Annotated in this window: 39 protein-coding genes; 32 read left to right on the forward strand and 7 right to left on the reverse strand. The window is 61.0% G+C overall.

From position 1 onward, the window contains the following. Nucleotides 1–498 precede the first annotated feature (498 nt). The gene (locus IDH44_RS01330) at nt 499–1752 is read left to right on the forward strand and encodes a hypothetical protein (RefSeq protein ID WP_190913963.1); all 1254 of its coding nucleotides are present in this window, start codon (nt 499–501) and stop codon (nt 1750–1752) included. Nucleotides 1753–1828: 76 nt separating this feature from the next. Here the strand turns inward: IDH44_RS01330 and IDH44_RS01335 are convergent, their stop codons facing one another. Beyond that, nucleotides 1829–2281, reverse strand: coding sequence for a VOC family protein (locus tag IDH44_RS01335; protein ID WP_190913965.1), 453 nt, complete (start codon nt 2279–2281; stop codon nt 1829–1831). Between the two features lie 178 nt (nt 2282–2459). Between IDH44_RS01335 and IDH44_RS01340 the strand changes: the two genes are divergently transcribed. Next, nucleotides 2460–3812: a GGDEF domain-containing protein gene (locus IDH44_RS01340; RefSeq protein ID WP_190913967.1), complete on the forward strand. Its 1353-nt coding sequence runs from the start codon at nt 2460–2462 to the stop codon at nt 3810–3812. A 657-nt stretch (nt 3813–4469) separates the two neighbouring features. Here the strand turns inward: IDH44_RS01340 and IDH44_RS01345 are convergent. Next, a complete protein-coding gene (locus IDH44_RS01345) occupies nt 4470–5732 on the reverse strand; it encodes an Nramp family divalent metal transporter (protein WP_190913968.1) in 1263 nt (420 codons plus the stop codon). 980 nt (nt 5733–6712) lie between these two features. On the opposite strand from IDH44_RS01345, the gene IDH44_RS01350 reads away from it, so the two are divergent. From IDH44_RS01350 to sdaAA, 4 genes are read left to right on the forward strand one after another with little or no spacing between them, the layout of a single operon-like run. Further along, a complete protein-coding gene (locus IDH44_RS01350) occupies nt 6713–7729 on the forward strand; it encodes an NAD-dependent epimerase/dehydratase family protein (protein ID WP_190914015.1) in 1017 nt (338 codons plus the stop codon). Then, nucleotides 7729–8796, forward strand: coding sequence for a dihydrodipicolinate synthase family protein (locus IDH44_RS01355; protein WP_190913972.1), 1068 nt, complete (start codon nt 7729–7731; stop codon nt 8794–8796). The genes IDH44_RS01350 and IDH44_RS01355 overlap by 1 nt, the downstream gene beginning before the upstream one ends. Nucleotides 8797–8839: 43 nt before the next feature. Beyond that, a complete protein-coding gene (gene sdaAB, locus IDH44_RS01360; protein ID WP_190913973.1) occupies nt 8840–9523 on the forward strand; it encodes an L-serine ammonia-lyase, iron-sulfur-dependent subunit beta in 684 nt (227 codons plus the stop codon). Beyond that, nucleotides 9520–10473 carry an L-serine ammonia-lyase, iron-sulfur-dependent, subunit alpha gene (gene sdaAA / locus IDH44_RS01365; protein ID WP_190913974.1) on the forward strand — a complete coding sequence of 318 codons (954 nt, stop codon included), beginning with the start codon at nt 9520–9522 and terminating at the stop codon, nt 10471–10473. The genes sdaAB and sdaAA overlap by 4 nt, the downstream gene beginning before the upstream one ends. Nucleotides 10474–10479: 6 nt before the next feature. On the opposite strand, the gene IDH44_RS01370 is transcribed toward sdaAA, so the two are convergent. Continuing rightward, the gene (locus IDH44_RS01370; protein WP_223869273.1) at nt 10480–11316 is read right to left on the reverse strand and encodes a phytanoyl-CoA dioxygenase family protein; all 837 of its coding nucleotides are present in this window, start codon (nt 11314–11316) and stop codon (nt 10480–10482) included. Nucleotides 11317–11531: 215 nt separating this feature from the next. On the opposite strand from IDH44_RS01370, the gene IDH44_RS01375 reads away from it, so the two are divergent. The 14 genes from IDH44_RS01375 to IDH44_RS01440 all read left to right on the forward strand — a co-directional run bounded on the left by IDH44_RS01375 (nt 11532) and on the right by IDH44_RS01440 (nt 27083). Further along, on the forward strand, nt 11532–12425 hold the full coding sequence (locus IDH44_RS01375) for a Gfo/Idh/MocA family oxidoreductase (RefSeq protein ID WP_190913975.1): 894 nt from the start codon (nt 11532–11534) through the stop codon (nt 12423–12425). Between the two features lie 49 nt (nt 12426–12474). Then, nucleotides 12475–13947 carry an arylsulfatase gene (locus IDH44_RS01380; RefSeq protein WP_190913976.1) on the forward strand — a complete coding sequence of 491 codons (1473 nt, stop codon included), beginning with the start codon at nt 12475–12477 and terminating at the stop codon, nt 13945–13947. A 41-nt stretch (nt 13948–13988) separates the two neighbouring features. Further along, nucleotides 13989–15812, forward strand: a complete 1824-nt coding sequence (locus IDH44_RS01385) for a cache domain-containing sensor histidine kinase (protein ID WP_190913977.1) — start codon at nt 13989–13991, stop codon at nt 15810–15812. After that, entirely contained in the window at nt 15784–16836 is a 1053-nt protein-coding gene (locus IDH44_RS01390) for a helix-turn-helix domain-containing protein (protein WP_190913978.1), read from the forward strand. The genes IDH44_RS01385 and IDH44_RS01390 overlap by 29 nt, the downstream gene beginning before the upstream one ends. Nucleotides 16837–16945: 109 nt before the next feature. Then, nucleotides 16946–18562, forward strand: a complete 1617-nt coding sequence (locus IDH44_RS01395; protein WP_190913979.1) for an extracellular solute-binding protein — start codon at nt 16946–16948, stop codon at nt 18560–18562. An 80-nt stretch (nt 18563–18642) separates the two neighbouring features. Continuing rightward, entirely contained in the window at nt 18643–19551 is a 909-nt protein-coding gene (locus IDH44_RS01400) for an ABC transporter permease (RefSeq protein WP_190913980.1), read from the forward strand. A 15-nt stretch (nt 19552–19566) separates the two neighbouring features. Further along, on the forward strand, nt 19567–20436 hold the full coding sequence (locus IDH44_RS01405) for a carbohydrate ABC transporter permease (protein ID WP_190913981.1): 870 nt from the start codon (nt 19567–19569) through the stop codon (nt 20434–20436). A 47-nt stretch (nt 20437–20483) separates the two neighbouring features. Next, nucleotides 20484–21950 (forward strand): hypothetical protein, encoded by a 1467-nt coding sequence (locus tag IDH44_RS01410; RefSeq protein WP_190913982.1) that lies wholly within the window; start codon nt 20484–20486, stop codon nt 21948–21950. A gap of 48 nt (nt 21951–21998) precedes the next feature. Next, the gene (locus tag IDH44_RS01415; RefSeq protein WP_190913983.1) at nt 21999–22706 is read left to right on the forward strand and encodes a phytanoyl-CoA dioxygenase family protein; all 708 of its coding nucleotides are present in this window, start codon (nt 21999–22001) and stop codon (nt 22704–22706) included. Then, complete coding sequence (locus tag IDH44_RS01420) at nt 22703–23635, forward strand: glycoside hydrolase family protein (RefSeq protein WP_190913984.1); 933 nt, start codon at nt 22703–22705, stop codon at nt 23633–23635. The genes IDH44_RS01415 and IDH44_RS01420 overlap by 4 nt, the downstream gene beginning before the upstream one ends. Continuing rightward, a complete protein-coding gene (locus IDH44_RS01425; protein ID WP_190913985.1) occupies nt 23632–24465 on the forward strand; it encodes an SDR family oxidoreductase in 834 nt (277 codons plus the stop codon). Before IDH44_RS01420 ends, IDH44_RS01425 begins: the two co-directional genes overlap by 4 nt. Nucleotides 24466–24501: 36 nt before the next feature. Continuing rightward, nucleotides 24502–25494 (forward strand): Gfo/Idh/MocA family protein, encoded by a 993-nt coding sequence (locus IDH44_RS01430; protein WP_190913986.1) that lies wholly within the window; start codon nt 24502–24504, stop codon nt 25492–25494. Then, nucleotides 25494–26633 carry a Gfo/Idh/MocA family protein gene (locus tag IDH44_RS01435; RefSeq protein ID WP_223869274.1) on the forward strand — a complete coding sequence of 380 codons (1140 nt, stop codon included), beginning with the start codon at nt 25494–25496 and terminating at the stop codon, nt 26631–26633. Before IDH44_RS01430 ends, IDH44_RS01435 begins: the two co-directional genes overlap by 1 nt. Nucleotides 26634–26660: 27 nt before the next feature. Next, nucleotides 26661–27083 (forward strand): aldo/keto reductase, encoded by a 423-nt coding sequence (locus tag IDH44_RS01440; RefSeq protein ID WP_190913987.1) that lies wholly within the window; start codon nt 26661–26663, stop codon nt 27081–27083. Nucleotides 27084–27098: 15 nt separating this feature from the next. Here the strand turns inward: IDH44_RS01440 and IDH44_RS01445 are convergent, their stop codons facing one another. After that, a complete protein-coding gene (locus IDH44_RS01445; RefSeq protein ID WP_190913988.1) occupies nt 27099–27962 on the reverse strand; it encodes a carbohydrate ABC transporter permease in 864 nt (287 codons plus the stop codon). A gap of 16 nt (nt 27963–27978) precedes the next feature. Beyond that, nucleotides 27979–28884 (reverse strand): ABC transporter permease, encoded by a 906-nt coding sequence (locus IDH44_RS01450; RefSeq protein WP_190913989.1) that lies wholly within the window; start codon nt 28882–28884, stop codon nt 27979–27981. A 185-nt stretch (nt 28885–29069) separates the two neighbouring features. On the opposite strand from IDH44_RS01450, the gene IDH44_RS01455 reads away from it, so the two are divergent. The 4 genes from IDH44_RS01455 (at nt 29070) to IDH44_RS01470 (ending at nt 36211) form a co-directional block, all read left to right on the forward strand. After that, nucleotides 29070–31217, forward strand: coding sequence for a helix-turn-helix transcriptional regulator (locus IDH44_RS01455; RefSeq protein WP_190913991.1), 2148 nt, complete (start codon nt 29070–29072; stop codon nt 31215–31217). 115 nt (nt 31218–31332) lie between these two features. Then, complete coding sequence (locus IDH44_RS01460; protein WP_190913992.1) at nt 31333–32883, forward strand: extracellular solute-binding protein; 1551 nt, start codon at nt 31333–31335, stop codon at nt 32881–32883. A gap of 23 nt (nt 32884–32906) precedes the next feature. After that, nucleotides 32907–34931 (forward strand): hypothetical protein, encoded by a 2025-nt coding sequence (locus tag IDH44_RS01465; RefSeq protein WP_190913993.1) that lies wholly within the window; start codon nt 32907–32909, stop codon nt 34929–34931. A 698-nt stretch (nt 34932–35629) separates the two neighbouring features. Continuing rightward, nucleotides 35630–36211: an HAD-IA family hydrolase gene (locus IDH44_RS01470; protein ID WP_190913995.1), complete on the forward strand. Its 582-nt coding sequence runs from the start codon at nt 35630–35632 to the stop codon at nt 36209–36211. 62 nt (nt 36212–36273) lie between these two features. Here the strand turns inward: IDH44_RS01470 and IDH44_RS01475 are convergent, their stop codons facing one another. After that, nucleotides 36274–36723, reverse strand: coding sequence for a MarR family winged helix-turn-helix transcriptional regulator (locus IDH44_RS01475; RefSeq protein ID WP_190913997.1), 450 nt, complete (start codon nt 36721–36723; stop codon nt 36274–36276). 220 nt (nt 36724–36943) lie between these two features. Here IDH44_RS01475 and IDH44_RS01480 point away from each other — a divergent pair, with 220 nt between their 5' ends. From IDH44_RS01480 to IDH44_RS01515, 8 genes are all read left to right on the forward strand, one after another. After that, nucleotides 36944–37915, forward strand: a complete 972-nt coding sequence (locus IDH44_RS01480) for an aldo/keto reductase (RefSeq protein WP_190913999.1) — start codon at nt 36944–36946, stop codon at nt 37913–37915. 503 nt (nt 37916–38418) lie between these two features. Next, nucleotides 38419–39534: an NADH-dependent flavin oxidoreductase gene (locus IDH44_RS01485; RefSeq protein WP_190914000.1), complete on the forward strand. Its 1116-nt coding sequence runs from the start codon at nt 38419–38421 to the stop codon at nt 39532–39534. A 40-nt stretch (nt 39535–39574) separates the two neighbouring features. Further along, complete coding sequence (locus IDH44_RS01490) at nt 39575–40594, forward strand: hypothetical protein (protein WP_190914002.1); 1020 nt, start codon at nt 39575–39577, stop codon at nt 40592–40594. An 84-nt stretch (nt 40595–40678) separates the two neighbouring features. Further along, on the forward strand, nt 40679–41356 hold the full coding sequence (locus tag IDH44_RS01495; protein WP_190914004.1) for a TetR/AcrR family transcriptional regulator: 678 nt from the start codon (nt 40679–40681) through the stop codon (nt 41354–41356). 450 nt (nt 41357–41806) lie between these two features. Next, on the forward strand, nt 41807–41992 hold the full coding sequence (locus tag IDH44_RS01500) for an HAD family hydrolase (RefSeq protein ID WP_190914006.1): 186 nt from the start codon (nt 41807–41809) through the stop codon (nt 41990–41992). A 162-nt stretch (nt 41993–42154) separates the two neighbouring features. Then, complete coding sequence (locus IDH44_RS01505) at nt 42155–45292, forward strand: ATP-binding protein (RefSeq protein WP_190914008.1); 3138 nt, start codon at nt 42155–42157, stop codon at nt 45290–45292. Then, the gene (locus tag IDH44_RS01510) at nt 45270–46409 is read left to right on the forward strand and encodes a response regulator (RefSeq protein WP_190914010.1); all 1140 of its coding nucleotides are present in this window, start codon (nt 45270–45272) and stop codon (nt 46407–46409) included. Before IDH44_RS01505 ends, IDH44_RS01510 begins: the two co-directional genes overlap by 23 nt. 173 nt (nt 46410–46582) lie before the next feature. Beyond that, nucleotides 46583–53134: an InlB B-repeat-containing protein gene (locus tag IDH44_RS01515; protein WP_190914012.1), complete on the forward strand. Its 6552-nt coding sequence runs from the start codon at nt 46583–46585 to the stop codon at nt 53132–53134. Between the two features lie 123 nt (nt 53135–53257). Here IDH44_RS01515 and IDH44_RS01520 read toward each other — a convergent pair. After that, a partial coding sequence (locus IDH44_RS01520) for an S-layer homology domain-containing protein (protein WP_190914014.1) occupies nt 53258–54403 on the reverse strand: 1146 nt, incomplete at its 5' end.

The raw sequence follows: 54403 nt of genomic DNA on the forward strand, positions 1-54403 counted from the left end.
AGTCGAGATGCGGCAGATGGCGGAAATAAGCGCAAAATGTGAGGCTACTGAGTCGAGATGCGGCAGATGGCGGAAATAAGCGCAAAATGTGAGGCTACTGAGCCGAAATGCGGCAGATGGCGGAAATAAGCGCAAAATGTGAGGCTACTGAGCCGAGATGCGGTAGATGGCGGAAATAAGCGCAAAATGCGAGGCTACTGAGTCGAGATGCGGCAGATGGCGGAAATAAGCGCAAAATGTGAGGCTACTGAGCCGAGATGCGGCAGATGGCGGAAATAAGCGCAAAATGCGAGGCTGCTGAGCCGAAATGCGGCAGATGGCGGAAATAAGCGCAAAATGCGAGGCTACTGAGTCGAGATGCGGTAGATGGCGGAAATAAGCGCAAAATGCGAGGCTGCTGGAGGGTGTCGCAGGCCGCCCGAAGCCCGCTGCTGTCCGCAGCCGGTGGGTCCGAGCGGCCAATTGCCGGCGCCCGCCCGCAAGAGAGAGGTGCGAAATATGGCAACGAAACAAACGGCAGAACCGGCGCTGCTGCGGATGCTCGATATCCGCGCGGCGGGAGCGCGCTGCCGCATGCTGCTCGGCGATCTTAATGGAGACGGCCGCATGGAGCTGGTGCTGATTCAGGCGGATGGCGGTATCGACGATCGCTATGTGCCGCATCAGGTGCAATGCGCGACCGCCTACAATCTGGAGGGCGAGCTGCTCTGGCAGCGCGGGACGCCTGACCCGAAGGCCGGCGGACCGGGCTCGGACTATCCGGCGCAGCTCTATGATCTCGACGGCGACGGCTGCTGCGAGCTGGTATGCGTCATGGACAAGCGCTTGCTTGTGCTCGACGGCAAGACCGGCGAGGTGCGGGAGGCCCGTCCGCTGCCGGACCCGTCGGCGCATGATTGCATCGTGCTGGCCGATCTGAGCGGGCAGGGTCGCCCGCGCGACATCCTGCTCAAGGACCGCTACCGCCGCATGTGGGCGCTGGACGCAGACTTCCGCTTGCTGTGGCGGCACGAGGGCAACCTCGGCCACTATCCGTGGGCGATCGATCTCGACGGCGACGGTCGCGACGAGGTGATGGCGGGCTACGACCTGCTCGGAGCGGATGGCCGGGTGCGCTGGTCCTGCCGCGATCTTGATGAGCATGCGGATTGCATCTGGGCAGGGGACTTGGCGGGCAACGGGCAGACGCAGCTCGTCATCGGCGGCAGCGTTACTGTCGCCTACGACGCCGAGGGGCACGAGCTGTGGCGCTACGACGGTTCGATCGAGTCCCAGCATATCGCGCTTGGCCGCTTCCGCCCCGAGCCGCCGGGTTTGCAGGTAGCGGGTCTGGATAGGATCGTACGCGGCGGTCCGAACGGCGGGCGCGACGGCATCTTCCTGCTCGGCAGCGACGGCCGCGAGCTGTGGAAGGAAGATCGGCGCACGCCGGGCTGGCTGACTATCATCGAGACGGTGCGCGGCTGGGACGGCGGCGAAGCGGATCACATCCTCGCGTACCGCCGCGGCGGAGGCGAACTGCCTGCGCTGCTGGACGGCGAGGGCCGGGCGGTCTGCAGCTTCCCGCGCGACGGCTATGTGCAGCACGGCGATCTGACCGGAGGCGGGCGCACCCATGTGCTCGTCTACGGCGAGGGCGAGGTCGCGATCTACGCTGCCGTGCCGGGCGAGCTGATCGCCGCCAGGCCGGGCGTGCCGCTGGCGCAGACGAAGCGGCTGTATAATGCGACGCTGTATCCGGGCGGGGAATAAACCGTCTTGCTCGCGAAGCTCGTGACAAAAAGACCGCCTCGCAGAAATGCGCAAAAGAGGCGGCTTTTTGATTGGATTAGTGTTGGCCCAGTTGCTCCGCCAGTCCGATCAAGAGGCCGTCCTTGCCGCGAATGTAGCAGAGTCGATAGGCCTGCTCGTACTGCACCACTTCGCCGACGAGCTGCGCCCCGTGCTTCATCAGTCTGGCCACCAGTTCGTCAATGTCTGCAACGGTGAACATGACGCGCAAGTAGCCCAGGGCATTAACAGGAGCATCTCGGTGATCGGATACGGCCGGAGGCGTGAGGAAGCGCGAAAGTTCAAGTCGGCTATGGCCATCGGGGGTCGCCATCATCGCAATCTCGACACACTGCGTACCAAGTCCGGTCACGCGTCCGGCCCATTCCCCTTCGACAGTGGTCCGACCTTCAAGCTTCAAGCCGATCTCCTCGAAAAATGCGATGGACTCCTCCATGGATTCGACCACGATACCGACATTGTCCATTCTTAGCAATTTGTTGTTTGCCATTGGTTTCATCTCCTCTAGGTGTGAATTTTTCTCATAAGGGATTCGGGCTAGAAATGCGAGTCCCTTCCGACTCGAAACAACCGTATTCCGTCGCACGTGGCACAGTTGCAGTTGTCCTTCTTCGTCAAGAGCCGTTATAATGAGGGCATCCTATGAATGCAAAGGAAGCGCATAAACGATGACCGATGGGGACAATCAAATCGCGATCGGGCTGATCGGCCCGGAGGCGATGCTTGGCAAGGTGCTGCGGGTGATCAGCGATTTTCCGTCGTTCCGGCCGGTGACAGCGGCAGCCGATACCGCCGAGCAGGCGGCGGAGGCGGCGCAGCGCCTGCTGCCCGACGTGGAGGTGCTGATGCTGACCGGACCGGGCCTGCTTCACCCGGCGATCAAGGAAATGCAGCCGGAGCGCAAGCCGATCCACGTAATTCCGCTGACCGACACGGGATTTTTGCGAGCGTTCTATCAATTGCAGGTGCTGGCGGGCGTGGCACCGAGCGAGGAAGCCGCCTATAGCATAGATTCGCTGGCGAGCTCGGCGCTGGACAAGCTGACAGCGGAGCTCGACGAGCGTCAAGCGTCGTTCATTCGCTACGATCAGGCGCTGCATCCGGGCGCGGCGGCGCTGGTCGAATTCCACGAAAGGCACTATCGCAGCGGGCGCAGCCGCGGCGCGCTGACCGCGGAGCACCAGGTGATGGAGATTCTCGGGGCGCGCGGCGTGCCGTGCGGGTGGATCACGCCTTCGTCGCAAAACATCGTCGTCGCGCTGGAACGGGCCCTGCTCTCGACCGAGACGCGGCGCGGCATTGAGGCGCAGATTGTGGTCGGCATGCTCAACGTCGACGACTTTGGCAAGCAGCTCGAGCGCCACAGCTCGGAGCACGAGATCCAGCGCTTCAAGCTGGACGTGCATCGCACGCTGATCGACTACGTCGAATCGCTGGACGGCTATCTCATTCATCTGGGCAGCGACGACTATCTGTTCTTCACAACGCGCGGCATCTTCGAGCGCGAGACCGGCGGCTACAAGAGCGTGCCGCTGGCACGGGAGATCAGCCGCACACTCGACTTGTCGCTAAGCATGGGCATCGGCTTTGGCCGTAGCGCCAACGAAGCGGGCACGCACGCCCGGCTCGCGCTGCGCCATGCCAAGGAAGCGGGCGGCAACGCCTGCTTCATCGTGCGCGAGGACAAGACGCGGATCGGCCCGCTGGAGATGACCGACCCGATCCAGGTCAGCCTCTCGCTCACCGACAGCGAGCTGCTGCGCAGCACCGAGGACGCGGGCATGACCTCGGCTTATCTGAGCCGGCTGCTGCATCACGTCGGGCGGACTGGCCGGCTCGAGTACGAGGTTCACGAGCTGTCCGAGGTGCTCGATGTGACGGTGCGCAGCACCCACCGGCTCGTGCAGCAGTGGACCGACCACGGGCTGGTGCGCGTCGCCGGATACGTGAAGGTCCCGAAGGGTCGGCCGAAGCAGGTTTTTCGCCTGAGCTTTTTGGAGACGTACGAAGGCGGCCGCTAGCGGCCGCCTGATTTTGTGATGGCAGTGCGGCTGCCCGGACCGCGGGGGCGGGCACGCTGCACCGAAAGCGCGCCGATACGGGCGGGGTGGCGGCCGTGCGGCACAGAAAACGGCGGCATTCAGGGGCCATGGGGGCTGGCGCCCGTACGGGTGCCGCGGGCAGACACGAGGCACAGCTAGCGGCGACATAATCAGAGGACCGCGGAGCAGATAGGTGCTGTATGGCCGGCGGTAGTTGGAAGGGACAACCTGCGTTGCTTGGTGCGCAGCTCTAACGGACACCAGCGCCGCTTAGCGGTCATTTTCGTCACCTGGACCGCCCCTTATCCCCGCTAAGCGTCGCTCATGACCGTTACACGGCGAAGGGATCCGAAAAACGGCGCTAAGCGTTTCTCTTGATCGTTAGAGCCGCTTGCGCCCGCACTGCGAGTTCGCTCACGAGCCGAATCACGACTCTGCTACTCATGAAGGCAGGTCGGATCGACCTCGTTCGGCTTACCCGCGGACGATGTCCGCTCGTTTTGAGCGGGCAGCGATACGGGGCGGCGACTTTGGGACCAGGTTAGTGGCCGGCCGTGCGCCGGTCCGTGTGCGGAATTGCCGTCGTGCGTGGCGGATCCGGGCGATCGTAGTTGAGACAGGCCAAGGGCACACCGTCTAGAGCAGCGTATCCGCCAGCAAGAAGACGTTGAGCGCAATGATCACCCCGGCGATGCACCAGGCAATCGCCGTCGTCCACGGACGGTTGACGAGCGGGCCCATCAGCCGACGGTCGCTCGTGAACAGGATCAGCGGCACGAGCGCAAAGGCGATGCCGAAGGAAAGCACGATCTGACTGCCGACAAGTGCCTTGGTCGGATTGAGGCCGAGCAGAATAATGACCAGCGGCGGCGCCATCGTGATGACGCGCCTCAGATAGATCGGAATGCGTCTGCGAATATAGCCCTGCATGATGATGTCGCCGGACATCGTGCCGACGGACGAGCTCGACAGACCGGCGGACAGCAGCCCGATGCCGAACAGCGCCGCAGCGAATGGACCGAGCAATGCGCCGAACTGGCCGAACGCGACCCCCAGATCGTCGACGCGCAGGCCGGACTGATGAAAAAGCGCCGCCGAGACGACGAGCATGCTGGCGTTGATGCCGCCGGCGATCACCATTGCGATCAGCACGTCGGCGGTTTCGAAGCGATAGATGGTCCGACGCTCGCGGTCATCGGCGCCGACGATGCGACGCTGCGTCAGCGCCGAATGCAGGTAGATCGCATGCGGCATTACGGTGGCGCCGAGCATGCCCGCCGCCAGCAGCAGACTGTCTGTGCCCTCGAAGCGCGGCACGAGCAGTCCGCGCAGCAGCGGACCGGCCTCCGGACTGGCATAGAACACCTGGATGGCGAAGGCGATCACGACGACGAAGATCATGCCGGCAATCACGGCCTCGAGATGGCGTACGCCGCGCCGCTGCAGCTCCAGGATGGCAAATGAGCCCGCCGCCGCCAGCAGGGCGGCCCATACCATCGGCAGTCCGAAGAGCAGATGCAGGCCGAGCGCGGCTCCGATGAATTCGGCCAGATCGGTCGCCATCACGACCAGCTCGGCCTGCACCCATAGCAGCACTGCGATCGGCGTCGCGTAGCGGGCGCGGCATAGCTCGGGCAGATTGCGTCCGGTGGCGATGCCGAGCTTGGCGCTCAGGAGCTGGATCAGCACGGCCATCAGATTGGCGGCGAGGATGACCCAGAGCAGCTTGTAGCCGTACGCCGACCCGGCGGCAATATTGGTCGCGTAATTGCCCGGATCGATATAGGCGACGGCTGCGACGAACGCCGGGCCGAGAAAGGGAAGCAGCCTGCGGAGCCCCTTGACGCTGCCCTGCAGCGCACCGGAGGCAGCGAGTTGTTCACGCGTTGCGGTCTCCATGTTTCATCACCTCATCACAATTGAAATTTGAACGACCTTGCCATCGTGCTGGATAAGCTCCGGAGGACACAGAACGGCGATCTTTAGATGCAGGCGTCTCTTTCATGCAAATGAATGATTGGAATACAGGGGTTATTTGAAGCTTGAAATTGCCCTCCGGAATAAAAATTGCCCCAAGGAAACTTTATTGTTGTGATGCCAATTATATGCCCGCAGGCAGGAAAATGTCAATGCAAAATCGGGAACCGTGAAAAGCCCAAAAGGAAGCAGTGCATACGCGTAAATGGAACCGTGAAAGACCCAAGAGGACGTAGTGAAAACGTGCAAATGAGACCGTGAAATGCACAAGCGGAAGCAGGGAAAATGCACAAGCAGGATCATGAAAGTGAGCAAGAAAAAACACTGGAAATGATTAAGAGGAAGTAGTGGAGGCGCACAAGCGGAAGCAGCGGAAATGCGCAAGCGGAAGCAGTGGAAGCGCACAAGCCGACGCAGTGGAAATGCGCAGCGGTGGCCGGAAGAGGTGCCGCTTGTCTGAACGGAACATGCGGGATGGTCATGAACTGCTCGTGCGCGCTAGCAGTTGTCAGCGTGCTTAATTCGGATAATTTGAATGTTTTTTAGCGCTAACGGTTGCAGGGGAGCTTAATTCGTCAAATTTATGTGGTTTTGAGTGAATTTGGTGAAATAGCCACTGGTGCAACCGTTAAAATTTACAAGAGGCGGATTCGCGCAACATAACCTCGATGGCAACCGTTAGCTCGGAGTTCTAAGGCAGCCTGCATGTTCACACCGACCTTGCATGTACAAACTTTCTTAGCGAAGGGGATACCGGTGCAAGGGTCGCAGGACGAGATATAGCGACGCCCATTTATGGACGATTAAAAGATTTGTCTTTTATTAGTCAGGGGCGTTATGATGAGTGCAGATTGATGCAAATGGAAAACCGACAAAACCATGTGAAGGAGTCTGACTGCATGCTGCAAACATTGGAAGATCTCGACCGCTTGATGGTGCGGCCCTCGCCCGCACTGATTGACATGATGAAGGAGCTGGACGGCGATATCATGCTGCTCGGCGTTGGCGGCAAGATGGGCCCGAGTCTGGCGAAGCTGGCGCTCAAGGCGATTGAGCTGGCTGGCGTGCAAAAGCAGGTGTACGGCGTGTCCCGCTTTTCCGAGGCTGGGCTGAAAGAAGAGCTGGAGAGCTGCGGCGTGAAGACGATCGCCTGCGATCTGCTCGATGATGCGGCGCTGGACGCGCTGCCTGACGTCAAAAACATTATTTATGCCGCCGGCACCAAATTCGGCACGACCGGCCGCGAATATTTCACCTGGGCGATGAATGCCTATCTGCCCGGCCGCGTGGCGCAGAAGTTCCGCAACTCGCGCATCGTCGCGTTCTCGACTGGCAATGTGTACCCGCTGACCCCTGTGAAGCATGGCGGCGCTTCGGAGAGCATGACGCCGGGCCCGATCGGCGAATATGCGGCCTCCTGCCTCGGCCGCGAGCGCATCTTCGAGCATTTCAGCCACAAAAACGGCACCCCGGTGCTGATCTACCGGCTCAACTATGCGATCGACCTGCGCTACGGCGTGCTGCTGGAGCTGGCCAAGTCGGTGCAAGCCGGCAAGCCGATCGACGTGTCGATGGGTCACTTCAACTGCATCTGGCAGGGCGACGCCAACGATATCGCGCTGCGTGCCCTGGCGCACACCTCGAGCCCGCCCAATTTGCTCAATGTCACCGGGCCGGAGACGGTATCCGTGCGCTATGCGGCGACGGAGCTCGGACGGCGGCTCGGCAAGGAGCCGGTCTTCGAGGGCGTAGAGTCGGATACGGCGCTACTCTCGAATGCCTCGAAAGTGATGCAGCTGATGGGCTACCCGAGCGTCTCGCTGCTGCAGATGATCGACTGGACGGCGCAATGGCTGGCGAGCGGAGGCAAGCTGATCGACAAGCCGACGCATTTCCAGGAACGGGAGGGGAAATTCTGATGACGGCTGCACGGGAATGGACCACGGAAATGAAGCGGGCGCTGCATGACGGACTCGTCATCCCCGCCCATCCGCTCGCGCTGGACGCGGAGCGCAAGCTGGACGAACGCAGTCAGCGCGCATTGACGCGCTATTATATGGCTTCGGGTGCGGGCGGCGTCGCCGTCGGCGTGCACTCGACGCAGTTCGAGATTCGCGATCCCGGCATCGGGCTGTTCGAGCCGGTGCTGCGCATGGCGGCCGAAGAGATCGACAAGGCGGCGCTCACGCGCCCCTTCATCAAGGTGGCGGGCATCTGCGGACCGACCGAGCAGGCGTTGCAGGAGGCGGAGATCGCGGCGGGTCTGGGCTACGATGCCGGATTGCTCAGCATGGGCGGGCTCAAGGGCTGGACCGAGGCGCAGTTGCTGGAGCGCACGGCGCAGGTCGCGGAGCGCATTCCGGTGATCGGCTTCTATCTGCAGCCGTCGGTCGGCGGGCAAGTGCTGAGCTACGAATTTTGGAAGGCCTTCGCCGAGCTGCCGGGTGTGATCGCGATCAAGATGGCGCCGTTCAACCGCTACCAGACGATTGACGTCGTGCGCGCCGTCTGCGCCTCGAGCCGTCGCGATGAGATCGCGCTCTACACCGGCAACGACGACAACATCGTCAACGACCTGTTCACGACGTATCGCTTCCGCATCGACGGCGAAGTCGTGGAGAAGCGGATCGTCGGCGGGCTACTCGGCCATTGGGCGGTCTGGACCGAGCGCGCGGTGGCGCTGCTCGAGGAGATCAAGTCGGCGCGGCAGAGCGGGTCGATCGATGCCGAGTGGCTGACGCGCAACATTGAGGTGACGGACAGCAACGCGGCGTTTTTCGATCCGGCGCATGCCTTCGCCGGCTGCATCCCCGGCATCCATGAGGTGCTGCGCCGACAAGGGCTGATGCAGGGCACGTGGTGTCTGAATCCGCACGAGACGCTGTCGCCTGGCCAGGCGGAGGAGATCGACCGGGTGTACCGCGACTATCCGCATCTGCACGACGATGCATTTGTCAGCCGGCATCTGCAGGACTGGTTGAAGTAGGGGGAACGTTGCTGGTGATGAATGTAAAGGAGGCCCGGCGACCATGCGCTTCAAGGATGTATTCTCCATCATCGGGCCCGGCATGATCGGGCCGTCCAGCTCGCATACGGCGGGCGCGGTGCGGATCGGCCGCGTGGCGCGGGAGCTGCTGGGCAGCCAGCCGGAGCGGGTCGTGATTAGGCTGTACCGCTCGTTCGCGGATACGTACCGCGGCCACGGCACGGATGTGGCGCTGGCGGCGGGGCTGCTCGGCTGGGACACCGACCACGACGGCATTCCGCAGGCGCTGGTAGCGGCCGAGCAGGCGGGCATGGAGCTGAGCTTCGTGCCGAAGCCGGACAACGTGCCGCATCCGAACACAGCGGCGCTGCAGATGCATGGCGGCGGGCGCGAGCTGCTCGTGACCGGCACCTCGATCGGCGGCGGCAATATCGCGATCGTCGGCATCGACGAATTCGACGTGCGCTTCTCCGGCAGCTTCCCGACGCTGGTGCTGCGCCATGCCGACCGGATCGGCCTGCTGGCCGATGTGACGCGGCTGCTGAGCGCGGCGCGGCTCAATATCGGACAGATGAATGTCGACCGCACGAGCCGCAGCGGCGCCGCGCTCACCGTGGTGGAGACGGACGGGCCGCTGCCGCGCGATCTGGTGCGCTCGATCGCCCGGCTGGAGGGCGTGAGCGAGGTGCGCAAGATCGATCTGACGAAGAGGAGGCGGCGCACATGAGATTCCAGGATCTGCAAGGTCTGGCGGCGCTGTGTATTCGGGAGGGACTGCCGATCCACCGGCTCATGCTGGAGGAGCAGGCGCGCGAATCCGGACGCACGGTCCGCCAAGAGAAGATGAAGATGACCGACTATTACCGGGTGATGAAGGAGGCGGTACGACGCGGCTTGACCGAGGACACGCGCTCGCGCAGCGGCCTGACGGGCAATGACGCGAAGCAGGTCGAAGCGCTCCGGGAGAGCGGCGCGGGCATGCTCGGACCGCTCGGGGACAAAGCGCTTGCCTATGCCTTGGCCGTATCCGAAGTCAATGCGAGCATGGGCCGCATCATCGCCACCCCGACGGCGGGCTCGTGCGGCGTCATCCCGGGCGTGTTCGTCAGCGCGCAGGAGGAATTCGGCTGGAGCGACGAGCGCATGACCGAGGGGCTGTTCACGGCAGGCGCGCTCGGGTATGTGATCGCCAATCGCTCGTTCGTCTCCGGCGCCGAGGGCGGATGCCAGGCGGAGATCGGCTCCGCCGTAGCGATGGCGGCGGGCGCGCTCGCGGAGCTGCGCGGCGGCACGCCGGAGCAGGCGGTGCACGCGGTCGGCCTGGCGCTGAAGAATTCGCTCGGTCTCGTCTGCGATCCGGTCGGCGGCCTCGTCGAGGTGCCGTGCATCGTGCGCAACGGCTTCGGCGCGGTATCGGCGATCACCGCCGCGCAGATGGCGCTCGCGGGCGTGCGCAGCGCCATCCCCTCCGACGAGGTCATCGAGGCGATGCGCGAGGTCGGCGGCGCGATGCCCGACAAGTACCGCGAGACCGCCCGCGGCGGATTGGCGGCGACGAAGACGGGCAAGCGCATCATGGAGGAGCTGCATCCGCGCAGGCACGCCAAGCGCGAGGAGGCGGCCGCTTCGGATGAGGACGGAACCGGCCAGGGTGCCAGCGACAAGGACGCGCCCTGAGCGTCGTCAGCTACCCGCGGCGCTGTACACGAGCGGATTAAGACGGCTGTCCGCCAGCTCGCCCGGACGGCGCTCGGGCATCCAGCGCGTCAGGTCGCTACGGCGGGCATTGGAGTCGGGCTCGAGAATGCGCGTGCCGTCCGCCACATAGATGATCGTCATCACCTTGCGCATCGCGTCGGTCGGATTGGACGGCGCGCTGTGCAGGGTCCAGCCGGCGTGGAAGGTCGCGTCTCCGGCTTGCATCGCTCCGTAGTGGACGACCGGCATGCCGCTGCCGTCGATATAGTGCTGCAGCGTGCGGTGCGACTCGTCGGAGATGACGAGCTTGCTGATATAGCCGCGGTGATAAGAGCCGGAGACGAACGACATCGAGCCCACATCGGCGGGGATGTCGACGAGCGGCATCCACATCGTGATCGTCTGTGTCGTATCGAGCGGCCAGTAGATCTGGTCCTGGTGCCACGGCGTATGGCCGCCGCCCGGTTCCTTGAACAGCGCCTGATCGTGATAGATGCGCACGCCGTCGGCTTGCATGAGCCGGGCGGCGATCCCGGCGAAGCGCCGCGCCATGACGAAGCGCCGGACCTGCGCGCTGGTCTCCCACAGGTTGGAGATTTGAATGAACGCCTGACCATACGTATCGCGCTCCCGCAGCGGCTTGTCCTGACGGTTAAGCCGCTTTACTTCTTCCTCGATCGCGGGGGCGAACGCCTTCAGTATTTCCCGATTCGCCACCTTCGGCAGCAGCAGATGACCGTCGCGCGCATAATCGGCAATTTGCGACTCGCTCAGCGCGTACCCTTCCGCCAAATGACCCTCCAGCTCCATTTCCCTTGCCATACCCTCATCTCCCGTTCCCTGGATTTCCGGCAGACCTGGCGTCGAATTGCAGACGCAAAGGCCATAACGGATGCGGAATCTATGATACGATGAAACGATACGGGGCAACAAGACCGCCGGCACGGCGAGGCAAAATCGATCATCTTTTGCACAAATCGATCATGGGAAACGCCGTGCCCGGCCGGTACAATGGGTGCAGGAAGGAGGCGGATGTCATGCTTCGCATCGGCATCTGGGGGCTCGACACCTCGCATAGCCTGCGATTCGCCGAGCTGCTCAACGACCCGCTGCACCCGTACCGCGTGCCCGGTGCGGTCATTGCCGGCATGTGCCGAAGCCGCGCAGACGGCAGCGCTGCCGCGCAGCGCGAGCACGAATACATGGCTGCGCTCGCCCAGGCGTACGCCGTCCCGGAGTATGACGCGCCGGAAGCGCTGGCCGCGCATTGCGACGCGCTGATGCTCGGCAGCGGCGACGCTGCCGCCCATCCGGCACAGGCCGCGCGCGCCGCGCCGCTGGGCAAGCCGCTCTTCGTCAACAAGCCGCTCGCCGCCAGCGCCGCGGACGGCGAGGCGATCTTTGCGCTGGCCGACACGCACGGCGTGCCGCTGATGAGCTGCTCGGCCTTGCGTTATACCGAGCCGCTGCTGGAGCTGGCCGGATATGGCGGCGCAGGGGCGATCACCGGAGCCGACATCAGCGGACCGGTGCACTGGCTTGCGGGGAAGCCGGATTTTCTGGATTACGGCATCCATGCGCTGGAGGCGCTCTTCGCCATACTCGGACCGGACTGCCGGGCGATCCGGCCGGCGGGCGACGCGCGGCACGATCTGATCGTCGGCGAATGGGCGGGCGGCCGCTACGGCGTCGTCCGCGGCAACCGCACCGGCAGCGACGCGTTCCGCTTGACGGTACACTACGAGCGCGCGAGCCGCAGCGCGAGTCTGCTGACGCACGAGATTCCGTATGTCCGCACGATGCTGCTGCGCTATATCGCGATGTGCGAGCGCGACGCGGCGCCGATCGAGCCGCAGGAGACGCTTGCCGTCCTGCGCTGCGCGGACGCCGTGAATCGCCACAGGAAGCGGCAGGTACGCGTGCGATTGTAGTGGCGCTGCCGAGCGAGCGGGCTGTATACTTCATACTAGGAGGACAAGCATGAAAAAACCGAACGTCCTGCTGATCATGGCCGATCAGCATCGGGGAGACACGATGGGCTGCATGGGCCATCCGGCCGTGGAGACGCCCAATCTGGACTGGCTGGCCGCCGAAGGAACCTTGTTCCGCAACGCCTACACGCCATGTCCGTCCTGCGTGCCGGCGCGCGCGAGCCTGCTGACGGGGATGGACCCGTGGCATACGGGCATTCTCGGCATGGGCAGAGGGCAGGGCCAGTTCATCGACGGCTACGCGCATACGCTGCCGGGCGAGCTGTCCCGGGCAGAGTATCATACCTGTGCCGTCGGCAAGATGCATTTCGAGCCGCAGCGTTCGCTGCGCGGCTTCCATCAGACGCTGCTGGACGAGGACGGCAGGCAGCTCGATCCGGGCTTCGTCTCCGATTACCAGCAATGGTTCGACCGCAATAAGACCGGCGATTACGGCATCGTCGATCACGGCGTCGACTGGAATTCCTGGATCAGCCGCCCGTTCCACGCGCCGGAGTTCCTGCATCCGACCAATTGGACGGCGCAGACCTCGCTGCGCTTCTTGCAGGAGCGGGACCCGCAGCGTCCGTTTTTCCTGATGATGTCGTTCTGTCGTCCGCATTCGCCGTACGATCCGCCGGCCTACTATTACGATCTGTATATGAACAAGCAGTTGCCCGCCGCCGCAATCGGCGATTGGGCAGCGCGCCACGACGTGCCGCGCGACGCCGCCAATCACAATGCCTGGCGCGGACGCCGCAGCGACGAGGAGATCCGGCGGGCCCGGGCCGGCTATTACGGCGCCGTGCATCATATCGATCATCAGATCGGCCTGGTGCTCAATTACTTGACGCGCACGCGCCAGATGAACGACACACTCGTCATCTATCTGTCCGATCACGGCGACATGCTGGGCGATCACCATCTGTGGCGCAAGACGTACGCCTACGAAGGCTCGGCGCACATCCCGCTGATCGTACGTCAGCCCGGCCGCATGGGCAGGCCGCAGCGGAGCATCGTGGACGAGCCGGCGGTGCTGCAGGACATCATGCCGACGATTCTGGAGACGGCGGGGCTGGACATTCCGTCCGAGGTGACCGGACGCAGCCTGCTGCCGCTGATCGGCGGCGAGGCCGCGGACTGGCGCGAATACGTGCACGGCGAGCATAGCACCTGCTATGCCGACGAGCAGGAGACGCAGTACGTGACCGACGGCCGCATGAAGTATGTCTGGCTGCCGCGACTGGACGAAGAGCAGTTGTTCGACCTCGAGGCCGATCCCGGCGAACGGCGCGACGTCTCGGGCGATCCGGCCTATGCCGGGCAGCTGGCGCAGTGGCGGCAGCGGCTCGTGCGGGAGCTGGAGCCGCGCGCCAACGGCATGGCCGAGGGCGGACGATTGATCGGCCAGCAAGGCAAGCCTTACCAGGTATCTCCCCATTATCAGCGCAGACTGGCCTATGCCGGCCGGCATCAGGAATAGCGGGGCAGGGCACAGCAGCGCGGAACAGGAGCTGCATCCGGATGAACTTGTCGCTCAAATCCAAACTCACCTTGATGATTATCCTCTGTTTGTTTGTGCCCTTCGCCATTCTCGGACCGCTGTGGTACTGGCAGTCCAACCGGACGATCGAGGAGAATGCGGCGTACTACAGCCGCATGCTCGTCGATCAGACGGACAGCTACATCAACGCCTATCTGTCCGAGCTCGAGCGCATGGCGGTGCCGGTGCTCGTCAATCCGTCGGTGCAGCAATTTCTGCACGTGGAGCAGGAAGACTATTACGACCTGTTTATTTTGCAGCGCCGCATCCGCCAGGAATTGTACGCCAACCTCGTCTACGGACGCTCCGACATTTACGGCTTCACCCTCATCATCAGCGAATCGCTGCGCTACAGCACCCGCCAGGACATGATGAATCATCACCGCATGGACCGCTATGTGCAGCGGCTGGCCTCGGCTCGGGCGGAGGAGGACTTCGTCATCGAAGGCCTGAACCGCATCGACGCCATCCCCGTCATCACCGCTTACAAAGTATTCGCCGATCCCGTCAACGCCGCCAATCGCGGCATCATGATCATCGACCTGAACCTCAGCAAAATACGCGATATCCTCAGCAGTCTCAAGCTGGACAATGTCGGCACGGCCTATCTGCTGGATGCCGCGGGCCAATATATCTACCACCCGGACCGTAGCCGCATCGGCTCGCTCGCCGGAGCGGACGAGCTGGCCTCGATTCGCGCAGCGCGCGGCTTCCGCATGACCGGCAGCGGCGCGGACGAAGCGATGGTCACCTACCATACCTCGGCGCTGACCGGCTGGACGATCGCCTTCGAGGTGCCGATGCATAGCCTGAATGCCGATCTGCAGGCGCTGCGCGCGCTGACGCTGTCGTTCAGCCTGCTGTTCGCAGCCGGGGTGCTCCTGCTGCTCGGCGGCTATACGCTGCACTTGACCCGCTCGCTGCTGCGCCTGCAGAAGCTGATGAAGCGGGCGGAGATGGGCGATTTCGACGTGGAGGCCGACCAAGGGCGACGCGACGAGATCGGCGCGCTCAACCGCAGCTTCAATCATATGGTCCGCGAGTACAAGCGGCTGATCCAGGTCGTGCACCGGTCCGAGCTGCGGGCCAAGGACATGGAGCTGGGTCGGACCGCCTCGATGCTGCAGGCGCTGCAGGCGCAGATTCATCCCCACTTCCTGTTCAATACCCTCGGTACCATTCATTCGTATGCGATTATGGCGGGCATGCGCCCGATCAGCAAGCTGGTCTCCAATCTGTCCGGGTTGTTTCGCTACAGCATGCACAGCGGGACGCAGCTTGTGACGCTGCAGGAGGAGCTGCGGCATGCCCGCGCCTATCTGGACATTCAGCGCGAGCGCCACGAGGAGCTCGCAGTCGAGATCCGCGTCGCGGTCGGCCTCGATCCGCATGCCCTGCCGGCGGTGCGGCTGATGTTGCAGCCGCTGCTGGAGAATGCGCTGCTGCACGGCTACCAGCAGCACGGCCGCAGTCCGGATTATGTCGGCCTGTTCGTCTCGCGGACGGCAGGCGGATGCGCCGTGCGGGTCGCTGACCGCGGCGGCGGCATGACGCGCCAGGCGAGGGAGCGCTTCAACCGTCTGTTCGGCGAGCTGACGGCCGCGCAGCTGCTCCGCGACGATCTGCCCGATCTGCCGCAGCGCATCGGCCTGTGGAACGTGCACAAGCGCATCCGGCTCTTGTTCGGCGAGCCGTACGGGCTGTGGATCGAGGCGGCCCAGGGCGGAGGCACGGTGGTGACGATTACGATACCTGACGAACACGGAGGCGATGACGATGCTGCAGATTATGCTCGTGGAGGATGAGACGCCGACGCGGCTCGGTCTGCGTCAGATGATCGAGGAAGCCGGAGACTGCGTCCTGATCGGCGAAGCGCGCGGCGGCCGCGAGGCGCTGGAGCAGCTGCGCCGCCAGCCGCCGCAGCTGCTGCTCTCCGACATCATGATGCCGCAGATGAACGGCCTCGAGCTGGCCGGCGAGGCCAAGCGGCTGTACCCGCGGCTGGAGGTGGTGCTGATCTCGGGATACGACGACTTCGACTATGTGCGCGAAGGGCTGCGCCGAGGCGTGCATGATTACTTGCTCAAGCCGGTCGAGCCGGAGGAGCTGCATCGGGTGCTGCGCCAGGTCGCGCACAAGCTCGATCTGGCGCGGACCGCACTGCCGCAGACCTTCGCCCGCATGCAGCAGTGGCGCGACCTGATCGCGACGCTCGCCGGCCACCTGTGGATGGCCGAGGAGGCGGCCTTCGACCGGCAGTGGCGCGCTCTGGCCGCCGCCGCCGCCGAGGAACTGGGCGATCGGCTGGATATGCACGAGCTGTACCAGCAATTGCTCTACCGCATGAGCGAGCGCATCGGCGACGATTACGGCGGCCGTCTGCCGGAGGCGGCCTTTCGCCCGGTCGACTTCACCGGCCGGGTCGGCGACGATCTGCAGGCGGCGCACGCCCAGCTGCGGACGCTGATGCGGCAGCTGCGCGCCGAGCGCAACTGGGGGCGCAGTCAAGCCGTGCTGCGGGCGATGCAGCTGGCCGAGGCGCAGGCTGACGACCCCGCGTTGTCGCTGCAGGAGACGGCGGAGCAGGTCGGGCTGTCGGTCTCGCATCTGAGCCGGATGTTCCGCATGGAGACGGGCCGCACATTCGTCGAGTTCGTCACCGAGCTGCGCATGAAGCGCGCCAGGCAGCTGCTGGAAGACCCGGCGGCGATGGTGTACGAGGTGGCGGGACGGGTGGGCTACAACGAATATTCCCATTTCGCCCGCGTGTTCCGCAAGCAGATCGGCTGTTCTCCGAGCGAATACCGTCGACGGCTCGGCATCCGCTGATGAAAAATAGATCATGAATTGGCAGAAAAGTTGATATCAACGGCTGCGCATGCCTTTTACAATGAAAGGGTAAAGCCTGCAATCATCATGACGAGGGGGATGAGGGAAGATGCGTAAACGCAATGGGCGGCTCGGACCGCCGGCCCTGCTGCTCGCGCTGGCGCTGCTGGCTGCCGCCTGCAGCAACGAAGGCGGGGCGACGACGGACGAGCCCGGGGCCGCAGCAGGGGAACAAGGCGCCAACGGCGCAGCCGCGACGGAGGAAGCGAGGGAAATTTCGATTTTGTCGACCTCGCCGGCGCCGTACACCCAGACCGTAAGCGATTGGGACGACAACCGCTATGTTCAGAAGCTGGAGGAGCTCTCCGGCAACGCGTACGACCTGCACTTCGAATTCCTGAGCTGGCAGGACTTCCAGACCCAGCTGACCGTGCGCTTCGCCTCCGGCGATCTGCCCGATCTGATCCGCACGTACGGGCTCGACTATCCGGCCCACACCGGCGCCGTCGAGCAGGGAGCGGTGCTGGAGCTGACCGACCTGATCGAGCAATACGGCCCGAATCTGAAGGCGCGCATTCCGGAGGAAGCGTGGAACAGCCCGGCTGTATCCAAGGACGGCCGGATCTATGCGATTCCGGCGCTGGTGCCGAATCCGCATACCCGGGCGCTGTACGTGCGCGAGGATTGGCTGGAGCAGGCGGGCATGGAGGTCCCGTCGACGCCGGAGGAATATCTGGCCTACTTCGAGCAGGTCAAGGCGCTGGATATGAACGGCAACGGCGACCCGAATGACGAATACGGCTTTTATGCCCGGGAGAACATGGCCGGAAGCGAGCTGTTTTTTTACGAATTCGGCGTATACCCCGACCTGTGGGTGATGGAGGACGGCGAATTCGTGCCCTCGGTCATCACCGACAACATGAAGGACGTGCTGCAATTCTGGCGCGAGCTGTATGCCAACGGCTATGTCAATCCGAACCTGTTCACCAACAAGTCGGCGGACTGGTTCGCCGGCATCCAGAACGGGCTCGCGGGCAGCTGGGTCCACTATGTGGACAATTACGTGGAGCAGTGGGATCCGTCGCAATTCATCGATCAGCCGGAGGCGGAGCCGATCATGGTCGAGCCGCCCGCCGGACCGGGCGGCAAGGGCCTGCAGCCGGTCAACGCCGGGATCTATTACGTCTGGATGATCCCCTCGGACGTGGAGCGGCCGGAGCAGATCATCGAATTCCTGGACTGGGCCTGGAGCAGCGACGAGGTGCAGGAATTCTACGCCTACGGCATCGAGGGACATAATTACGAGCTGCGGGACGGCCAGATCGTGTGGGGCCCCGACAATCCCAACAATGCCGACAATATGGAGATGCGCGCCTATCAGATCAATGTCAACGTCACCGGACACAGCCTGAACGGGCCGAAGATGGTCGAGCTGTCGCCGCAGGCAGACGCGCTCAAGGCGGGCTTTGATATTGCCGAGCGCAATACGTTCATGAACGAAGCGATGTACATGCCGCAGCCGGAAGCGTTCGAGACGCGCCCCGAGCTGATACCGAACTTCGCCGGCGGAGGCACGATGCTGCTGGATATGTTCGCCAAGGTCGTGACCGGCCGGGAGGAAGTGGACGCGGGGTTTGAGTCGTTCGTGCAGGAGTGGCGCAGCCGCGGCGGCGACGAAGCGATCGCCGAGGCGACGCAGTGGCATCGGGCGTTTTACGGCGAATGATCGGCGACAGATCCGTGCGGACATGCTTCGCGCCAGCCTCCCGACGGGCGGCGGGCGCGAAGGAGAGGAGGTGAGCGGCGATGCGGAACCGGCTGCGCTCGCTCAGCGGCAAGGATTCGCTGATGCTGTGGCTGATTGCGCTCCCGGGCGTGCTGTATTTTCTCGTATTCAAGTATGTGCCGCTGCTCGGCAATGTGATTGCGTTTCAGGATTACAGCATTTTTATCGGCATCTGGGACAGCCCGTGGGCGGGGTGGAAGCATTTCGTCTTCATGTTTGAATACGAGGAATTCATGAACATTTTGCGCAATACGCTGGTCCTGAGTTTTTATACGCTGTTTTTCGGATTCCCGGCGCCGCTGCTGCTGGCGCTGCTGCTCAACGAGCTGCGGCAGATGCTGTTCAAGCGCACCGTCCAGACCTTGCTGTACTTGCCGCATTTTTTGTCGTGGATCATCGTCGGCGGCATCTTCATCAATCTGCTGGCCGTAGACGGGCTGGCGAACCGGGCCGTCGAAGCGCTGGGCGGTCAGCCGGTCGAATTCGTCTCCGATTCGCGCTTCTTCCGCAGCGTCGTCGTGCTGACGAGCATGTGGAAGGAGGTCGGCTGGGGCATGATCATCTATCTGGCGGCGATTGCGGGGATCAATCCGAATCTGTACGAAGCGGCGGTGATGGACGGCGCCGGGCGCTGGCGGCAGATGGTGTCGATCACGATTCCGTCGATCGCGCCGGCCATCGTGACGCTGCTGCTGCTGCGCATCGGCAATATGCTCGATACCAATGTGGAACAGATCCTCGTCTTCCTCAATCCGCTCGTGCGCGATATCGGGGAAGTGATCGACACGTATGTCTACCGCGTCGGACTGCTCAATGCGCAATACAGCTTCACGACGGCGATCGGACTGTTCAAGTCGGTCATCGGACTCGTGCTGATCGTCGGCCTCAATCATCTGAGCAAGCGGACGACCGGTCAGGGATTGTACTAGAGGAGGGGACAGCCGGTGGTAACCAACAAGTCGGAGCGCACCTTTCAATGGATCAACAGCCTGTTCTTCGCGCTGCTCAGCCTGAGCATGATCGCTCCGCTGATTCATCTGCTGGCCGTCTCGCTCAGCGCGCCCAAGTATGCCAATGCCAAGCTAGTCGTGCTCTGGCCCAAAGGCTTCAACCTCGATGTCTACGAGACGATCTTCGGCCTGGGGGCGCTCTGGCGCGCCATGGGGGTCAGCATCTGGATCACCGTCATCGGCACCCTGCTGACGCTGGCGCTCTGCTCGAGCCTCTCTTACGCGGTATCGCGCAGGCAGATGCGCGGGCGAATCGCCGTGCTGCAGGGCATCCTGATCACGTTCATCTTCTCCGCGCCGCTCGTGCCGACGTATCTGGTCATCCGCGGGCTCGGCATGGAGAATACGCTGTGGGCCCTGATCGTGCCGAGCGCGCTCAACGCGTTCTACGTGCTGATCATGAAGACCTTCTTCGCCGGAATCTCGGGCGAGCTGTTCGATTCGGGCAAGATCGACGGCTGCTCGGAGCCGCGCATCTACGCCAGCATCGTCATGCCGCTGTCCAAGCCGGTGCTGGCGACGATCGCGCTGTTCCACGCGGTCACGCAATGGAACAGCTACTTCCAGGCGCTGCTGTTCATTCGCTCGCGGGAGCTCTACCCGCTGCAGATCATCTTGCGCAATATGGTGATCGAGGACGAGGCGAGCGCCGTCGTCGGCAATATGGAGACGGTGCAGGCGGCGACGCCGGAGATGATGAAGGCGGGGGTCATTTTGTTCGCCACCGTGCCGATTCTGATCGTGTATCCGTTTCTGCAGCGCTTTTTTGTCAAAGGGGCGATGCTCGGCTCGCTCAAGGAATAACGCGCATGAGGGCAAGTTGCGCGCATGCGCGCAAGGAGGCAGCGACTGTGACCATCTTCGAGAGTCCGCCCGCGGCGCAGCCGGATACCGTCCGGCTCGGCCGCTGGCTGCATGCCTGGATCTGCGCCGACGGCGCCATCCACGGCTTCAACAATCATGCGGTATGGGGAGGCAATCCCTACCGCTGGACCGACTTTCACAGCGGGCACAGCACCTGGAGCAGCCCGCTCCTGTCCGCGCTGGCGCTGCTGCTCGAGCGGCGGCCGGATGACTACGGCGCCGAGACGCTGCGGCGGCTCGTGCGCTTCCAGATCGCGTCCTTCCAGGACAATGGGCAGTACCGCTACATCGGCTTCGAGTCGGGCGAGGTGTCGCGCAATGCGCTCATTCACAACATGGTGCCCGACCTCGCGCTGGCCACTGCAGTCCGGCATGCCGCTCCCCTGCTCGGCGAGGCGCTGTGCGAGCAGGTCCGGCAGGCGGTCGTGCGCAATCTCGAGGCCTGCGCAGCGCGCTGGGGCGGCGGCCGTCCCGGTCCGTCGGGCACGTGCAACCAGGAGTATGCCCGGATCTGGGCAAAGCTGGCGCTGCGCGAGGCTTGCGGCGAGCGGCGCTGGGACGAAGAGCTGACGGAGGATCTGGACCGGATGATCCGGGACTATCATGTGGCAGGCGTGCCCGACGCGTCGTGCGAAGGCACGCTGCGCTACGCCGGCGACGCCCGCACGCTGGAGCCGGCCGAATACTACGGGCTGATGATCGTGCCGCTCGTGCTGGCCGCCGCGGCCTTCGGCGAGTCCCGGTATCTGGACCGCGCCGCGGCGCTCTGCCGCCACATCGTGCGCTCGGCATGGGTGGACGGCGCCGGCCAGACCCGCTTCCACCGGCTGTGGCATCGCCGTGCCGGACGCTGGGAGAAGCTGGACCAGCCGATGCTCATCGCCGGGATGGGCCTGACGCTGTACGGCATCCGGGCCTGCGCCGCGGCGCTCGGCGGCGATGCCGAGCTGGAGGGCTTCCTCGAGGATTGCGAGCGCACCTACGCTCATTACCAGACGGCGGGCGGCTACTTCGTCTCCGCCACCGGCTGGGGCAATGAAGCGGATATCGCGCCGAGCACGGCCTGGCACGCCCACGATCTGCTCTATCTGGCGTCCCGCACCGCGGACCCTGCGCCGTTCTGGAGAGGCTGGGCGGACGGGCTGCCGCCGCGCTCGGTGCTGCTGGGCAATGATTGTCTCTGGATCGAGGACGGGCTGCACTGGTCGATCGGCGATTACTTCTGGCAGGATATCTACAATCTGCTCGGCAAGCGGGACGAAGCGCGCTTCCACCGCAAGATCCCGGCCTGGACCGGATATGCGCGCATTCATCCGCCCCGTGTCGAGCTGCCCGATCCGCCCGTGTTCGTCAAGACGGAGCGCGGCATCTATCTGAAGTCGGACCACGATACGCCGTATGCGGTCCGCTCGGCCACCGATGTGCCCTATCTGGGCGTATACGAGCAGCAGTGAGGGGACGCAGGAATGACCGGACATCAACGATGAAGGGGTGAACACGCGATGAACCATGTAGCACAGCAGTTTGCGTCAGAGGGGTATGTCATTGCCGAGCAGCTGTACGCCGAGGCAGAGGTGGAGGCGCTGCGGCTGGCCATCGACGAGGTGCTGGAGCGGCTGACGCGCGAGCGTCCGGAGCAGGCCGAGCGCGTCCATCGCCAGGGGGTGTACGTCGGCATGGCCGCCGCCAGCCCGCGCTTTCACGAAGCGGCGCGCAAGCCGGAGCTGGTGCGGATGCTGCAGGAGGTGCTGCCGGGCGAGCTGGAATTTCTGAGCGACAAGCTCGTCTTCAAGAGCAAGCAGACGGCGTTCGATTCGCCGTGGCATCAGGACTGGGAATACTGGCAGGGCAGTCACAAGGTGTCGGCGTGGATCGCGCTGGACGATGCGACGCCGGACAACGGCTGCCTCAAGGTCGTGCCGGGCTCGCATCGGGCCGGCCGGCTGCCGCATACGGCGCCGCCGTCGGACGAGCAGGGCTTCGTCAGCCGCGTCGACGAGCGGCGGATCGACCCCTCCCGCATCCGGGCGGTGCCGCTGCGGGCCGGCAGCGCGCTGATCTTCCACGATCTGCTGCTGCATGCCTCGTATGCCAATGTCTCGGGCGCGCGGCGGCGGGCGCTGATCGGCACCTACCGCAGCGCGGCCACGGACGATCCCGAGTATGCGTGGGCGACGTCCGCCTTCCGCATCGGAGGGGGACGCGTATGAACGGCAACCAGCCAGGGGCTGTGGGCGCCGGGCGCCAGCCGCAGCTGCGCAATCCGGTGCTGGCCCGGCGGCTGCCGGTGCGCGATCCGTCGGTGGTGCCGCTGGCGGACGGCTATCTGATCCTGTTCACGCGCAAGGGCGAGGGCAGCGTGGCGGACCGGGCGCACTGGCGGATCGGCTGCGTCCGGACGCGCGACTTCGTCTCGTACGAGCCGCTGCCCGACCTGTCGGCGGACGGCTACGCCTCGCCGGGCGATCTCGTGCGCTGGCACGGTCGCTGGCTGCTCCCGTATCAGACCTACCCTGGCGAGCGCAATCGGCTCGTCTATGTCGAGCTGGAGCGTACCGCGGACGGCCTCGCGCGCAAGGGCGAGGAGACGGCGTTCCTGGACGAGGCGCGCGAGCTGCCCTGGAACGAGCGGGGACGGCTGATCGATCCGACCTTCGTGCGCCACGGCGACACGCTGCATTGCTACTTCACCGGCAGCCGGCCGATAGCCGGCGGCTGCGGCCATGCCAATCTGCTCGGTCACGCCGTCACCGACGATCCCGAGCTGCGCCGCTGGCAGATCGTCTCGGCGGAGCAGCCGCTGATGGGGGTGATGGAGGACGCGCCGGACGGCGTGGAGAATGTGGCGGTGTTCCACAACGGCAGCGTCTGGGTGATGATCTACAGCGCCGGACTGGTGGAGCAGCATGTAGGCTGGGCGACATCGGACGATCTCTACGCATGGCAGGTGCACGGCAGGCTGGAGCTGTCACTCCAGCACTGGATGCGCGACAAGCACGGCGCGCCGTTCGTCTGGCGGGAGCCGGACGGCTGGCGGATGCTGCTGATGGGCGACACGGACGGGTATACCAGCTTCGGCATGCTGGCCTCGACAGACGGGCTGAGCTGGCAGCCGCTGCCGGAGGAGGGGCCGGGATGAGTATGGGACGCCGCACGATGAACGGGCGATTCGCAGGCAAGTGCGCGATCGTCACCGGCGGCAGCTCAGGGATCGGCCTGGCTGTCGTCGAGGAGCTGTGCGCCGAGGGCGCGGCCGTCGTCTTCACCTGCCTGGAAGAGCGGGAGGGACGCGAGGTCGAGCGGCGGCTGCGGCAGTCGGGGCTGCGGGCGCACTATGTCCAGGGCGATATGGGCGACGAGGCATTCTGCCGCCGCTGTGTGGCGGAAGCGGCGGCTGCGATGGGAGCGGTGCATTATCTGGTTAACAATGCGTTCTCTTTCGTCGGTCGGGGCCTGGAGGCCGGGGCGGACGATTGGGCGCGGAGCTACGGCGTCGGGCCGATCGGCTACGCGCGGATGGCGCAGCACTGCGCGCCGCATATGCAGAGCGCCGGCGGCGGCGCGATCGTCAACGTATCGAGCATCTCGGCGCATATCGCCCAGCCGCAGCGCTGGACGTACAATTCGGCCAAGGGCGCCGTCCACGCCATGACCAAGTGCCAGGCGCTCGATCTGGCGCCCTATGGCATTCGGGTCAACAGCGTCAGCCCGGGGTGGATCTGGACGCGCGAGACGGACCGCTCCGCCGGATTGGACGGCGGCGGCCGGGACAAGTGGGAGCCGATCTGGGGCGCCTTTCATATGCTGGCGCGCTGCGGCGAGCCGGCCGAATGTGCCGGCCCGATCCTGTTCTTGCTCAGCGACGACGCGTCCTTCGTGACCGGCGCCGATCTGCCGGTGGACGGCGGCTATCTGGCGCTCGGTCCGGAAGGGCTGGGGCGGCATACGGTCAATGTCGGCTCGGAGTGAAGGGAATGTGCGAACCACAGGAAGGAGCGGGATGGAATGAGCTTGAAGGTGGCGCTCGTCGGCGGCGGCGCGATCGCGGCCCAGCATCTGCAAGCGCTGCGCAGGATCGACGGCTTGCGTGCCGTTGCCGTTGCCGATCTGAACGAAGCGCGAGCATCGGCGCTTGCGCAGCAATACGATATCGCAGCCTATACCAATTATAGGCACATGATCGAGGCGTGTCAGCCGGAAATGGCCATCATCTCGTTGCCGCATCATTTGCACCGGGAGGCGGCGGAGTATTGCGCCTTTCGCGGCTGTCACATGCTGCTGGAGAAGCCGATGGCGATGAATGCGCGCGAATGCACGGCGATCATCGAAGCGGCGGCCGCCGCCGGCGTGCAGTTGATGGTCGGACATACGCAGCAGTATATCGCCGACAACCGCGTCGTCAAGCGGCTGCTGCGCGAGCGCGAGCTCGGCGAGCTGGCGATGATTGTCGAGACGCGGCATACCGATTATTTCGCTGCGCGCCGGCCCGACTGGTTCCTGGACAAGGCGCGCGCCGGAGGCGGGATCCTCATGAATCTCGGCGCGCATTCGATCGACAAGCTGCAATGGCTGACCGATTCGCGATTCGTGCAGGTGCACGCGCGGCTCGGCTATTACGGCGGGCGCGGCGATGTGGAGGGCAACGGACTGCTGCTGCTGGAGACGAGTCGCGGCGTCCCGGTCGTGATTGCCCAGTCGGGCTACGACAATGTGCAGCGTCACGAGACGGAGCTGCTGCTGACCGGAGGGACGATCCGCCTGGCGCCCGGACAGGGCGTATGGCTCAGCACGGGCAACGGCTGGGAGGAGGTCCCGGTCGACCGCAGCGCCGACCCGTATGCGCTGCAGCTCGAGGAGCTGCTCCTGGCCGTCCAGGGCCGCGATACGATCCGCTGCACGGGCGCCTACGCGCGCTCGGTGATCGAGGTCATCGAAGCGGCGTACGCCTCGGCCGAGTCGGGCCAAGCGCAGACGGTCTCCCGGGCGGAACGAGGGTGATGACAATGGTGAAGCTGGGGATAATCGGATACGGGCTGCGGATTCACGATGTGTTCCCCGATATCGAGTCGGCCGAGCGGGGCTATCGGATCGCCGCGATTGCGGACCCGAACCTGGGCGCCCTGCGGGAAGAGCTGGGGGAGCGGGCGAAGCAGGTGCAATTTTTTGCCGAAGCCGAGACGATGCTGGCGCACTGCGAATTGGACGGCGTCGTCATCGGCACGCGCTGCAATTTGCACACCGAGATGGCGCTCAAGGTGCTGCGGCGCGATCTGCCGCTCTATCTGGAAAAGCCGGTAGCCACGACGTACGAGGATCTGGCGCGCTTGCGGGCGGGATACGCGGCTTCCCGCTCGGAGGTGGTCGTGTCGTTTCCGCTGCGCAATACGCCGCTTGTCCGACTCGCCAAGGAGATCGTCGATTCCGGCAAGATCGGGACGGTCGAGCATGTGCAGGCGGTGAACAATGTGCCTTACGGCGGCGTGTATTATCATTCCTGGTACCGCGACGAGCGGATTACGGGCGGCTTGTTCCTGCAGAAGGCGACGCATGACTTCGATTACCTGAATCATCTGCTCGGCATGCGTCCGGTTGCGGTGTGTGCGATGAAGTCGAAGCAGGTGTTCAAGGGGACGAAGCCGGCGGGGCTGAAGTGCGCGGACTGCGAGGAAAACCGCACCTGCGAGGAGAGCGCATTGAAGGCGAAGCCCGGACCCGGCCGCGGCGAATACTGCTGCTTCGCGGTCGATACCGGCAACGAGGACGCGGGCAGCGCGCTGCTGCGGTACGAGAGCGGCATGCATGCCAGCTATTCGCAAAATTTCTTCGCCCGGCGCGGTGCCGCGCGGCGCGGCGCCCGGCTGCTCGGCTACAAGGGGACGCTGGAATTCGACTGGTATGCGAGCGAGCTCAAGGTGCATATGCATCATGAAGCCCGCGTGGAGTCGCATGCGATCGACGCGAGCGCGCTGGATGGACACGGCGGCGGCGATGGAGCGCTGGTGGACAATTTTTTGGAGACGATACGCGGTCGCGAGCGCTCGCGTACCACGCTGGATGACGGCTTGCTAAGCGCCCTGCTCTGTCTGAAGGCCAACGAATCGGCGGAGACGAGCCGGTTTTGTCAGGTGGCGTGGTAGCCGCAGGATGAATCGGCGCGGCGGCGTGTGCTATACTGGGACGGGACAGCATATGCACGTACGCCAACAAGCGCCCGGCCTCGCAAGCGGGGCGGCATCCTGAGCGGCAAGTACGGCAGCAGCGGCGATGCGCCGGCGCCGGAGCGCTCGCGGGCGCAGACCGATCCGAACTTCCGGCGCTTCCTGAGCGACGAACGTCTGGCGCTCGGCCGCAGCGTCAGCGCGCTGGCCGAAGCGAGCGGCTGCTCGCCGAGCGCGCTCGCCCTGGCCTGGCTGATGCGCCGTCCCGCCGTCTCCACGGTCATCGTCGGCGCGACGCGGCCGGAGCAGGTGGAGGAGAATTACCGCAGTCTTTCCATGAAGCTGAAGAGCGAGATCATGCCGGAGCTGGACCGTCTGAGCGACCGCTTCCGGCACGGCGAGCCATTTGCGACGTACAGGCTGAGCTAGCCGGCGCCGTCTAGCCTACCCCTTCACCGCCCCGAGCATGACCCCCTTGACGAAGTAGCGCTGGATGAACGGATAGACGATGATGATCGGCAGCGCGACGAGGAAGATCGAGGCGGTGCGCACCGACAGGCTCGACGTCTCGTTGACCACGCCCATATCCCCGAGCACCGCCGCCATCTCGAGCTGCACGACCATGTCGCGCAGGAAGATCTGCAGCACCTGCTTGCTCGCCGTATTGATGTAGATGACCGCGTCCATGTACGTATTCCAGTGCTGGACGGCGATGAACAGCCCGATCGTGGCGATCGAGGCGGTCGACAGCGGCAGATAGATGCGGGCGAAGATCGACAGGTCGTTGGCCCCGTCGATGCGCGCCGACTCCTCCAGGCTGGCGGGGATGTTCTCGAAGAACGACTTGAGCAGGATGACGTTCCACGTGCTGATCGCCGCCGGGATGACGAGCGCCCAGATCGTGTCGATCAGCCCCGTCCCCTTGACGACGAGATAGGTCGGGATGATGCCGCCGTTGAACAGCATCGTGATGATGGTGAAGATCATGAAGAACTTCTGTCCCGGCAGATAGCGCTTCGACAGCGCATAGGCGAAGGTCAGCTGCAGCGACAGGTTGATCGCCAGGCCGAGCCCGGTGCGGGCCAGCGTATTGCCGAACGACGTGATGAAGCGCTCATTCTGCAGGATGATCGTGTACGCCGTCAGGTCCAGGCCCTGCGGCCACAGCAGCAGCTCGCCCTCGCGGATGCGGGCCGGATCGCTGATCGAGGCCATGATGACGTAGTAGAACGGCATGAAGGTCATGAAGGCAAACCCAATCAGCACGGCGCCGATCACGGCATTGCCGGGCTGTATTTTTTTGGACATGGTCGAATCCCCCCTTTTACCAGATCGAATTGTCGCTGAAGCGCTGCGCCAGCCGGTTGGCGCCCCAGATCAGGAAGAAGCCGATGACCGACTGGAACAGGCCGATCGCCGTCGTCAGGCTGAACTGCGCATCCTGCAGGCCGACGCGGTAGATGTACGTGCTGAGCACGTCGCCGACATCGTAGACGGTCGGATTGTACATCACGTAGATCTGCTCGAAGCCGTAATCCATCATGTTGCCGATCTTGAGGATGAGCAGGATGACGATCGTGTTGCGGATGCCGGGCAGCGTGACGTGCACGAGCTTCTGCATCCGCGTCGCGCCGTCGATCGTCGCAGCCTCGTACTGCTCCGGGTCGATCGCCGACAGCGCGGCCAGATAGATGATCGCCAGCCAGCCCGTCTCCTTGAGGATGAGCGAGCCGATGATGATCGGGCGGAAGTAATCCGACTGCGTCATGTAATGCACGCTGCCCCATCCGAATAGCTCCCGGAGCTGGTTGACGAGCCCGTCATTGGGCGAGAGCAGCTGGATGACGATGCCGCCGAATACGACCCACGACAGGAAGTGCGGGAAGTAGACGATCGTCTGGATCGAGCGCTTGAACGCCAGGTTCTTGAGCTCGTTGAGCAGGAGCGCCAGGATGATCGGCGCCGGGAACGAGAACAGCAGTTCGTAGACGTTGATCAGGATCGTGTTCTTCACGATGCGATAGAAGTCCGGGTAGCCGAACAGGAAGTCGAAGTGCTTCCAGCCGACCCACGGGCTGTCCCAGATGCCCTTGCCGAAGTTGAAGTCCTTGAATGCGATAATGACCCCGTACATCGGCAAGTATTTGTACACCAGGTACCAGGCGAAGCCGGGCAGCAGCAGCAGATACAGATACTTGTACTTGGCGATTCGCCGCCAGTGCGCTTGCATGTCGATCCCCTCCAGTGGCGCGGTATGGCCCCATTATGGCGCGCCGCAGCCAGTCTGCCTATGAACCGTTTTTGCGATCATGTCGATCTTTTTGGATGACGCGTGAACGGTTTTTTTGATCTGGACATTTAGGCCCGACCCACGTATATTGGGAACCGACACCCATGCAGAAAAGAGGGCCAGCCATGCGAACCGGGTTATTGGGATGGAAGGACAAATCGGTGCTGCTCGTCTTTGCGGTCATTCTCCTGGCGTCGATCGCCGCCGTCTTGCTGTACGATCAAAAAACGCGCGCGGCGTATATCGACGAGCGCATGTACGATTATGAGCAGCGACATGAGAAAGCGTATTCATCAATGTATCTGTACACGGAGCAGCTGCAGGCGCTGTACCGTCAGCTGCTGCTCGGCCGCGAGCTGAACGCCTGGCTGAGCAATCCCGGCGAGCTGACGCAGGATATGTACGGGCTCAGCCAGATTCAGGGCTCCTTCTTCGATCTGATCAACAGCCACGCCGGCATCGCATCGATCTACCTGCACAATCGCAAGACCGATGTCGTGCTGTCGACGCACGACATGCTCGCCGAGCTGGCGCAATTCCCGCGGCATGCGGTATTCGACGCGCTCTATGCCCGCGAGCAGCCCTATCTGTGGCAGGTCTCGGGCTCGGAGGACGCGCCGCGCATCTCCGCCGTCGCGGCGATCGGCAAGCGCGGCGCGGTGGCGATCCAGATCGACGCCGCCTACCTGCAGGAGCAGGTGCTGGGCGGCAGCCCGCATGTGCTGTGGCTCGACGAGCACGAGCAGGTGCTGCTGGCGGGCGATCCGGGACTGCGCGCGTATTATGGCGCGCATCGCCGCGAGCTGCTGGACGTGCAGCAGACGTCGTACATGCTCGGCGATTATTTCGTCATCCGCTCGTCCTCGTCCTCGCCCGCGCGCAAGTGGCAGCTGCTGACGCTCGTGCCGCGCGGCGAGCTGCTGCCGGCCGCTGCTCGCCAAGCGCCCTACACCTACACGATCCTCGGGTTGTGCGCGGCGATGGGCGTGCTCATGTTCGTCTACTTCCGCTATATCCGGCGCGGCCAGGAGCAGCTGTCGGCGGTGCGATTCCGGCGCCATCTGGAGGACTCGCGCAGCGCGCTGATCGCCGATCTGCTGCACGGCAAGCACAGCGTGGAGCAGCTGCGGGAGACGGCCGCCCAGTACGAGGTCGAGCTGTCGGCGCGCGGCTATCAGGTGCTCGTCTTCCAGATCGACAATTATTACAATTACCTGCTCGCCAAGTCGAGCAGCGAGCGCTTCCTCACGAACAAGCAGATCTACAGCGCGATCAAGTGGACGTTTGCACTGCGCTACAATGCATATGCGATCAACACCGAGCCGGAGAAGGTGGCGGTCCTGCTCTGCCACGATACGCTGGACGAGGGGACGACGGGCGAGCTGGAGGCGACGATCCGCTATATCCAGGACGATATCCTGGCGAACTGCGGCCTCACCGTGTGCGCCGGCGTCAGCGAGGTGGCGGGGCCGCTCGAACAGGTGCACAGCTGTCACGTCCACGCCCGGTCGGCACTGGAATACAAGGCGGTCTACGGCAAGCACGCGCTCATCCACTACGAGCGGATCGCCGCTCCGGGGGACGCGCCGCTGCAGCAGCGGAGCGAGGAGATCGGGCGCATCCCGGTCTATCTGCAGGAGGGCAAGCTCGAGGCGATCCAGCGCTGCATGACGCTGGCGCTGGAGCAGGCGATGGCGGCGGAGCGCTTCACGCCGGAGTGGATCGACGCGGTATGCGCGAATATGATGGCGCAGCTGATGAAGGTCGTGATCGAGCAGCGCATCGACATCAATCAGGCATGCGGCGAGGATGTCTTCATCACGCTGTACAGCTACGAATTCCTGGACGAAAAAAAGGCGTATATGCTGCATGTGTGCCGCACCATCGTGGAGCAACTCGAGTCGCGCCGCGAGAGCGCGCAGTCCAATACGAGCCTCAAGCTGATCATCGACTACATCGATCATCACTACGACCAGCCGATCTCGCTGACGATGCTGGCCGGAGAGCTGTCGATGAGCCCGTCTTACTTGAGCGCCTTCATCAAAAATCAGCTCGGCATCGGGTTCCTCGACTACGTCATCAAGCTGCGCCTGCAAAAGGCGATGAAGCTGCTGGAGAACGACGATCTGACGATCCAGAAGATCGCCGAGTCCTGCGGCTACGACACTGTGCACACCTTCATCCGCCACTTCAAGAAGGCGCACCATATGCCGCCCAACGAATACCGCATGCGCAACCGGATGTGCAAAAAATCGGCCATCCCCGAATCGTAAAAACGATACATCGTCGTAGAGATTATCCATTGAACATCGGGTTGGGGCAGCTAGAATGAGGGGTATCCGGGGGCAGTCTCCGGAAATGCGCGAGAAGAAATGGGGAGGGTGTGCAATGAGCAAGCGGACCAGATGGCACTGCGCGGGGGCGCTCGGCATGGCGGCGCTGCTGCTGGCGGCGGGCTGCGGCAACGGCAATAACGGCGGTAACGACGGGAATGGCAACACGGGAGGCGCCACCGGCGGCGACGGGGGCCAGGTCGGAGCAGGCAGCGTGCCGACCTTCGAGGTGATGTTCGATTATAATGTCGACCCCGAGGGGATGTCGCTGACGGACAACGAATACATCGACTACCTGGAGGAGCAGACCGGCGTCAGGGTAGAGGTCAATTCGCCGGGCTCGGCCGGCTATATGGATAAGCTCAATATCCTGATGGCCTCCGGGGAGTATCCCGACGGCTTCATGGTGACGGAGGCAAATCGGGCCAAGCTGCTGCAATTCGCCGGTGACGGGCTGCTGACCGATCTGGCGCCGTATCTGGACGATTATCCGAACCTGAGCGAGGTGATGCCGGAGGAGGCGTGGCTGCCGGTGACGCAGGAGGGCAAGGTGTGGGCCCTGCCGTACAATCGCCATGACGGCTTCAATCAGGTCGTCTACATCAATAAGACGTGGCTGGACGCGCTCGGGCTCGACATTCCGCGCACGGTGGACGAATTCTATGCCGTCATGAAAGCGTTCACGGATAAGGATCCGGACGGCAACGGCAAGGACGACACGTTCGGCCTGCTCGCCAACAGTGACCTGTCCTACGGCGGCCGGATGTTCCAGGCGGCGTTCGGCGCGGAAGGGTATACGTACGAGGGCGGCGAGCTGCTGCCCGCGGAGATCACGCCCGCCTACCAGCAATACCTGGCCTTCATGAACCGGCTGACCGCCGAGGGCATCCTCGATCCGGAGTTCCCGACGACGACGGGCACGATCTTCCGGCAGAAGATCAACACGCTCAAGTACGGCATGTTCAACGGCTTCTGGCACTTCCAGAGCGGCAAGGAATTCTCGCCGGGCGTATTCGACCACTTCATCGCCATCGCGCCGCCGCTGCGTCCGGACGGCTCGGAGACGGTGTTCACGTATAACTCGACGAATCGCCATTACATCGCCATCCCGGAGAGCACGGACAATGTGGAGGCGCTGCTGTCCTTCTACGACTGGGCGGTATCGGAGGAAGGCACGAAGTACAACTTCATGGGCATCGAGGGCGTCCACTGGCAGGAGACGGCGGACGGCGGATACGAGAAGATCGGCGAGCGCAACGCGCTGCACTGGGCCTTCTCGATGATCAAGCACGGCCTGTACACCGACGAGGTGAAGGCCTATATGAAGACGGAGTTCGGCGACGACGTGATCGACAATCTGACGCTGGCCAGCGACACCGGGACGCTCGACAAGATCGCCGCCTCGCTGCCGTATTATCCCGAGCTGGCGGCGTACAATCTGCCCAAGATTGTGGAGGAGTACCGCGCCAAGGCGATCCTCGGCAACGCCAATGTCGAAGCCGACTTCGACGCTTTCGTCGCGAAGTATCGCGCCTCCGGCGGCGACAAGGCCATCGGCCTGTGGACGGACTGGTACGAGGCGAACAAGGCGAGCTTGCAGGATTAGACGCGGCGATAGGAGGTTTACGTATGACCACGACAACCATTACCCTGCTGCACGAGCGTTTCAGCGACTTCGCGATCGGGCCCTTCCCTTACGATCCGAAGCACTCGGCGCTCGGCGAATACCACTATTACCCCAATCCCGGCTATACGGGCGACTGGCACGACCCGGTCGTGTATTACGGCTGGCTCGGTCCGACCTGGATCGTCACCGAGTACGCCGGGGCCCATTACATGGAGCAGACGCGGCCGCAGGCGGCGATCCGTCCGGAATGGCCGCTGCTCGTCAAGGGCGATCCGAGCTGGCGCGACTATACGCTGCAGGCGCAGGTGCGGCCGCTCTCCACGGCGTCGCATACCGGCATCGTCTGCCGCTACCAGCACGGACGGCGCTACTACTTCCTCGGCCTCGAGGGCGGGCGGCTGCGTCTCCTGAAGCGCGATCAGGAGAGCGTGCACGAGCTGGCGTCGGCGGACTTCGCCTATGATTGCGATCACAGCTACGAGCTGCGCGTCGTCTGCGCGGGCGACAGGCTGCGCGGGTACGTCGACGGCGCGCTGCTGCTGGAGGCGCGGGACGGGGCGTATGCGCATGGCAAGATCGGCCTGTCGGCGCGGATGCCGGCCCAATATGCCGACGTGCAGGTGACGATGGAGCCAGCCGCGCATGCGGCGTGGCTGGCGGCGCGTCAGGTGGACGAGGCCGAGCTGGCGGAGCTGCGCGCCGCGCAGCCGCAGCCGCGGCTGTGGAAGGCGCTCGATCTGGGCGGGTACGGCACGGCCCGGGAGCTTCGCTTCGGCCACTTGCTCGGCACGGACGAGTGGCATATCGTGCTGGCCCAGCATCAGAAGCGCGGGCACAAGGACGCCTACGCCCATATCAGCTGCCTGACGGCGATCAATCTGGACGGCGAGGTGCTGTGGCAGCTCGGCGAGCCGAGTCCGCTGGACGATCATGCGCTGCTCTCGGCGGACTTGCCGCTGCAGATCTGCGACATCGACGGCGACGGCTTCGAGGAGGTGATCGTGGCGCGCAATTTCATGCTGATGATTCTCGACGGCCGCACCGGGCAGGTCAAGGCGCAGATCCGGACGCCGCGCTCGGACGCGCCGGACGAGAGCCTGTACGTCGTGCCGCACGGTGCGTACGCCTTCGACCGGATCAATGTCGACGCGATCCGCATCTGCAACTTCAGCGGCAACCCGCAGCCGACCGACATCCTGATCAAGGACCGCTACAGCCGCGTCTGGGCCTACAACAACAAGCTGGAGCCGCTCTGGCACTTCCACGAGGGCATTACCGGCCACTTCCCGTACACGGTGGACATCGACGGCGACGGGCGGGAGGAGATGTTCGTCGGCTATCATCTCGTCGATCACGACGGCACGCTGCTGGCGACGCTGCCGGTGGAGACTGATCACACGGACGAGATCCTGATCGGCCGCTGGGATCCGGACGCGCCGGAGCCGCAGATCGCCATCGCCTCCGGCGACGAGGGCTTCATGATCGCCGACCTGCAGGGCCGGCTGCTGCGCAAGGAGATGATCGGTCACGCCCAGCGCGTCTCGATCGGCAACTATCGCCCCGACCTGGCCGGGCTGGAGATCTGCGTCACGACGTACTGGGGCAATCAGGGGATCGTGTACCTGTTCGACTGCAAGGGCGAGCTGCTGCATCAGTTCGAGCCGACGAGCAACGGCAACGTCATCACCCCGGTCAACTGGACCGGCGACGGCCGCGATCTCGTGCTGCTGAGCGGCAGCGTGCGCCACGGCGGCCTGATCGACGGGCACGGGCGGCGCGTCGTAGGCTTCCCCGACGACGGCCATCCCGAGCAATGCGCCGAGGTGATCGACCTGACCGGCGACGGCCGCGACGAGATCGTGCTGTGGGACCGGCAGCGGCTCTACATCTACACCCAGGACCGCCCGGCCTCGGCAGACCCGGTCGTTGTGCCGCGGAAGTATCCGCACTACAATGCGTCCAACTATCGCGGCGAGTTCAACTATCCGGCGTCCGGGCTGCCGCAGGGGGACGGCGCGGGGAGCTGAGCGGAGGGCGTATAAGCTGACACGTCGCATGAGAGGGAATAGGGGCAGAGCATGCCCCCTGCCGAAGCTATGGGCAGAGCACGCCCGCAGAAGCTATGGGCAGAGCACGCCCGCAGAAGCTATGGGCAGAGCACGCCTGCAGAAGCGCCGCACAGGGAGACTTGTGCGGCGTTTTGGCTGGGATCGCAGCGCGCGGGGGAGGCATGGAGGGTCAACGGATGGTGTTCACGGATGGTCATGGAGGGCATGGAAGGTTAACGGATGGTCATGGAAGGCATGGAGGTCATGGAGGTCATGGAGGGCCATGAAGGGGCGGCGGGCTAGCGCAAACTGTAAAAATACAGTAGAATGAATCGAAAAAATGAGTAGAGGATGCTGAACTGCATAAATACAGTTTATTTCACCGATTTCGGCCAATTTGGCGCCGAGGGGCCATTTTAAACTGTATTTTTGCAGTTCGTGAAGCGAATTTCCGAGAAACTGACGATTTGAACTGCATTTTTGCAGTTCAGCGTGTTTGAGCGTGCAGTTGAGCGTGATGGGAGCATTAGGACGTGTTGGGACGTGCGTGCCGGGGGCTGCCCGGCAGAAGGCGCGCGAGTGTCGAACCCGGATTAGTCGAATCTGGCTTGGACGAGGTCGCCTCCGGGCGCCCAATTTCGCTTCGAAGCCGCAGAACAAGAAAGGATGTGGGAGTGATGAAGCCGCAGCTTGTATTGGACGTGGCCGGCGTGCTGGTCGAGAATTTGTCTCCAGGCTATTGGCAGGCGCTGGGTCGACTGTCCGGCGATGCGCCTGAGGAGCTGCGCGCGGCCTTCAAGCGCGAGCTTCGGGCCGGGCTGTGGTCGGGGGCGGTGCCGGAAGCGGAATTCTGGCATTGGCTGCAGGCACGCTGCCCCGGCGTCGATACGGCGACCGCCCGGCGGCTGCTCCGGGCGCAGCTGCAGCCGCTCCCTGCGCTGGCGCGGCTGCACGCCTGGAGCCGCCTGGCGGATGTGCATCTGCTCAGCAACCATCGCGCGGAGTGGCTGGCGGAGCCACTGCGGCAGGTCGCGCCGCTGCTGGCGAGCGCGACGATCTCCAGCGCCGCCGGCTGCCGCAAGCCGGAGCCGGCGATCTATCGACTTGCCGCTGCAGGCCTGCGTCCGGGGCCGGTCGTCTATGTGGACGACCAGCAGCGCAATCTAGCGCCCGCAGCAACGCTCGGCTGGACGACGGTGCTGGCGGAGTCGGACGGAGCGTGGATCGGCCGGGTAGATCGGCTGCTTGCGGAAGGTTAGCCGTGCCTGGCAGAAGGATGCTCCTTTTTTGCGCATCCCCAACATACGTTCTCAGCGCGTATTTAGACGGAAGGGTCTCCCTTGGTCCTCTCTGCCAGCTTCGTGATCGATTCAATGTCCGCATCGGTCAGCTGGTCCAGAAAATACGTGCGTATGGCCTTGGAGACGACGGGCAGGGCTTCTGCCAAGGCCGACTGTCCGGCAGCGGTAATGCTCACTTCAATTCCGCGCTCTGTAGCCAGCGGCTTTCTCTGCACGAGCCCCCGTTTTTCCATTCGCGTCAGATGATGCGACAGCCGGCTCTTGTCCCATTCCATCGAGTCGGCCAGCTCTTGCTGACGCAGCTTGCCGCCTCCCAGCTGGACTAACCGATCCAAGACTCCGAAATCGCCCTCCGATAATCCCGTGTGCGCCGACATGTCTGCTACGACACGACCGAAGATTCGCTTGAAGGTACCTTTCCACAGGTTCCATATTCGCATTTCCTGCTCGTTCAATTCATTAGTATCCATGTCGGTATCATATCATGGTTGACGTATCAACCACAAGATGGTATAGTGCTCTAAGGTTGATGCGTCAACCTAAAGCCGATATAGCACTCTAAGTTTGGTGTGACAACCAAAGGCAATATAGGGCTTTAAGGTTGATGTGACGACCTGAGGTTGCGGCAGTGGCCACTGCGCATTAATGCTTGCATCATCTTCCCCATTATCGTTGAGGAGTTGTTGGGATATGGACTATGTAAAACTTGGACGATCAGGCTTGGAGGTGTCGAAGCTATGCCTGGGTTGCATGAGCTTCGGGGTGCCTGAGCGCGGCAATGCCCCTTGGTCGCTGGATGAAGAGCAGAGCAGGCCGATAATTAAAAAGGCGATTGATTTGGGCATTAACTTTTTCAGTACCGCCAATATGTATTCCGACGGGACGAGCGAAGAAATGGTCGGGCGAGCCTTGCATGACTACGCTCGTCGTGACGAGGTGGTCATAGCCACGAAAGTATTCGTTCCGATGCGTCAAGGTCCGAATGCGATGGGACTCTCCCGCAAAGCCATCCTGACCGAGGTGGACAACAGCCTGAGAAGACTCGGAACGGACTACATCGACTTGTACCAGATTCATCGCTGGGATCCGCACACGCCGATTGAAGAGACGATGGAGACGCTGCACGAGGTTGTGAAAGCCGGCAAAGCCAGATATATCGGCGCCTCCTCCATGTCGGCCTGGCAGTTCGCCAAAGCCCAGCATGTCGCGGTGCAGAATGGCTGGACGCGGTTCATCTCCATGGAGAACAGATTGAACTTGCTCTATCGGGAAGAAGAAAGAGAAATGCTCCCCTTGTGCAAAGATGAAGGCGTCGGTGTTACGCCATACTTGCCCTTGGCGGCCGGACGATTAACCCGCGATTGGAGTGATCGGACCGCGCGATCCGAGCAGGATCAGGTGGCCCAAGCGTTATTCGCGAAGACGGCAGCGGCTGACCGCAAAATAGCGGAAAGAGTGGCGGAGGTTGCCGCTGATCGAGGTGTATCACGCGCGCAGATTGCCCTGGCCTGGTTATGGCAAAAAGAGGAGGTCGCAGCGCCGATTGTCGGCTCGACCAAGATGAGCCACCTGGACGAGGCGGTGTCGGCGCTGTCGGTCACATTGTCAACGGAGGAAGTCGAGCGGTTGGAAGAGCTGTATGTGCCGCATCCGCTCGTGTAAAACGTTCACTTTCAAGCAGAATCGACTGATCAAGGCGCGGCGGCATGGCTTGTCCTGTCACGGCAGTCCCTGCTTCCGATTAGGGGGCAGGGACAGGCTGCGGTCGATGGTGTGCTGGTTCTGACTGAATGGGATTTCGAGCGCGACGGTAAATGACAAACAGGTGCGGGAGATTGCCGAGGCCTGTTTTTTATTTGCGTTACATTGCCATGCACCCGCTGTATATAATTTCATTTCATGCAGGGGGTCTGCCTTGATAAATGAGATATGATTCATTCACACACGGTGAGCTCGCGCTACGCGTCGCACTTGTTCGAACGCTTTTATCGAAGGGCTTGCATCTATCCGAAACAGAGAAGCTGCATTTGGTATTTTTCACTGTAATGCGGGATTTGACAAAGCAGAAAAGCGGTGACATAATTTATATTGAATAAAAAATTCAATCAAAAAACTGTACAAGAAAATGTCGTGCTTCCAAATCTTAAGGAAAAGAAGGGATTCAATTGAAGGATGAGTTTCTGCCACTGTTCGAACCTTTCGATTTGACGAGTGGAGTTCAGCTAAGGAACAGAATTGTGATGGCGCCCATGACCCATACGGCGTCCCATTTGGACGGCTCTGTTTCAGAAGTCGAAATCAACTATTATGTGCGACGCGCAAGAGGGATCGGTATGCTTATAACGGGTTCAGCATCGGTTATGGCAAACGGAGGTTTTCCGGGATCAGCAACGGCCGACCGAGACGAGTTGATCCCGGGCTTGCGCAATCTCGCTTCTGCGGTCCGAAGCGTAGGCGCAAAAGCTGTATTGCAAATCGCTCATGGCGGCCACAAATGTCCGCCGTCTATAGATGATATTGTGGGTCCGAGCTCCGTCCCCGAGCCTAAAGAAGGTGCGATTGTCCCGCGTGAGTTGACCGCCGAAGAAATCCCGGGCATGATCCGTGCTTTCGGAGAGGCGACAAGACGAGCGATTGAAGCGGGTTTTGACGGAGTGGAGATCCACGGCGCCAACGGATTTCTCATTCAACAGTTCTATTCGCCTCATACGAATAGGCGTGATGACGAGTGGGGAGGATCAAGGCAAAACCGTATGAGATTCCCTCTGGAAGTGGTAGATGAGGTTAGGCGTGTCGTAGAGCTGCATGCCAAACCATCATTTATTGTTGGTTATCGGATAACGCCTGAAGAAGCCGAGACACCAGGCATTACGATGGATGACACGTTGGCGCTCGTCCAGGCTCTTGTGTTGAAGAAGTTGGATTATCTCCATATTTCACAGACTGACATGTGGTCGGGTTCTCAGCGTGCGAATGGCGACACTCGACCATGCATTGAAATCATTAAAGAACACGCTGGCAATCTTCCCATTATCGGAGTCGGGTCGATTCGTACAGCTGAAAATGCCGCTCATGCATTACAAGCGGGAGTCCCTCTGATTGCTTTGGGAAGAGAGCTTATTATGGACCCTGAATGGCTGAAGAAAATCGCACAAGGTCGCGAAGAGGATATCAAAACAAAGCTGGCCAAGACGGATCAACTCCAATTGGAGATACCCGATTCATTGTGGGGGGTTATTATGCGTATGCCCGGCTGGTTCCCTTTCGAAACGGAAGCATGAGTGAACGATGAGCCATTTACATCACAAGGAGGTAATTGCAATGCGAGGAAAAGGGATTACGTATGAAACAGGATTTATTAATGAATCGGGCACCATCACCCGTAAAAGCTTCGATTCCGCAATCGTCGAGCGTGAGATGCGCATCATCCGGGAAGACCTGCACTGCAATGCGGTCCGGATCACTGGCGGCGATGCGGATCGTTTGGAGATGGCGGCCAGATTCGCAGCCAATGCCGGATTGGAGGTATGGTTTTGCCCTTTCACATGCGGACTGACCATCGACGAGCAATCCGACTTTATCGTCGATTGTGCAGAGCGTGCCGAGCGGATACGTCAGCAGGGAGCGGAGGTCGTATTTCTCACCGGATCTGAGATTAGCCTTTTTACTGTCGGGTTTCTGCCTGGCGAAACCCTTCAAGAGAGACTGTCCGTGTTTGCTGCTCCAGAGCGGCTTCGTGAGGTCTTGGCTACCATTCCCGCGCAAATTAATAGGTTTTTAAGCAAGGTCGTCGGGCTTGTTCGGGAAAGATTCGGTGGAAAGATCAGCTATGCCTCGCTTCCTTTTGAAGGGGTGGATTGGTCGCCCTTTGACATCGTTTCGACCGATGGCGGCTACAGGTCCGCCGAGGTTGCCGACCAATTGATCGCCGGCACGCGAGCTTTGCTGGCTATGGGAAAACCAGCAGCTATAACGGAATTCGGGTGCACCACTTACCGTGGCGCGGCTGACCTGGGCGGACGCGGCGACAAGATCATTGTGTGGGACGATGCAGGCAGACCGCTCAGACTCAATGGCAGCTATATCCGTGACGAGGCTGAACAAGCCGAATATATTCGTGAATTGCTGGACATTTACAACAGGGAAGGGGTCGACTACACGTTTGTATGTTCTTTCGCATACTATCATCTGCCACACCGCAGCGATCCTCTAGAAGACTTGGATATGGCCAGCTTCGGGATTGTGAAGATTTTTGAAGACCGTATGGGTGATACGTATCCCGACATGCCTTGGGAACCCAAGCTGGCATTTGCCGCTCTCGCTGACTACTATCGCGGTTGATCACCTCTTCGCTTGCGATTGACAAAGCAGGATGGCGGTATAATAATGATTTATAGTTGAATAAACCATTTAATCATTATTGGGGTGATTACAATTCCACGAACGGAAGAAGAAAATAAACGTGTACGAGAGGCACAGCGCATAAGCATCCTGGAAGCGGCGAAAGACATCTTTGCCCGCAAAGGATGGTCGACGACCATTACAGATATTGCCTCTGCTGCTAGCATAAGTCCAGGATTGATTTATCATTATTTTGCGAACAAAGAAGCTATTTTTTGTGAGCTGTTAGGTCAAACGATCCAATCTGATTTGGATATATTCCAGCAGCTCATGCAATCCGGAGATACGGCTGCGCAGCGTCTGGAAGTGTTGATCTCCACCATGCTCAAATTCAGGCAGGATCAAATTAAACGATTCGGAATCACTGTGCAGGCTGCGAAGGAAACATCGTCGTCCGGCAACGAGCTTGAAATCATGCGGAGGATTTTTAAAAATCTAAAAAGCGATGATGCGAATGCCAAGGACTTGCAGGAACTGATGATGAAACGAATGCAGACCATACATGAGATTGTATTGCAATTGATTGTTGAGGGCCAAAAAAACGGAGAATTTGCTTCAGACCCGCCTCCCAAATTGGCCTTGATGATCTTCCAATCGATCCAAGGCTTAACGACGCTTGCACTCGACAAGCCAGAAGAATATGAACAACATTATCCATATACAGAGATCATCATGCGGATGCTGTATAGTAGAAACATGTAGGGAATGGTTAACAAGGGCCGTTATGCTTTTCAAAAAAGGTAGACGCCTCAAATTATAAAATGCGTTTCATATTTTCGGCGGGACTAAATTTCTTATGCTTATGTTTTGGAGGCCGCGGCGGGCTAGCGCGAACTGTAAAAGTACAGTAGAATGAATCGAAAAAATGAGTAGAGGATGCTGAACTGCAAAAATACAGTATATTTCTCTGGTTTCAGCCAATTTGGCGCCGAGAGGCCATTTTATACTGTATTTTTGCTGTTCGTAAAGCGAATTCTGGAGAAACTGACGATTTGAACTGCACTTTTGCAGTTGAGCATACAGCTCAGCATGGTGGAGTCAGTCGAACCCGCCCTCTAGTCGAAACGGCTGGAACGACGTCGCCTTCGGGCGCCCAATTTCGCTTCAAATGACGCAGAGCACGAAAGGAGGTAGGCGCCATGAAGCCGCAGCTTGTATTGGACGTGGCCGGCGATCTATCGCCGCGCCGCCGCGGGCCTGCGCCCGGGGCCGGTCGTCTATGTGGACGACCGGCCGCGCAATCTGGCGCCCGCCGCCGCGCTCGGCTCGACGACGGTGCTGGCGGAGTCGGACGAGGCGTGGATCGGCCGGGTAGATCGGTTGCTTGCGGAAGGTTAGCCACTTGGAGGAGGCGATAACGGCACACTCGGTACAAGGGTCAGCGGAGGCAATCGCGATTGGAAGAGTTGGATGTGACAAGCAGGACTTGGCGCAGCAATCACGAATTCACCTTGATAAGAACCACGGCTAAGGGAGGAACTCATGGTGTTGCGAAGGGGCGTGAAACCCAAAACCGCTGCGTATTTTGCACTTGGGCTACTGATCCTGGGCGCGGCGGCATGGCTCGTCCAGTCACAGCAGTCTCTGCTTTCGATAAGGGGGCAGGGGCCTGCTGCGGTCGATGGTGTGCTGGATTTGACCGAATGGGATTTCGAGCGCGACGGTGTGGTCAGTCTCGGGGGAGAATGGGAATTGTACTGGAATGCCCTGCTGAACGAGAAGGATATCGCCGATCCGACTGCGATACCCCGCTCCGCGATTGTGACTGTGCCGAATGTATGGTCGGGCTACGTCATCGAGGGCAGAGCGCTGCCCGGGTTCGGCTACGCCACCTATCGGTTGACGATCAAGCTGAATGAAGCCGGGCAAAAGCTGGCTCTTAAAATCCCTACGCTGTCAACCTCATGCACGGTCATCGTGGACGGACGAACGCTCGCGCGATGTGGACAAGTGGCCGATCGTCCACAGGATGCCGAAGCCCGATACGCTCCGCAGATTGTCCGTTTCGATGCCCCTAACGAGCAGTTCGATGTCCTTGTTCAACTTTCCAACTATTTATATAATAGCGGCGGAATGTGGTATAAGCTCGATCTGGGGACGGAATCCCGGATCGAGGCGTTCCATGATATCGGTCTCAGCCTGGATATGATGATGTTTGGCACGTTTATGTTCATGGGGCTGCACCATGTCTTCATTTATTTTCAGAGGAAAAAGGGAATGTCGGCCCTTTTGTTCGGTATCGGATGCTTAATTGGAGCGGTTCGGCTGTTATTTGCCGGCGAATGGTTTATTCTCAAGCTGTTCCCGAACACGAGCATTTCCGTGATTGCCACAATCGGCTATTTGACCTACTACTGCGGCGTGACCGTCTTTGTCTGGTACTTGCGCAGACTGTATCCGGAGGAGCTGCCGAAGCGGATTGCGCAGGCAGTGACCCTGGTTTCCGGGGCGTTTGTGGTTTCGGCTTTGTTTGCGCCTGTTTACGTGAATTCGGATCTCATTGTGTATTATCACTTCTTTATGGTCCTGCTCCTCCTCTTGCTGCTAAGGGCTGCCTGGCTGGCTGTTCGACGTCGGCGGGACGGCGCCAAATGGCAAGTGTTTGGCATTGCGTTTTTTATAGGAATGTTCGTGCTGGATATCGGAGTGACGACCTTCTACTTTTCTACGAACGGACAGCACACGCTCCTCTCCTATATCTTGAACCGCCAGCTCGTTTTGCTCGGCTTGTTCGTGCTCGTCTTTATCCAGTCCGTCATTTTGTCCAAGCGTTATTCCTCCGCCTTCCGCACGATTGAATTGATGTCGGAAAAGCTGGTCGCGCAAAACAAAATGAAGGACGATTTCCTGGTCAATACGTCGCATGAATTGATTACGCCGCTCCACGGCGTCATGAATATATCCCAGTCGATGCTGGAAGGTACAAGAGGGCATCTGAATGCCGGACAGAAGCATGACTTGTCGGTTATCGTATCGGTGTCGCGCAGGCTGAGCAATCTCGTTCACGATATTTTGGACTTTACCAAATTAAAATACAATGATATCGTGCTTCATCAACGAAGCGTATCGCTGCCCGCGATGATCCGGAACAACCAGGAAGTGTTCCGGCATCTGATCGGCGACAAGCCGATTCGTCTTGAGCTGCGGATGCCCGATGAGCTGCCGATGGTCATAGCGGACGAAAATCGGTTGCAGCAAATTTTGTACAATCTGATCGGCAATGCGATCAAGTTTACGGCAGAAGGCTCGATCGTGGTGGCTGCGACGGTCGCAGAGCCTATGCTGGAGGTGCGGGTGAGCGATACCGGCATCGGCATTCCGACGGAGAAGCAGCAGATTATTTTTCAATCGTTCGAGCAGGTCGGCTCTCCTGTGTCGATCGAATACGGAGGAGCCGGTCTAGGGCTGTCCATCTCGAAGCGACTGGTCGAATTGAACGGCGGCGAATTGAGCGTCGAATCGGAGCCGGGCAAGGGCTCTACGTTTATCTTTACGATACCGATCAGCGAAGCTGCGAGAGTAAGGAATGAGACTGACGCCTTTCCGGTGGAGCGGGAGAGGCTGTCGCTGACCGACACGCCGCGACCTGCAGGGACGGAAGAGGAGAATTATGTCAACACGATTCTATCCGTCGACGACGATTCCACCAACCAGCAGGTGATTGTCAATATTTTGGCAGGCGAGCGATATCGTATCGTAACAGCCGGCAGCGGCGAAGAGGCGCTGCGACTGTTGGCGCAGTCGGATTCGTTCGATTTGCTCATTCTTGATGTGATGATGCCGGGTATGAGCGGTTACGAGACGACACGTAAAATCAGGGAGCGGCAAAGCTTGACCGAGCTCCCCATTCTTCTCGTCACCGTCAGGAACAGCCGAGAGGATATGCTTGGCGGATTCTCTGCCGGGGCGAACGATTTTTTGCACAAGCCGTTTCATGCGTATGAACTCAGAGCAAGGGTCAGGACATTGTTGGAAATGAAGAACGCAGCCGCGTTGGCCGTGCAATCGGAGATGGATTTTTTGCGGGCGCAAATCAAGCCTCATTTTTTGTATAATGCTTTAAGCACGATCATTGGCATATGTCCGCGCGATCCGAAAGAAGCCAGCAGACTGCTGAAGAAGCTCAGCTTTTTTTTGCGGGGCAGCTTTGATTTCCATAATCACGAAAAATTTTTTTCCATTCGCAAAGAGCTTGAGCTGGTGGAGGCGTATTGCTTGATCGAGAAAGCGCGTTTCAAGGAAAGGCTGCGCATTATCTATGATATAGACGATACAATACAAACCACGATCCCGCCGCTGACCATTCAACCTCTGGTGGAGAATGCCATTCGGCACGGTGTGACCAAGCGGATGGACGGCGGAACGGTCACGATCACGGCAAAACGACGGGAGAACGAGATTGAAATTACCGTGGAGGACGACGGGGTAGGCATCAAGGAGGAGCGGGTGCCCGAGTTACTTGCCGAATATCGGGAACAACGAGGCGTTGGCTTGTATAATATCGATCAGCGCTTGAAAAAAACGTATGGCGCAGGCTTGCGCATAGTCAGCGCCGAAGGACGAGGAACGGCGGTGTCGCTCTGTATTCCAATGGATGACGAGGTGATTTCGACGCATGTTGAACGTTTTGGTCATTGACGACGAACGCAGCGCACTGGATGCGCTGCTGGACGAGATGAATGAGTTTGACGAGATTGCAGTTGCGGGGGCTTTCACCAACATCATGGAAGCCTTGGAATGGATCAAGGAAGCTCACTTGCGTGTCGATGTCGTGTTCCTGGACATCGAGATGCCTGGCATGAATGGTCTCGAGGCGGCACAACGCATCGTGGAGCTTGATGCCTCGATTGATATCGTGTTTATAACCGCGTATGACCAGTATGCGTTAGAGGCGTTCGAAGTGAGCGCCGTCGATTATTTACTGAAGCCGGTCATGACCGAACGATTGGCCAAGACGATCAGGGGGAGGCAGCTTGCGCACCGCCGATCTGACGAGGAACGCAAGAGTCAGAGAGGGAGTCGGCTCAGCATCACGTGCTTTGGGATCTTCCAACTGCGAATGGGGGAGATTGGCACGCAGATTGTGAAATGGCGCACGAACAAGACGAAAGAGCTGTTTGCTTATTTTGTACATTTCAGAGAAGGCGAGCTGCATAAGGCGCACATTATCCGGGATGTGTTCGCCGAACTGGATGAGCACCGCGCGTATGCGACCCTTCATACAGGCGTGTACTATATTCGTAAAATGATCAGGAATTATGGGCTTGATTCATGCATGCAGTTGAATTATGCAAATGATTGTTATCATTTTGCGCTGAGCGGCGTTGCTCTTGATGTGGAAGCGTATTGGCGTGCTGTCGACCGGGACAAGCCCGTCACCTTGTCTAACCATCGGGCTTGCGCGCGCGCAGCCGCCTTGTATCGCGGAGATTATATGGGCTCGTCCAATTATATATGGGCGCTGCCCGAGCAGCGTAAGCTTCGCCTTTCCTTTTTGGATTTAATCAGAAAATTAAGCGCCTTTTATTTCGCAGAAGGTTGGCTCGATAAAGCGGTAGAGCTGCTGGAGGAAGCGGCGACGCATAGCCCGTTGCTGGAAGAAGGGCATGAGATGCTTCTGGATGCATATGGAAAGACAGGAGACTTTGATGCGCTAAGGCGTCATTTCGAACGGATGAAGGGGATGTTTCGGCAGGAGCTGGGCGTAGAGCCGGGGACAGCCGCAGAGGCCGTCTATCGGAGATGGCTGGAATAATGTCGATTTGAATCTCCATGTACCTCCCTGGGCCTCCCCGGCAGGAAGCCGGCAGACCTTTGTCCGCCAGGCGGTTGTCGAGAATTTGACAAGCGTCGGCATGCTACAATGGTCGGTGCCGGGAATAACGGGATGACGGTCCGTTTGGTCCGCGACGGGAGGAGAGTCTGAACATGAAAAAAAGGAACAAGCTCTGGATGACGTTTATGGCAACGTTGCTGCTGCTGGGAGTAGGCCTGCCGGCGCCTGCAGGGACGGTATCGGCATATGCGCCGGAGCTGCAGTGGCAGGAGGTATATGCTCCGAATGCGAGCGGGCAATGGTTCCATAAAGTCGTGTGGGCCGACGATCAATTCGTTGCCGTCGGTGCAGGCGGGAAGGCGCTGACTTCGCCGGACGGCGTGGTCTGGACGCAGCAGGCGACAGGCACGACCGCAGAGCTGACGGATCTGACATACGCCGGCGGCAAGTATGTCGGCGTTGGCTATGACGGGACGGTGATTACATCGAATGACGGGGTGGATTGGTCCACTCAGCAGCTAGAGTCCGATTATGTGAATCCCCTAGCCACCTATTATTTGGGCAATGTGCTGTGGGATGGTTCGCGCTATATGGTTACGTCTTCCTACTCTACGTTATTTATATCCGCAGACTTGGAGAATTGGACAGAGCTGGAGGCTTCGAACAGCAACAAGATCCTCTATGTGGATGGCCAATATTATAATGTGTATGCCAAGGACAACAAGGCGCTCATACAAAAATCGTCGAATGGCGGAGCAACCTGGGTCGATGTGTACAATGCTGCCCCGGGCGTGCTGTACGACATTGCGTATGCGAATGGAACCTTTGTGGCGATTGGACGTTCTATGACGGGTTGGGACTTGAACGACACGACAATCATTCTGACTTCGAATGACGGGGAGAATTGGAATGAACAGACGGAGATGCCCGATCGCATCCCAAGAAGCATTGCGTGGGTCAACGGCGAATTTATCCTCAGCGTCTCAATAGCGAATGAGAATCGAAGCGCCTTGCTCTACTCAAGCGATGCCGTAAACTGGACGGAGCATAGCACGGGCTTCGGGAGCGGGAGTGTCAAGAGCATCGCGTACGGTCCCGGCTACTACGTGGCGGTCGGGTACACGAGCGGCACCCAGGCGTTCTACCGTTCCGCAGTCGACCCGCTAGACAGCTTGCAGATCGGGGGAACGAGCGCTACACAGGTGTCCCTGCAATGGGATGCGCCTGTCGGGGCGAACGCCATTCGACTGGAGTACAAGTCGACAGGCGACGGTATATCCGCCTGGGCGGAAGCGACGACGCTGGATGACCTCACGTTGACTTCGACTGCGGCGACCGTCTCCGGATTGCAGTCGGGGACCAGCTACGACTTCCGCGTGCTGGCGATTGGCGGAACGAACGACGGGTATTCCAATGTCGCGACCGCCCAGACCGATGCTGTCCCGATTAACGATCTTACAGTCGAATCGGTTACGGCCGAAACGGCGGATCTAAGCTGGACGGCGGCTTCGCTTGCGACCGCTATTGCTGCCCAATATTCGGCAGATCATGGCGCGACATGGGAAGTCGCAAAGACAGAGAATACGTACATTAACCCGACTGCGGGCGGCGCGACGGTGACAGAGCTGACTCCCGGCACCTCCTACTTGTTTCGCTTGATTGTCACAGGCGGGGAGAATGCAGGGGAGTCGAATCATGCGGCAGAGACAACCCCGCACTTGCAAGTGACGGATCTGTCCAGCAATCCGTATTTCGGAAGCACGGCGACTACCGTCGAGCTGTCGTGGACGCCGGCCATGAACGCCGATAGCGTTGCAGTCGAGCAGTCTCCCGGCGGGGAGGGCGCCTGGCAAACGGCTGAATTGTCAGGGCCGATCGCGCCGGATGCGGGCGCGGCCACAGTTACCGGCTTGGCGCCTGCCACAGCCTACGATTTTCGGCTGTCGGTCACCGGCGGGCATCACGAGGGGTATTCCAACGTGCTTGCGGTGACGACGAAGACGCTGACGATCTGGGATTTGGCGGCGGAGGCTGAAGGGAACGATATTCACTTAACCTGGACGCCTGTTCTTGATGCGAGCTCTGCGACTTTGGAAAAACTCGCGAGCGGACTCTGGCAAGATGTCGACACAGGCATTGACGCTTCGGCAGGAAGCTATACCTTTGTGGGGGAAACCCAGACCTCGTATGACCTGCGGCTTACTATCACTGGCGGGCAAAGCGCAGGGGCATCCAACCAGGTCAGAGTAGGCACAAGCCTTGACACCGAATTTAAAATCGAGGGGTTTGATTCGACAAGCGCCTCCTTCAGTTGGGCAGAATTTCAGCAATATTATCCGAGGAGCGTGGCGTACCGCATAGTCGGTGCAGCAGACTGGGAGACGAAAACGTTGGCGACGAGCGCGCTGACGGCGACGGTATCCGGACTGGAGCCGCATACGGAATACGAATTCGCACTGTTCTCTACGGTCTTTTCGGCCTACTCGAATCGTGTCACGCTCACCACGCTGCCGGGGACGCATACGCTCGCGTATTCGACAGACGGCAACGGCAGCATCGATGGCGAGGCTGAGCAGACGATCGATCATGGAGCCGACGGCACGACGGTAACGGCTGTGCCTGATCCGGGCTATGTGTTCGTGCTGTGGAGCGACGATCTGACGACAGCTAGTCGAACGGACGAGGATGTCCAGGCTGATCTGAGCGTATCGGCCATCTTCGAGCCGGCGGACATCAGTGTCAGCTATGATGCCAAGGACGGGAACACCCCGACAAGCATGACGGCCCCGTTCGATTCCTTGCTGACCGAGCCGACAGCGCCGACCATGGTCGGTCATACGTTCGAGGGCTGGTACAAGGATGACGGGACTTTCCTGGAGGCATGGGATTTCGACAATGATCGCGTCCCGGCCACGAGTCTGACGCTGTATGCCAAATGGTCGCTTCTTTCGTACGCCGTGACGTTCGACACGGCCGGAGGCAGCGCGATCGCGGGGCAGACGATTGATCACGGCGCGTATGCGGAGCGACCGAGCACGGACCCGACGAAGGAAGGGTACACGTTCGCCGGCTGGTACACGAGCGCCGACTATGACACCGTCTTCGATTATGAGACAGCGGCGATTACGGAAGCGACGACGGTAGTAGCCCGGTGGACGTTGAACACGTACGCGGTCACGTTCGACACGGTCGGAGGCAGCGCGATCACGGGGCAGACGATTGATCATGGCGCGCACGCCGAGCGACCGGCTGCGGACCCGACGAAGGAAGGGTACACGTTCGGGGGCTGGTACACGAGCGCCGACTATGACACCGTCTTCGATTATGAGACAGCGGCGATTACGGAAGCGACGACGGTAGTAGCCCGGTGGACGTTGAACACGTACGCGGTCACGTTCGACACGGTCGGAGGCAGCGCGATCACGGGGCAGACGATTGATCATGGCGCGCACGCCGAGCGACCGGCTGCGGACCCGACGAAGGAAGGGTACACGTTCGGGGGCTGGTACACGAGCGCCGACTATGCCAGCGCCTTCGATTTTGAGGCAACGGCGATTACCGGACCGACGACGATCTATGCCGACTGGACGTTGAACACGTACGCGGTCACGTTCGACACGGTCGGAGGCAGTGCGATCGCGGGGCAGACGATTGATCACGGCGCGTATGCGGAGCGACCGGCCGCGGACCCGGTGAAGGAAGGCTACGCGTTCGCCGGCTGGTACACGAGCGCCGACTATGCCAGCGCCTTCGATTTTGAGGCAACGGCGATTACCGGACCGACGACGATCTATGCCGACTGGACGTTGAACACGTACGCGGTCACGTTCGACACGGTCGGAGGCAGTGCGATCGCGGGGCAGACGATTGATCACGGCGCGTATGCGGAGCGACCGGCCGCGGACCCGGTGAAGGAAGGCTACACGTTCGCCGGCTGGTACACGAACGCAGACTATGCCAGTGTCTTCGATTTTGAGGCAACGGCGATCACGGAAGTGACGACGATCTACGCTCGTTGGACGTTAAACACGTACGCGGTCACGTTCGACACGGTCGGAGGCAGTGCGATCGCGGGGCAGACGATTGATCACGGCGCGTATGCGGAGCGGCCGGCCGCGGACCCGACGAGGGAAGGGTATACATTCGCCGGCTGGTACACGAGCGCCGACTATACGACCGTCTTTGATTTCGCGGGCACGGCGATCGCGGAAGCGACGACGATCTATGCCCGGTGGGACGTGAACACATACACCGTCACCTTTGACGCGCAGGGAGGCAGTGGTGTAGAGGCTGTGACGGGAAACTACAACACAACGGTAGCGGAACCGGCGTCTCCCACGCGTGAAGGCTATACGTTCGTCGGCTGGTACAAGGATGAACAAGGCGGGGAAGCATGGGACTTCGCGGCGGACCGGATTCCCGCGACGGATATGAAGCTGTATGCGATCTGGTCGATGCTTCCGCCAGATATCCCGGTGCTTCAATCCGTCATGCCGGGTGATGCCGGCGTCACGCTTGACTGGGAGAGCGTTCCGTTCGCGGCCGAATATTATCTTTACCAGCGTGCGGCGAACGGGCAGTTCGATTTGCCTGCTGCCGTCGTTGCGGATACGGTCTATACGATCACCGGTCTGAACAATGGGGCGGAGTATTATTTCGTGGTGTCGGCCGTCAATGCGGGAGGAGAGAGCGGCTTCTCCGAAGAAGTGCGCGCTACTCCGCAAGTGCCCGCCCCCGGCGCCCCGGTGCTGCATGCGCCCGAGGCCGGCAACGCGCAGGTGCGGCTGACCTGGAGCGAAGCCACAGGCGCAACAGGATACAGTATCTATTACGGGGGATCAGGAGCCGTGGCGGATATGGAGCTGGCGACCGTTACGGATCATGTGTATGACTATACGATGACCGGCTTGACGAACGGAACAAGGTACTACTTCGCGGTGCGTGCAACGAACCCCGGCGGAGACAGTCCTTCTTCCAATATCGTGAGCGCCATGCCGCTGACGGTGCCATCGGCGCCGGGAGCTGTTGCAGCAGTCGCGGGTAACGGGCAAGTCACTGTCAGCTTCAGTATTCCGGCGGACGATGGAGGAGCCCCGATTACGGGCTACGAGATATGGGACCAGGAAGGCAATGTGGTCGCGCATGGCGCCTCCAGTCCGATCATCATCTCAGACCTGACGAATGGTGAGTCGTATCGGTATGTCGTCAAGGCGGTCAATCAAGCAGGGATAAGCGCCCCTTCCGAGGTGTCCAATGAAGTCGTCCCGCAGGCGCCTTCTTCCGGCGGAGGATCAGGGGATGACGAGACAGACAATGAAGGTAACGAAGGTCATGAAGGTAACGAAGGTCATGAAGGTAACGAAGACAATGAAGGCAATGGCGGCAATGAGGAACCAGGTTCCGGGACTCCGGTGAATCCTCCGCAAAATGAGTCGTCGGACAACGAGCAAGAAGCCATTCCGATTGACGTCATGATCAATGGGCAATCCGTCGACGCAGGACGCGCGGTCTTGACGAACGAAGACAACGTGCAGACCGTTACAATTGCTCTTGATTCGGCTAAATTGGAACAGCGTCTTGCGGAAGGGGAAATCATCGCACTCTCGATTCCCGTATCGATTGCATCCCATCGCGTGATCGGGGTCCTCAATGCGCAAATGGTCAAGAACATGGCGCAAAAAGAAGCGGCAGTTGAAATGATAACTGGAGATGCGTCCTATACATTGCCGGCGCGGCAGATCGATATTGACGGAATAGCGGCCCACTTCGGCGACGATGTTCGTCTAGAGGACATTGAAGTCCGGATCGAAATTTCGCCGCCCCTCGCCTTGCAGCTGCAAGAGATGGAGCGCGCGGCGGAGCAAGCTGGATTTACGGTTGTGGCGGCTCCTCTCCAATTTAACGTGACAGGTGTGTATGCGGACAGCGCAATTGACATTTCTACCTTCAATGCGTATGTCGAACGAACGGTGCGGATCCCGGACGATGTTGATCCCGAGCAAATCTCGACAGCGGTCGTCTTGGAGCCGGACGGCTCCGTAAGGCATGTTCCGACTAAGATCGTAGAGCGGGACGGCCAGTATTATGCCGTCATCAACAGTTTGACGAACAGCGTTTATTCTGTCATATGGAACCCGGTAGCCTTTGCCGATGTTGAGCAGCATTGGGCAAAAGATGCGATAAACGACATGGGCTCCAGAATGATTGTTCAGGGAACCGGAGACGGGTTGTTTCGACCGGATCAAGAGATGACGCGCGCAGAGTTGGCGGCGCTTGTGGTCCGAGGACTGGGGCTCAAGCCGGAGGGCGGAGCAGAGACGTTCACGGATGTGGAGGATGACGCCTGGTACCACGATGTGATCGCGACGGCTTATGCATTCGATCTCGTCCGGGGTTACGAGGACGGTACGTTCCGGCCGAATGAGAGAATCACGCGCGAACAGGCGATGACGATCATGGCCAGAGCGATGGAAGTGGCCTTGACAGACGATCAGCGTCCGCGCAAGACAACGGAATCGGTCCTCCGAGCATTTCGGGACGTGACCGACATCTCCGGCTGGGCGCTGCAGGGCGTAGTCGATCTGGTACAGGCAGGCGTTGTATCAGGAAGAACTGACGCAGTATTGGCTCCGAAAGATCACGTGACGCGTGCGGAGTTCGTAATCATGCTCGCGCGACTGCTTCGAGGATCAGACCTGATCTGATCTCCGCGAATGTCATCGCGCGTATATAAAAAGGGCAGCCCCTCAGGTCTATTGTTCGACCTTACGGGGCTGCTCCTTTTGTGTAAGAGAGTCACAGATAGCGCTATTGCTACACATGCAGGGTTAATCCATCCGCTCCATCGCGCGCAATAGTACGACGACCGCTTCCGCCCGAGTCAATCGATCGTACGGATCAAAACGATTTCCCGGCTGGCCTTGCATAATGCCGGCTTTCCACACGCCGCCGACCGCTCCTCTTCCCCATTGCGGAATAGAGGTGCCGTCCGCAAATTGAGCAGAAGCTTGTTCTGAAGCGCTCAACTGCAGCGCTCTTGCAAGAAAAATGGCGGTTTCTGTACGCGTAATGGTCTGCCCGGGTCGGAAGGCGCCGTCGGCATAGCCTTGCACGATTCCGGCCTGATGGGCTCGGGCAATCGCCGTCTCGGCCCATGCGGGAACGTCGGCTGCATCCGTAAAATAAAGATCGTCTGCCAGCGCGTCTGCCTGCGGGATGAACTGCGCTCTTGCCAACATGCTTACAAATTCCGCCCGGGTGACGGCACGGTCAGGTGCAAACGAACCGTCGCCGTCTCCCGATACCAGTCCCTCGCTCGCTGCTTGGAGGATGGAGGCCCGGGCCCAGTGGCGAGCGATATCGTGAAATGCAATGACGGGCGGTTCATCTACGGCAAATACCGCATATTGTCCGGTGTGCTGAATGGCAGCTATACAATTCGCGTTGTCTTCCTCGCAGCCCAGCATGTCCGTCCACTGCTCCTCTGTCTCGTCGTAACGGAATAACGCCAGTGTTTGACCGTCGTCTGAATCCGTACGCGCAAGCTTGATTTCAAGCTCTACCGGTTGTAGGAAGGTTCCTTCAAAATCGGTTTTCAATTCGTATACCGGACTTTGTATCGACATGTTGACCGGAAGTACAACAGCAATATTAGGTGTTTTTTGGACGGTCCATGTAAAGGCTCGATCATGGGTGCCGGCAGGCACTGAAATATTCAATTCGTCAAATGCCGTGCCGCTGCATCCCTCCAGCCCGCAATACAGACGATAGACACCGTCCGAGGTCTCGGGTAGCGGTGTAACAGGGCCGGGCAGTCTAGGCGCGACAATGATCTGTACGGCGGCCTGAAGGCCGTCCGTATTGATGGAGCCGGCGGGCGGGGTCAGCGTGCCGGTGAAGGTGTAGCTGCCCGCGGCGTCCGGATCGTAGGCGGGGGCGCCGCCGTCCCAGGCGACGGAGGCGCTGCCGCTGCT

Source organism: Paenibacillus sabuli (assembly GCF_014705605.1).
GTDB classification, from domain to species: Bacteria; Bacillota; Bacilli; order Paenibacillales; family Paenibacillaceae; genus Paenibacillus_D; species Paenibacillus_D sabuli.

What these genes read in the sequence shown, in the direction of transcription:
- IDH44_RS01395 (WP_190913979.1), top strand. Translation starts at nt 16,946, where the DNA reads ATGCGTAAACGCAATGGGCGGCTCGGACCGCCGGCCCTGCTGCTCGCG.
- IDH44_RS01435 (WP_223869274.1), top strand. Translation starts at nt 25,494, where the DNA reads ATGACAATGGTGAAGCTGGGGATAATCGGATACGGGCTGCGGATTCAC.
- IDH44_RS01375 (WP_190913975.1), top strand. Translation starts at nt 11,532, where the DNA reads ATGCTTCGCATCGGCATCTGGGGGCTCGACACCTCGCATAGCCTGCGA.
- sdaAA (WP_190913974.1), top strand. Translation starts at nt 9,520, where the DNA reads ATGAGATTCCAGGATCTGCAAGGTCTGGCGGCGCTGTGTATTCGGGAG.
- IDH44_RS01490 (WP_190914002.1), top strand. Translation starts at nt 39,575, where the DNA reads ATGCGAGGAAAAGGGATTACGTATGAAACAGGATTTATTAATGAATCG.
- IDH44_RS01340 (WP_190913967.1), top strand. Translation starts at nt 2,460, where the DNA reads ATGACCGATGGGGACAATCAAATCGCGATCGGGCTGATCGGCCCGGAG.
- IDH44_RS01355 (WP_190913972.1), top strand. Translation starts at nt 7,729, where the DNA reads ATGACGGCTGCACGGGAATGGACCACGGAAATGAAGCGGGCGCTGCAT.
- IDH44_RS01330 (WP_190913963.1), top strand. Translation starts at nt 499, where the DNA reads ATGGCAACGAAACAAACGGCAGAACCGGCGCTGCTGCGGATGCTCGAT.
- sdaAB (WP_190913973.1), top strand. Translation starts at nt 8,840, where the DNA reads ATGCGCTTCAAGGATGTATTCTCCATCATCGGGCCCGGCATGATCGGG.
- IDH44_RS01460 (WP_190913992.1), top strand. Translation starts at nt 31,333, where the DNA reads ATGAGCAAGCGGACCAGATGGCACTGCGCGGGGGCGCTCGGCATGGCG.
- IDH44_RS01390 (WP_190913978.1), top strand. Translation starts at nt 15,784, where the DNA reads ATGCTGCAGATTATGCTCGTGGAGGATGAGACGCCGACGCGGCTCGGT.
- IDH44_RS01415 (WP_190913983.1), top strand. Translation starts at nt 21,999, where the DNA reads ATGAACCATGTAGCACAGCAGTTTGCGTCAGAGGGGTATGTCATTGCC.
- IDH44_RS01385 (WP_190913977.1), top strand. Translation starts at nt 13,989, where the DNA reads ATGAACTTGTCGCTCAAATCCAAACTCACCTTGATGATTATCCTCTGT.
- IDH44_RS01430 (WP_190913986.1), top strand. Translation starts at nt 24,502, where the DNA reads ATGAGCTTGAAGGTGGCGCTCGTCGGCGGCGGCGCGATCGCGGCCCAG.
- IDH44_RS01515 (WP_190914012.1), top strand. Translation starts at nt 46,583, where the DNA reads ATGAAAAAAAGGAACAAGCTCTGGATGACGTTTATGGCAACGTTGCTG.
- IDH44_RS01420 (WP_190913984.1), top strand. Translation starts at nt 22,703, where the DNA reads ATGAACGGCAACCAGCCAGGGGCTGTGGGCGCCGGGCGCCAGCCGCAG.
- IDH44_RS01465 (WP_190913993.1), top strand. Translation starts at nt 32,907, where the DNA reads ATGACCACGACAACCATTACCCTGCTGCACGAGCGTTTCAGCGACTTC.
- IDH44_RS01450 (WP_190913989.1), bottom strand. Translation starts at nt 28,884, where the DNA reads ATGCAAGCGCACTGGCGGCGAATCGCCAAGTACAAGTATCTGTATCTG.
- IDH44_RS01425 (WP_190913985.1), top strand. Translation starts at nt 23,632, where the DNA reads ATGAGTATGGGACGCCGCACGATGAACGGGCGATTCGCAGGCAAGTGC.
- IDH44_RS01335 (WP_190913965.1), bottom strand. Translation starts at nt 2,281, where the DNA reads ATGGCAAACAACAAATTGCTAAGAATGGACAATGTCGGTATCGTGGTC.
- IDH44_RS01380 (WP_190913976.1), top strand. Translation starts at nt 12,475, where the DNA reads ATGAAAAAACCGAACGTCCTGCTGATCATGGCCGATCAGCATCGGGGA.
- IDH44_RS01445 (WP_190913988.1), bottom strand. Translation starts at nt 27,962, where the DNA reads ATGTCCAAAAAAATACAGCCCGGCAATGCCGTGATCGGCGCCGTGCTG.
- IDH44_RS01345 (WP_190913968.1), bottom strand. Translation starts at nt 5,732, where the DNA reads ATGGAGACCGCAACGCGTGAACAACTCGCTGCCTCCGGTGCGCTGCAG.
- IDH44_RS01400 (WP_190913980.1), top strand. Translation starts at nt 18,643, where the DNA reads ATGCGGAACCGGCTGCGCTCGCTCAGCGGCAAGGATTCGCTGATGCTG.
- IDH44_RS01510 (WP_190914010.1), top strand. Translation starts at nt 45,270, where the DNA reads ATGTTGAACGTTTTGGTCATTGACGACGAACGCAGCGCACTGGATGCG.
- IDH44_RS01470 (WP_190913995.1), top strand. Translation starts at nt 35,630, where the DNA reads ATGAAGCCGCAGCTTGTATTGGACGTGGCCGGCGTGCTGGTCGAGAAT.
- IDH44_RS01475 (WP_190913997.1), bottom strand. Translation starts at nt 36,723, where the DNA reads ATGGATACTAATGAATTGAACGAGCAGGAAATGCGAATATGGAACCTG.
- IDH44_RS01370 (WP_223869273.1), bottom strand. Translation starts at nt 11,316, where the DNA reads ATGGCAAGGGAAATGGAGCTGGAGGGTCATTTGGCGGAAGGGTACGCG.
- IDH44_RS01455 (WP_190913991.1), top strand. Translation starts at nt 29,070, where the DNA reads ATGCGAACCGGGTTATTGGGATGGAAGGACAAATCGGTGCTGCTCGTC.
- IDH44_RS01480 (WP_190913999.1), top strand. Translation starts at nt 36,944, where the DNA reads ATGGACTATGTAAAACTTGGACGATCAGGCTTGGAGGTGTCGAAGCTA.